Origin of the sequence: Sagittula sp. NFXS13 (genome assembly GCF_040148795.1) — a bacterium.
In the GTDB taxonomy this organism is placed as follows: Bacteria; Pseudomonadota; Alphaproteobacteria; order Rhodobacterales; family Rhodobacteraceae; genus Sagittula; species Sagittula marina.
On record NZ_JAGEMH010000005.1, the window covers coordinates 166,747 to 223,851 of the forward strand.

52 protein-coding genes, 2 pseudogenes and 1 riboswitch (2 of these 55 cut by a window edge) are annotated in these 57,105 nt (G+C 63.0%); of the genes and pseudogenes, 26 read left to right on the forward strand and 28 right to left on the reverse strand.

Annotated elements, in window-relative coordinates; genetic code table 11:
• The 5 genes in view from cobA to cbiE are tightly spaced (each overlapping or abutting the next) and all read right to left on the reverse strand, a layout consistent with a single transcriptional unit that may run on beyond the window.
• Positions 1–255, reverse strand: the start of a protein-coding gene (gene cobA / locus J4E08_RS12980) for a uroporphyrinogen-III C-methyltransferase (RefSeq protein WP_349538860.1). It extends 465 nt beyond the left edge of the window; only the first 255 of its 720 coding nucleotides appear in the window; the start codon lies at positions 253–255; its stop codon lies off the left edge, out of view.
• Entirely contained in the window at positions 252–1,562 is a 1,311-nt protein-coding gene (locus tag J4E08_RS12985; protein ID WP_349538861.1) for a cobyrinic acid a,c-diamide synthase CobB, read from the reverse strand. The genes cobA and J4E08_RS12985 overlap by 4 nt, the downstream gene beginning before the upstream one ends.
• Positions 1,559–2,362: a precorrin-4 C(11)-methyltransferase gene (gene cobM, locus J4E08_RS12990; RefSeq protein WP_349538862.1), complete on the reverse strand. Its 804-nt coding sequence runs from the start codon at positions 2,360–2,362 to the stop codon at positions 1,559–1,561. The genes J4E08_RS12985 and cobM overlap by 4 nt, the downstream gene beginning before the upstream one ends.
• Positions 2,359–2,727, reverse strand: coding sequence for a cobalamin biosynthesis protein (locus J4E08_RS12995; RefSeq protein WP_349538863.1), 369 nt, complete (start codon positions 2,725–2,727; stop codon positions 2,359–2,361). Before J4E08_RS12995 ends, cobM begins: the two co-directional genes overlap by 4 nt.
• Positions 2,724–3,917 (reverse strand): precorrin-6y C5,15-methyltransferase (decarboxylating) subunit CbiE, encoded by a 1,194-nt coding sequence (gene cbiE / locus J4E08_RS13000; RefSeq protein WP_349538864.1) that lies wholly within the window; start codon positions 3,915–3,917, stop codon positions 2,724–2,726. Before cbiE ends, J4E08_RS12995 begins: the two co-directional genes overlap by 4 nt.
• On the opposite strand from cbiE, the gene J4E08_RS13005 reads away from it, so the two are divergent.
• Positions 3,916–4,671: a cobalt-precorrin-6A reductase gene (locus J4E08_RS13005; RefSeq protein WP_349538865.1), complete on the forward strand. Its 756-nt coding sequence runs from the start codon at positions 3,916–3,918 to the stop codon at positions 4,669–4,671. The two genes, cbiE and J4E08_RS13005, sit on opposite strands and share 2 nt — an antisense overlap.
• Here the strand turns inward: J4E08_RS13005 and cobJ are convergent.
• The 10 genes from cobJ to metK all read right to left on the reverse strand — a co-directional run bounded on the left by cobJ (position 4,644) and on the right by metK (position 16,111).
• Positions 4,644–5,399: a precorrin-3B C(17)-methyltransferase gene (gene cobJ, locus J4E08_RS13010; protein WP_349538866.1), complete on the reverse strand. Its 756-nt coding sequence runs from the start codon at positions 5,397–5,399 to the stop codon at positions 4,644–4,646. The genes J4E08_RS13005 and cobJ overlap by 28 nt on opposite strands.
• Positions 5,396–6,139: a precorrin-2 C(20)-methyltransferase gene (locus J4E08_RS13015; RefSeq protein WP_246429407.1), complete on the reverse strand. Its 744-nt coding sequence runs from the start codon at positions 6,137–6,139 to the stop codon at positions 5,396–5,398. Before J4E08_RS13015 ends, cobJ begins: the two co-directional genes overlap by 4 nt.
• Positions 6,136–6,765: a precorrin-8X methylmutase gene (locus tag J4E08_RS13020; protein ID WP_349538867.1), complete on the reverse strand. Its 630-nt coding sequence runs from the start codon at positions 6,763–6,765 to the stop codon at positions 6,136–6,138. Before J4E08_RS13020 ends, J4E08_RS13015 begins: the two co-directional genes overlap by 4 nt.
• On the reverse strand, positions 6,766–7,893 hold the full coding sequence (locus J4E08_RS13025) for a ferredoxin-like domain-containing protein (RefSeq protein ID WP_349538868.1): 1,128 nt from the start codon (positions 7,891–7,893) through the stop codon (positions 6,766–6,768).
• Positions 7,890–11,174, reverse strand: a complete 3,285-nt coding sequence (cobN, locus tag J4E08_RS13030) for a cobaltochelatase subunit CobN (protein ID WP_349538869.1) — start codon at positions 11,172–11,174, stop codon at positions 7,890–7,892. The genes J4E08_RS13025 and cobN overlap by 4 nt, the downstream gene beginning before the upstream one ends.
• Positions 11,175–11,183: 9 nt before the next feature.
• Positions 11,184–12,239, reverse strand: a complete 1,056-nt coding sequence (gene cobW / locus J4E08_RS13035) for a cobalamin biosynthesis protein CobW (protein ID WP_349538870.1) — start codon at positions 12,237–12,239, stop codon at positions 11,184–11,186.
• Between the two features lies 1 nt (position 12,240).
• A complete protein-coding gene (locus tag J4E08_RS13040) occupies positions 12,241–12,639 on the reverse strand; it encodes a DUF1636 family protein (protein WP_183968265.1) in 399 nt (132 codons plus the stop codon).
• 92 nt (positions 12,640–12,731) lie between these two features.
• Positions 12,732–12,940, reverse strand: a riboswitch (cobalamin riboswitch).
• A gap of 79 nt (positions 12,941–13,019) precedes the next feature.
• On the reverse strand, positions 13,020–13,694 hold the full coding sequence (bluB, locus tag J4E08_RS13045) for a 5,6-dimethylbenzimidazole synthase (protein ID WP_349538871.1): 675 nt from the start codon (positions 13,692–13,694) through the stop codon (positions 13,020–13,022).
• 405 nt (positions 13,695–14,099) lie between these two features.
• A complete protein-coding gene (locus J4E08_RS13050) occupies positions 14,100–14,258 on the reverse strand; it encodes a hypothetical protein (protein WP_349538872.1) in 159 nt (52 codons plus the stop codon).
• Between the two features lie 671 nt (positions 14,259–14,929).
• A complete protein-coding gene (gene metK / locus J4E08_RS13055) occupies positions 14,930–16,111 on the reverse strand; it encodes a methionine adenosyltransferase (protein ID WP_349538917.1) in 1,182 nt (393 codons plus the stop codon).
• Between the two features lie 391 nt (positions 16,112–16,502).
• Here metK and J4E08_RS13060 point away from each other — a divergent pair, with 391 nt between their 5' ends.
• Entirely contained in the window at positions 16,503–16,667 is a 165-nt protein-coding gene (locus tag J4E08_RS13060; protein WP_349538873.1) for a hypothetical protein, read from the forward strand.
• Between the two features lie 107 nt (positions 16,668–16,774).
• Here the strand turns inward: J4E08_RS13060 and J4E08_RS13065 are convergent, their stop codons facing one another.
• The gene (locus J4E08_RS13065) at positions 16,775–16,969 is read right to left on the reverse strand and encodes a hypothetical protein (protein ID WP_349538874.1); all 195 of its coding nucleotides are present in this window, start codon (positions 16,967–16,969) and stop codon (positions 16,775–16,777) included.
• Positions 16,970–17,918: 949 nt separating this feature from the next.
• Entirely contained in the window at positions 17,919–19,163 is a 1,245-nt protein-coding gene (gene oiaX, locus J4E08_RS13070) for a 3-oxo-isoapionate-4-phosphate decarboxylase OiaX (protein WP_349538875.1), read from the reverse strand.
• A 131-nt stretch (positions 19,164–19,294) separates the two neighbouring features.
• On the opposite strand from oiaX, the gene J4E08_RS13075 reads away from it, so the two are divergent.
• From J4E08_RS13075 to nanR, 7 genes are all read left to right on the forward strand, one after another.
• Positions 19,295–20,254, forward strand: coding sequence for a D-ribose ABC transporter substrate-binding protein (locus tag J4E08_RS13075; protein WP_183968275.1), 960 nt, complete (start codon positions 19,295–19,297; stop codon positions 20,252–20,254).
• 71 nt (positions 20,255–20,325) lie between these two features.
• Positions 20,326–20,964: a DUF2291 family protein gene (locus tag J4E08_RS13080; protein WP_349538876.1), complete on the forward strand. Its 639-nt coding sequence runs from the start codon at positions 20,326–20,328 to the stop codon at positions 20,962–20,964.
• Positions 20,961–22,520: a sugar ABC transporter ATP-binding protein gene (locus tag J4E08_RS13085; RefSeq protein WP_349538877.1), complete on the forward strand. Its 1,560-nt coding sequence runs from the start codon at positions 20,961–20,963 to the stop codon at positions 22,518–22,520. The genes J4E08_RS13080 and J4E08_RS13085 overlap by 4 nt, the downstream gene beginning before the upstream one ends.
• Positions 22,517–23,578: an ABC transporter permease gene (locus J4E08_RS13090; RefSeq protein ID WP_349538878.1), complete on the forward strand. Its 1,062-nt coding sequence runs from the start codon at positions 22,517–22,519 to the stop codon at positions 23,576–23,578. Before J4E08_RS13085 ends, J4E08_RS13090 begins: the two co-directional genes overlap by 4 nt.
• Before the next feature lie 12 nt (positions 23,579–23,590).
• Entirely contained in the window at positions 23,591–24,607 is a 1,017-nt protein-coding gene (locus J4E08_RS13095) for a Gfo/Idh/MocA family protein (protein ID WP_349538879.1), read from the forward strand.
• Positions 24,604–26,331, forward strand: coding sequence for a D-apionate lactonase family protein (locus J4E08_RS13100; protein WP_349538880.1), 1,728 nt, complete (start codon positions 24,604–24,606; stop codon positions 26,329–26,331). The genes J4E08_RS13095 and J4E08_RS13100 overlap by 4 nt, the downstream gene beginning before the upstream one ends.
• 116 nt (positions 26,332–26,447) lie before the next feature.
• Positions 26,448–27,194 carry a transcriptional regulator NanR gene (gene nanR, locus J4E08_RS13105; RefSeq protein ID WP_349538881.1) on the forward strand — a complete coding sequence of 249 codons (747 nt, stop codon included), beginning with the start codon at positions 26,448–26,450 and terminating at the stop codon, positions 27,192–27,194.
• Here the strand turns inward: nanR and J4E08_RS13110 are convergent.
• The gene (locus J4E08_RS13110) at positions 27,179–28,543 is read right to left on the reverse strand and encodes a four-carbon acid sugar kinase family protein (protein ID WP_349538882.1); all 1,365 of its coding nucleotides are present in this window, start codon (positions 28,541–28,543) and stop codon (positions 27,179–27,181) included. The genes nanR and J4E08_RS13110 overlap by 16 nt on opposite strands.
• A 97-nt stretch (positions 28,544–28,640) precedes the next feature.
• Here J4E08_RS13110 and J4E08_RS13115 point away from each other — a divergent pair, with 97 nt between their 5' ends.
• Positions 28,641–29,468, forward strand: coding sequence for a phosphogluconate dehydrogenase C-terminal domain-containing protein (locus J4E08_RS13115; protein ID WP_349538883.1), 828 nt, complete (start codon positions 28,641–28,643; stop codon positions 29,466–29,468).
• 330 nt (positions 29,469–29,798) lie between these two features.
• Positions 29,799–31,045 (forward strand): annotated as a pseudogene (locus J4E08_RS13120) (aldehyde dehydrogenase family protein).
• 45 nt (positions 31,046–31,090) lie between these two features.
• On the opposite strand, the gene J4E08_RS13125 reads toward J4E08_RS13120, so the two are convergent.
• From J4E08_RS13125 to uxuA, 3 genes are read right to left on the reverse strand one after another with little or no spacing between them, the layout of a single operon-like run.
• Positions 31,091–31,996, reverse strand: coding sequence for a sugar kinase (locus J4E08_RS13125; protein WP_349538884.1), 906 nt, complete (start codon positions 31,994–31,996; stop codon positions 31,091–31,093).
• Positions 31,993–33,444 (reverse strand): mannitol dehydrogenase family protein, encoded by a 1,452-nt coding sequence (locus J4E08_RS13130; protein WP_349538885.1) that lies wholly within the window; start codon positions 33,442–33,444, stop codon positions 31,993–31,995. The genes J4E08_RS13125 and J4E08_RS13130 overlap by 4 nt, the downstream gene beginning before the upstream one ends.
• 1 nt (position 33,445) lies before the next feature.
• Positions 33,446–34,660: a mannonate dehydratase gene (uxuA, locus tag J4E08_RS13135; RefSeq protein ID WP_349538886.1), complete on the reverse strand. Its 1,215-nt coding sequence runs from the start codon at positions 34,658–34,660 to the stop codon at positions 33,446–33,448.
• Between the two features lie 146 nt (positions 34,661–34,806).
• On the opposite strand from uxuA, the gene J4E08_RS13140 reads away from it, so the two are divergent.
• The 6 genes and pseudogenes from J4E08_RS13140 (at position 34,807) to J4E08_RS13165 (ending at position 40,243) form a co-directional block, all read left to right on the forward strand.
• Positions 34,807–35,505 (forward strand): GntR family transcriptional regulator, encoded by a 699-nt coding sequence (locus J4E08_RS13140; RefSeq protein WP_183968297.1) that lies wholly within the window; start codon positions 34,807–34,809, stop codon positions 35,503–35,505.
• A 34-nt stretch (positions 35,506–35,539) separates the two neighbouring features.
• On the forward strand, positions 35,540–36,517 hold the full coding sequence (locus tag J4E08_RS13145) for a TRAP transporter substrate-binding protein (protein ID WP_349538887.1): 978 nt from the start codon (positions 35,540–35,542) through the stop codon (positions 36,515–36,517).
• Positions 36,518–36,620: 103 nt separating this feature from the next.
• The gene (locus tag J4E08_RS13150) at positions 36,621–37,121 is read left to right on the forward strand and encodes a TRAP transporter small permease (RefSeq protein WP_183968301.1); all 501 of its coding nucleotides are present in this window, start codon (positions 36,621–36,623) and stop codon (positions 37,119–37,121) included.
• 1 nt (position 37,122) lies between these two features.
• Positions 37,123–38,397, forward strand: coding sequence for a TRAP transporter large permease (locus tag J4E08_RS13155; protein WP_349538888.1), 1,275 nt, complete (start codon positions 37,123–37,125; stop codon positions 38,395–38,397).
• Positions 38,398–38,408: 11 nt separating this feature from the next.
• The gene (locus J4E08_RS13160) at positions 38,409–39,467 is read left to right on the forward strand and encodes an L-idonate 5-dehydrogenase (protein ID WP_349538889.1); all 1,059 of its coding nucleotides are present in this window, start codon (positions 38,409–38,411) and stop codon (positions 39,465–39,467) included.
• 183 nt (positions 39,468–39,650) lie between these two features.
• Positions 39,651–40,243 (forward strand): annotated as a pseudogene (locus J4E08_RS13165) (transposase).
• Positions 40,244–40,581: 338 nt separating this feature from the next.
• Here the strand turns inward: J4E08_RS13165 and J4E08_RS13170 are convergent.
• Positions 40,582–41,820 (reverse strand): L-rhamnose isomerase, encoded by a 1,239-nt coding sequence (locus tag J4E08_RS13170; RefSeq protein ID WP_349538890.1) that lies wholly within the window; start codon positions 41,818–41,820, stop codon positions 40,582–40,584.
• 88 nt (positions 41,821–41,908) lie between these two features.
• Positions 41,909–44,008: a bifunctional rhamnulose-1-phosphate aldolase/short-chain dehydrogenase gene (locus J4E08_RS13175; RefSeq protein WP_349538918.1), complete on the reverse strand. Its 2,100-nt coding sequence runs from the start codon at positions 44,006–44,008 to the stop codon at positions 41,909–41,911.
• A 186-nt stretch (positions 44,009–44,194) separates the two neighbouring features.
• Between J4E08_RS13175 and J4E08_RS13180 the strand changes: the two genes are divergently transcribed.
• The 7 genes from J4E08_RS13180 to J4E08_RS13210 all read left to right on the forward strand — a co-directional run bounded on the left by J4E08_RS13180 (position 44,195) and on the right by J4E08_RS13210 (position 51,352).
• Positions 44,195–44,995, forward strand: coding sequence for a DeoR/GlpR family DNA-binding transcription regulator (locus J4E08_RS13180; protein ID WP_183968311.1), 801 nt, complete (start codon positions 44,195–44,197; stop codon positions 44,993–44,995).
• A 27-nt stretch (positions 44,996–45,022) separates the two neighbouring features.
• Positions 45,023–46,021 carry a rhamnose ABC transporter substrate-binding protein gene (rhaS, locus tag J4E08_RS13185; protein ID WP_349538891.1) on the forward strand — a complete coding sequence of 333 codons (999 nt, stop codon included), beginning with the start codon at positions 45,023–45,025 and terminating at the stop codon, positions 46,019–46,021.
• 127 nt (positions 46,022–46,148) lie between these two features.
• Positions 46,149–47,654 carry a sugar ABC transporter ATP-binding protein gene (locus tag J4E08_RS13190; RefSeq protein ID WP_502949271.1) on the forward strand — a complete coding sequence of 502 codons (1,506 nt, stop codon included), beginning with the start codon at positions 46,149–46,151 and terminating at the stop codon, positions 47,652–47,654.
• Entirely contained in the window at positions 47,651–48,646 is a 996-nt protein-coding gene (locus J4E08_RS13195) for an ABC transporter permease (RefSeq protein WP_349538893.1), read from the forward strand. The genes J4E08_RS13190 and J4E08_RS13195 overlap by 4 nt, the downstream gene beginning before the upstream one ends.
• Positions 48,643–49,635, forward strand: coding sequence for an ABC transporter permease (locus tag J4E08_RS13200; RefSeq protein ID WP_349538894.1), 993 nt, complete (start codon positions 48,643–48,645; stop codon positions 49,633–49,635). The genes J4E08_RS13195 and J4E08_RS13200 overlap by 4 nt, the downstream gene beginning before the upstream one ends.
• On the forward strand, positions 49,635–49,949 hold the full coding sequence (gene rhaM / locus J4E08_RS13205) for an L-rhamnose mutarotase (protein ID WP_349538895.1): 315 nt from the start codon (positions 49,635–49,637) through the stop codon (positions 49,947–49,949). The genes J4E08_RS13200 and rhaM overlap by 1 nt, the downstream gene beginning before the upstream one ends.
• Positions 49,946–51,352, forward strand: a complete 1,407-nt coding sequence (locus J4E08_RS13210) for an FGGY-family carbohydrate kinase (RefSeq protein WP_349538896.1) — start codon at positions 49,946–49,948, stop codon at positions 51,350–51,352. Before rhaM ends, J4E08_RS13210 begins: the two co-directional genes overlap by 4 nt.
• A gap of 276 nt (positions 51,353–51,628) precedes the next feature.
• On the opposite strand, the gene J4E08_RS24535 is transcribed toward J4E08_RS13210, so the two are convergent.
• From J4E08_RS24535 to J4E08_RS13235, 5 genes are all read right to left on the reverse strand, one after another.
• Positions 51,629–51,817: a hypothetical protein gene (locus tag J4E08_RS24535; protein ID WP_502949270.1), complete on the reverse strand. Its 189-nt coding sequence runs from the start codon at positions 51,815–51,817 to the stop codon at positions 51,629–51,631.
• 388 nt (positions 51,818–52,205) lie between these two features.
• A complete protein-coding gene (locus J4E08_RS13220; RefSeq protein ID WP_349538897.1) occupies positions 52,206–52,970 on the reverse strand; it encodes an SDR family NAD(P)-dependent oxidoreductase in 765 nt (254 codons plus the stop codon).
• A gap of 10 nt (positions 52,971–52,980) precedes the next feature.
• Positions 52,981–54,309, reverse strand: a complete 1,329-nt coding sequence (locus tag J4E08_RS13225; RefSeq protein ID WP_183968327.1) for a TRAP transporter large permease — start codon at positions 54,307–54,309, stop codon at positions 52,981–52,983.
• Positions 54,302–54,790 carry a TRAP transporter small permease gene (locus J4E08_RS13230; RefSeq protein WP_349538898.1) on the reverse strand — a complete coding sequence of 163 codons (489 nt, stop codon included), beginning with the start codon at positions 54,788–54,790 and terminating at the stop codon, positions 54,302–54,304. The genes J4E08_RS13225 and J4E08_RS13230 overlap by 8 nt, the downstream gene beginning before the upstream one ends.
• A gap of 66 nt (positions 54,791–54,856) precedes the next feature.
• The gene (locus tag J4E08_RS13235; protein ID WP_349538899.1) at positions 54,857–55,858 is read right to left on the reverse strand and encodes a DctP family TRAP transporter solute-binding subunit; all 1,002 of its coding nucleotides are present in this window, start codon (positions 55,856–55,858) and stop codon (positions 54,857–54,859) included.
• Between the two features lie 195 nt (positions 55,859–56,053).
• Between J4E08_RS13235 and J4E08_RS13240 the strand changes: the two genes are divergently transcribed.
• Both J4E08_RS13240 and J4E08_RS13245 read left to right on the forward strand, forming a co-directional pair.
• On the forward strand, positions 56,054–56,872 hold the full coding sequence (locus tag J4E08_RS13240; RefSeq protein WP_349538900.1) for an IclR family transcriptional regulator: 819 nt from the start codon (positions 56,054–56,056) through the stop codon (positions 56,870–56,872).
• A 10-nt stretch (positions 56,873–56,882) separates the two neighbouring features.
• Positions 56,883–57,105 carry the beginning of an acetyl-CoA acetyltransferase gene (locus tag J4E08_RS13245; protein WP_349538901.1) on the forward strand. It continues 947 nt past the right edge of the window, so only the first 223 of its 1,170 coding nucleotides appear in the window; the start codon lies at positions 56,883–56,885; its stop codon lies beyond the right edge, outside the window.

Below are 57,105 nucleotides of genomic sequence, written 5' to 3' on the forward strand. Positions count from 1 at the left end.
CCGCACCACCCGTTGATCCAGCTGTGCATATTCCACCAGTAGGCGGCTGACATGGTCCTGACGGGGCGAGGGGCGTCCTGCCCGTTTGCCGACGCCCACCAGATCGGCCCCCGCCCGCGCATGGCTGAGGATCGGACCCGAGGACAGGTCGTCGAACAAGACCGCATCCGCCCGCCCGAGACGGTTCACTGCCTTGAGCGTCAAAAGCTCCGGATCGCCGGGGCCTGAACTGACGAAACTGACGAAGCCGGTCATGCCGGTTCCTCCTGCGCGACGAGGTGAAAAAAGGTGCCGGATACATGGCCGCGCCATGACCCGGTTTCCGGGACAAGCGTCCCGTCCGCGTCGCGGACCTCGGCCAGCGCGGCGTCAGGTTGCTCGATGATGCTGGAATAGTGGAACTCATGCCCACGCAACGCGGCGCCGGCGGCAAAACCGGGCAGGGAGGCTTGCAGGACCGCGCGGCGATACCCCAGATGAAATTTGCGTTTCTCGTAGCTGGTGACGAGACCCAGAAGCCCGGCCATACGGTGCCGGGTGCCGGAGGCGTCGATCAGTGCTTCTCCTAACGCCATGTAGCCACCGCATTCGCCATGAACGGGGCGCGTTTCGGCAAATCGGCGCAGCCCGTCGCGAAAGGTCTCGGCAGCGGCAAGTGTTCCGGCGTGCAGCTCCGGGTAGCCACCGGGCAGCCATGCAAGATCGGCCGTCCTGTCCGGCGCTTCGTCGTTCAGCGGAGAGAACGGAAGGACCTCCGCCCCGGCGTCCCGCCAGCCTTCGAGGATATGCGGATAGGTGAAGGAAAACGCGGCGTCCTGGGCCAGCGCGATGCGTTGGGCCGGTGGGCGATGGGGCATTTTCTCGCGATACGGCAGATCATGCCCTTCCGCGGCATCGCGGATCAGATCGAGGTCGAGGTGTTCCCGTACAAAGGCGGCGTAGTCTGCGATTGCCGCGTCAAGATCGGGATGCTCGACGGCTTGTATCAATCCCAGATGCCGCTCGGGCAGCAACAGATCCCCCCGCCGGGGCAGAACGCCAAGCACCGGGAGGCCTGCGCGCTCCATCCCCAGGCGCGCCAGCCTTTCGTGGCGCGGCGAGGCCACGCGGTTCAGGATCACCCCGGCATAGGGCAGATCGGGCAGGTAGCTGCGAAACCCGAGCGCGGTGGCGGCTGCCGATTGCGCCTGCCCGCTCACATCCAGCACCAGAACGACAGGCCAGCCCATGGCCTGAGCGGTTTCCGCACTGCTTCCGAAGCCTTGTTGACCACGCGTGGCGACACCGTCGAACAACCCCATCGACCCTTCGGCGATGCAGATGTCGGCGTCCCGCCCACGCGCCGCGATGGATTGCCAAAGGTCTGCCCCCATCGCCCAACCATCGAGGTTGAAGCTCGCGCGACCACAGGCCGCCTTGTGAAACGCCGGGTCGATATAATCCGGCCCGGACTTGAACGGTTGGACGCGGAGGCCATCATCGCTCAGCGCGCGCAACAGCCCCAACATCACTGTCGTCTTGCCTGTGCCCGAAGACGGCGCAGAGATCAGCAGCCCCTTCATGCGTTGGCCTCGGTCTCTTCGGTCCAGCTGGCCCAAGGGCTGTCGCTGCTTTGCGGGCGATAGCGCCGATCATAGTCCACGGCATATAGGCAGCTTTCGTCGAACCCCTCGCCAGCGAGAGCAGGGCCCACAAGGATCAACGCGGTGCGCTGGATGTCCCCGGTCACTTGCGCTGCTATCGTAGACAACTGGCCGCGCAGGATGACCTGATCCGGCCAACTGGCGCGATAGACCACGGCAACGGGGCAATCGGGCCCGTAGGCAGGGCTTAGCTCCGTTACCACGCGGTCGAGGTTCTGGATCGACAGATGGATCGCAAGCGTCGCGCCGGTGGTCGCAAAGTTGGTCAAGGTCTCGCCCTCTGGCATAGCGCTGGCACGGCCGGAGGTTCGGGTCAGCACCACAGATTGCGCAAGACCGGGCAGCGTCAGCTCCGCCCCCAGTGCCGCAGCCGCAGCGGCAAAGGCTGGCACGCCGGGCGTGACAGACACCGGGATGCTCATCGCCTTCAGACGGCGCATTTGCTCGCCCATGGCCGACCACACAGAGAGATCCCCGGAATGTAGACGGGCCACATCTTGCCCTGCGGCATGGGCCTTGCCGATCTCAGCCATGATCTGGTCGAGGTCCAGTGGCGCTGTGTTGACGATGCGGGCATCCGCCGGGCAGTGCGCCAAGATCTCGGCGGGCACCAAGGAACCTGCGTACAGACACACCGGGCAGCTTGCGATGATGTCGCGCCCACGCAACGTCAAGAGGTCCGGCGCGCCGGGGCCAGCGCCGATGAAATGAACGGTCATAAAGGGGCTCCTTCGGCCAGGGCGCAGCTTGCAAGGCGGTCAGCGGCGTGCAGGCGCGGCGCCAGCAATCGCGCGCCCGGCCCGGCGGCGGTCAGAGCGGCGGCTTCGGCCACGGAACCGGTGCCGCGTTCTGCCGCAACGCGCAAAGACTGCGTGAAAGTGGGTTGCGCTACGAGATCTGCCGCCGTCACCGAGACCAGCGGCAGACCCAGTTCATCCGCCAACGGCGCAAGGCTGGCGGCCTTGTCGGCAGCGGTGGCAAGCATCTGGGGGGGATGATCCACGGCGGCACAGGCCGCGTTGAAGGCATCCCTCAGGCTGTCAATTCGAGCGCGCGTAGAGAAACCGAAACCAGCGACGATCATAGCGTGTGGCTCCATTGAGTGATCGGGAAGGACGCGCGCCAACCTTGCTTTGGGCCGATGGGCACCACATTGGCGATCTCCATCCGCATCAGCTCCCCCCCAAGACGGTTGCAGGTTTGAACCAGCAAAGCCTCGCTTTCCAGCGTCACCGCATTGACGACCAGCCGCGTGCCGGCGGGCAGGGCCTCAAGGCTGTGGATCAGTTCCGGCGACAGGCCGCCACCGACGAACACCGCATCCGGCGGCGTCATGTTCTCCAGGGCAGCCGGGGCCGCGCCATGGACCACGCGCAGACGATCCACCCCAAGCTGCGCTGCGTTGGCGGAGATACGGCCCACGCGATCGGCGCGTGGCTCGATGGTTGTGGCGCTCAGTGATGGACAGGCAAGCAGCCACTCGATCGCGATGGAACCGCACCCGCCGCCGATGTCCCAAAGATGTTCAAAAGGGCGTGGTGCGAGGGCCGAAAGGGTCATGGCGCGGATCGGCCGTTTCGTGATCTGGCCATCATGTGCGAACCAGTCATCCGCAAGGCCACTGACGCGGGGGAGCGGACGCCCCTCGCCGCGCACCTCTATGGCGACGCAGACAGGATGGCTGGCAACGCCATCAGACAGGTCCGCTGCTGGCAGTTCAGTGACCCGTTCCCGGGGACCTCCGAGTGCCTCCATGACCACGCAATGCGAGGCGCCAAAGCCCGTTTGCTCCAGATAGGTGCCGAGTTCGACAACCGCGTCGCCGTCGCGCAGCGTGACGATGATGCGCTGCGACGGAGCAAGGTGCGGCCGCAGTCGTGAGAGCGGTTTTGCATGCAGGCCAAGGCAGACCGTCGCCTCCAATGGCCAGCCCAGATGAGCCGCCGCCAGCGAAAAGGTCGAGTGTCCCGGAAAGGCTCGCCATTCGTCGCGCGCCAGATGTCGGGTCACGGTGGTTCCGGCCCCGAACCAGAACGGATCGCCAGAGGCCAGCATCACCGTCGGCTGTCCGCGCCGCGCCATCAACAGGTCGACGCCTTGGGCAAAGGGCACAGGCCATTCAATCTGTTCGGCCCCGTCCGGGATCAGGGACAAGTGTCGCGCCGGGGCCATGACGCAGGCTGCCTGTGCCAGCGCATCCCGGCTTGCGTTGCACAGGCCCGCTGGGCCATCTTCGCCCAAACCTATGATTGTCAGCCAAGGAGCCTTAGACATGCGCCCGAACCTTCTGATCCTTGGTGGCACAACCGAAGCGCGACAGCTGTGCAAGGCCGTGGCTGCAGCCGGTCTGCAGGGCACCGTGTCCATGGCGGGCCGGGTGGAGCGGCCTGCGCCGCAAGAGCTGCCCATGCGCGTCGGCGGTTTCGGCGGTGCCGATGGTCTGGCGCGATACCTGCGAGAGGCCAGCATCACGCATATCGTCGATGCCACCCATCCCTTTGCCGCGCAGATGAGCGTGAATGCCATTGAGGCCGCAGCCTTGACCGGCGTGCCGTTGATAGCCCTGACGCGGGCGCCGTGGCGGGCGCAAGCGGATGATCACTGGACCCATGTGGCCAGTATAGATGCGGCGGTTGCCGCTTTGGACGGACCGGCGCAGCGTGTGATGTTGGCGGTCGGGCGTATGCATTTGCCCGCCTTTGCCGCCAATCCGCAGCACAGCTACGTGTTGCGTCTGGTGGATGCCCCGGATGGACCGCTGGGCTTTCCCGATGCTCAGGTTATCGTCGACAGGGGGCCGTTCACCGTGGAAAACGACCGCGCCTTGTTGCAAAAGCACGACATCGCGCTTGTCGTGTCCAAAAATGCAGGCGGCACCGGTGCACAGGCAAAGCTTATCGCCGCCCGAGACCTCGGGCTGCCGGTGCTGATGATCGACCGTCCCGCCATTCCACAACGGGCCGAAGCGCATTCCATTGAGGCCGTGATGCACTGGCTCGATCATGCGGGCACCGATCTGGGCGTGTAAACGATAGAGGCGCGGCCCTCCCGCGCGATGACGCGCGTGTTGGAGGCACCGACGATCACCACCGTGCGCATGTCGGCCATCTCGGGCTGGCACTGGGTCAGGGGAACCACGCGGATCTCTTCCTCAGGGGTCGAAACAGCCCGCGCAAAGATGACCGGACGCGCGTCACCGCAGCTCTCTTGCAGCACCTTGAGCGTCTTCGCGAAGCCTTCGGGTCGGGATTTGGACCGCGGGTTGTAAAACGCCATGGCAAAATCCGCTTCGACCGCCAGACGCAACCGCTTTTCGATCAAAGCCCAGGGTTTCAGATTGTCCGACAGGTTGATGGCGCAAAAGTCATGACCCAGGGGAGCGCCTGCACGGGCGGCGGCCGCGAGCATGGCCGTGATGCCGGGCAGAACGCGAATATCGAGGTCACACCAATCCTCCGGTCCGTCTTCGACAGCTTCGAAAACAGCCGATGCCATGGCAAACACCCCCGGATCACCGGAGGAGACAACGACCACCTTGCGCCCTGCGACGGCCATCTCCAGCGCATGTCGGGCCCGGTCGAGCTCGACCCGATTGTCGGAGGGATGCAGGGTCAGCCCCGGACGTTCGGCCACCCGTGCGACATAAGGAATGTAGCCAACCAAATCGGTCGCGTCCGCGAGGGCCGCTTCGACCTCGTGCGTGACCAGAGTGTCCGCGCCGGGGCCAAGGCCCGCTATGGTCAGGGAGCCGGTCACGGGCGCCTCCCGTTGCCATGCACGACAATGATCGAAAAATATGGCGTGACGCGATCCCCGGCCTCCGAGAGCTTTTGCACGGATTGATCGGGCATGGCGGCATGTTCGATCAGCCACGCGGCATCATAGCGACCCGCCGCGCGCAAGGCCTCGCGCACCTTTTCGATGTTGCGACCGATCTTCATGATGACCAGCGCATCAGACGCCGCCATCTGCGCCACCAGCGCATCGTGCGGCAGCGTGCCCATCAGCACGGTGAGCACATCGTCGCCCCATGTGATCGGCAGCCCGGTCGCGGTCCAGGCCGCGCTCATCCCGGTGATTGCGGGAACGACATGCACGGGGCAATCGTCCTTCAAACGTGTGTACAGGTGCATGAAGGAGCCGTAGAAAAACGGGTCGCCTTCACTGACCACAACGACCTCCTGGCCGGCATCAGACAGGCTGCGCAGGTGGGCGGCACTGTCTTCGTAGAACGCCGACAGCAGCGCATTGTAGCGCGGATCGCTCAGCGGAATTTCGGTTGTCACCGGATATTCCATCGCGATTTCAGTAACGTCCGGGCGCAGCATCCCGTCAAGAATGCGCCGCGCCTGTCCGCTGCGTCCCGCTTTGCGGAAATAGGCCACGTGGCTGGCATTGCGCAGCAGGCGATCGGCGCGCACCGACATCAGGTCAGGATCACCGGGGCCAAGGCCGACACCCCAGATCGTACCTTTCTGGATCATCTGAACGTTCATTCTGCGCGACTTGCGATGGCGTTGACCGCCGCAACGGTGATGGCGCTGCCGCCCAGACGGCCTTCGACGATACAGCAGGGCACGGGTTGATCGGCCCACAACGCATCCTTGCTTTCGCGTGCGCCGACAAAGCCAACCGGGCAGCCGATGATGGCCGCCGGACGCGGACATGCCGAATCTTCCAGCATGTTGAGCAGATGGAAAAGCGCCGTAGGCGCATTGCCGATGGCCACCAGCGCGCCCTCCAGATGGGGGCGCCACAGCTCCAAAGCAGCGGCAGAGCGGGTGTTGCCCATGGCGCGCGCGCTGTCATGGATGCCTTCGGCGTGCAGGGTACACAGCACCTCGTTTCCGGCGGGCAGGCGGGTTCGGGTCACACCTTCGGACACCATGCGCGCATCGCACAGGATCGGCGCACCTTTGGCCAAAGCGGCGCGTGCGGTTGTGGCGAAGCCTTTGGAAAACCGGATGTGGCGTTCCAGCCCCACCATGCCGGCGGCGTGGATCATGCGGACGGCGATGGGTTCCTCCTCCGCGTCAAAGTGGGCGAGGTCGGCCTCTGACCGAATGGTGGCAAAGCTTTCGGCATAGATGGCCGCGCCGTCTTTTTCATAATCATAGGGCATTCAGGCGGTTCCGATCAGATCAGGTAGGTCGTGCGGTAAGAGGCCGGCGGCGGCGGGTGGATCCCAGGGGCTGCCATCACGGATCAGGTCGAACCGCCCCGACCTGCCGGTCAGCGTGACGTCGGCTTTTCCTGGTCGTGCGCATCCCTTGGCACAGCCGGACACATGAAGGGTGCCCTCCACGCTGCCCGCCAGACGCATGGCCAAGTCGCGTGTTTCGACAGTGGCCTGAGGACAAAACGGCGCGCCCGGACAGGCATGTATCCGAAGCAACGGGTGGTCCGGGGCGGTGATGAAGGGGGCAATGTCGGGAACCTTTGTAGCGACCCGGATCAGACGATGCGGCAGCAGGCGCAGTTCGGTCAGACGCGCCGCCTGTATCAGCTGGACCAGATCCCGCGCAGGAATGTTGCCGAATGGCACGCCGAGGGTTGTTGCGTCATTGTCGCGCCTCGGCACCAGCGGTTTGGTAACGGCACGCGGCGTGCAGGATTGCCATTTGTCCGGAAGGCAGACATGCCGCAGATGACGCGCCATGCGTCCGGCCGACTTGCCCCCGGTGGCGTTGAACCACAGCAGCGCGTCCTTCACGGCGGACATGGCGTTTCTTTCGTCGATCCGCCATCCTTTTGCGGCTCCGTCCAGTCGCAACATCAAATGCCCATCACCATCGCGCTCGAAGCGCAGATCGGCGGAAGCATCGCTGAGGCAGGCGGTTCGCCCGGTGTCCACCGCATATCCCATCTTTTCCGGCAGATCCGGAAAGTCGGGAATGGCCTTCGCCAAGGCGTCATGCAGCCGATACGTCTGATCACCGCTGACCCAGTCCGGCGGCATCAGGATATTCCGACGGCCCTCTGTCTGCGGGTCCGCGTCAAGCAGGTCGATGTCCCACAACGCGCGGAGCAAGTCCTGATGCCTGTCAGCCGCGACGCCTCGGATTTGCACGTTCGCCCGGCTGGTCAGGTCGAGCATGCTGTTGCCAAATTCCTCTGCCAGTGCACAAAGCGCCAGCGCTTGTTGATCTGTCAGGCAAGCCCGGAACGGGCGCACACGCACCACCAGCCCATCGCCGGAGGCCATCGGACGGTGTGCGCCGGGGCACCAGCCTTTGACCTCTGCCGTCATGCGCCTGCCTCCTGCACCTTGGCCAGGACGGAATTGCGCCGGGTCTGCCAGAGCCCCGCATCAAGCAAGGCGCGGAACGTGGCCTGCATGGCTGTGTGGGCCTGCGGGTTGCTATGCGCCAGAAAGGCGTCTGTTTCCGGATCGCCCAAGGTGGCGTCGTGATAGGCATCAAAGAGATGTGGACCGACTGCCCCGGCGAGTTGCGCAAACTTGGCCATATGATCGAGGGTCGCGGCGATTTCGGCGGCGCCCCGAAACCCATGCGCCCGCATCCCTGCCATCCAATCCGGGTTGGCGGCCCGGGCGCGGACCACGCGAGCGACTTCCTCGGGCAGCAGCCGCGCACGTGGTGTATCCGGCGCGGTGTTGTCCAGGTGATACAGCTTGGCCTTCCCGCCTGCCACGGATTGAGCGGCGGCAAAGCCCGCCTCATGTGCCGCATAATCCGCCGCAAGCAAAAGATCGGTTTCCGGCAAATCCTGCAGGTGAACAAAGCTGTCAGCTTGTGCCACCCGCGCCTGCAACCCTTCCATATCCCGTGTGGCCGTTTCGCCGTCCAGCGCCCATGCCGATGCATCAAGCCAAGCCTGACCTGCCTGCGCGCGAGCATCGGGCGCAAAGCTGTCGAGTGTAGCCCCCAACCCCAAACCGAAGTGTCCCGGCCGAGGTCCGTAAACCCGCGCGGTCTGGACCGCTCCTGCATAGGGGTTCCAGTCCGACGCCTCGTCGCGCGCAGACAGCGCCCGAATGGCCTGCGCGAACAAGGCAGACAACGTGGGAAAGACATCCCTGAACAGACCGGACACCCGAAGGGTCACGTCGATGCGCGGTCGGTCGAGCTCCGCGATGGGCAGGACTTCGATGCCGGAGACACGCTCCGACCCCGCGTCCCAGACCGGGCGCACCCCCAGCAGGGACAGCGCCATGGCGAACTCTTCTCCGGCGGTGCGCATGGTGGCGGACCCCCAAAGATCGACCACCAGCCCTCGCGGCCAATCGCCCTCGTCCTGAAGGTGCCGCCGCATCAACTCTTCGCCCAGCTTGACGCCTTGGGCATAGGCGGCGCGCGTCGGAACCGCGCGCGGATCGGTGGTGAACAGATTGCGCCCGGTGGGCAGGACATCGGTCCGCCCGCGATAGGGGGACCCGGATGGCCCGGGCGCGATGCGCCTGCCGTCCAACGCGTCCAACAGGGCGGCGCGTTCTGCTGTAGCGCTGGCAGCGTGGGCGTCACAGGATGCACGGCCCCAGGTATGCAGCCCATCGCCGAACTGGCTTTCCTTGATATCGCAGACGAACCGATCAATGCGGGTGATCGCCTCTGCCGCGCAGGACGCGCCATCAAGGCCCAGATCCTGTTCTACGCCAATCATGCGGGCTTCTGTACGAATATCGTCCTGAAGCCGATCCCGTCGTTGGGGATCAAGCCCATCGGCGGTGGAAAACTCATCCAGCAGGCTTTCAAGGCGGATCAGCCGGTCCGGGGTCTCACTTTGCCTCAGGGGTGGCGGCACATGGCCCAGAGTGAGCGCGCCGATGCGACGCTTGGCCTGTGCCGCTTCGCCGGGATCGTTGACGATGAAAGGGTAGAGGACGGGCAAAGCGCCGGTCAGGAGCTCCGGCCAGCAGGTTCCGGACAGGGCCGCTGATTTGCCGGGCAACCATTCCAACGTGCCATGTGCACCGATATGAACCAAAGCGTCCGCCGCGCGTTGCAGCCAAAGGTAGAATGCGACGTAGGCGTGGCGCGGGGTGCGGGACAGATCGTGATAGTCGTCATCGCGCCGTGTGGGCGTTCCGCGCTCCGGTTGCAGCGCGACCACGGACTTTCCCAGTCTCAGCCCTGCGAAATGAAAGGCGCCATCGCGGACGTTTGCGTCGTCTTCTGGCACGCCCCAGTCGGCTGCCAAACGGGCCTGAAGACATTTCGGCAAACGCTGAAGGTCGGCGTTGTAGTCCGCAACAGGCACGGCAAACGCTTGATGCTGAAGCTGTTTTTCCAGTCCGGCGACCGCATTCGGCAGATCGTACCCTGCGGTGTTGAGGTCTTCCAGGATCGATTGGGCCGAGGCGAGAGCATCCAGTCCGACCGCATGGCCCATATTCCAGTCTTTGCCGGGATAAGTAGACAGCAAAAGCGCGACACGGCGTTCGTGCACGGGTTGCGCGCGCAACGCCACCCAGCTGGAGATCCGCGCGACGGCGGCCTCGATGCGGTCCGTGTCGGCCTCGTGTGTATGTCGGGAGAATTGCAGATCGGCGTCGCGCTCGCCCGGCTCCTTGAAGGAGATAACGCCTCCGGTCAGCCGCCCGTCCACTTCGGGCAACACCACATGCATCGCCAGATCGGCGGGGGACAGGCCGCGATCGGACTCGGCCCAGGCCGTTCGCGTCGATGTGGCCAGCGTCACCTGAAACACCGGCACCTCGCCTGCATCGAGCGGCGACGCCCCGGACGCGCCCTTGCCGCTGAACGCGGTGGCATTGACGATGGCGCTCGGCTCATAAGCGCGAACCTGACGCGCCAGCCAGCCGCTCGCCTCCGGGGCCTTGAGCGAGGGCGCAAACAGCGCACGAACGTGATGGCCCTTGGCGCGGAAGCTGTTGAAAAGGGCCGCGATGGGCGCAAGATCTGCCGCCACGAGGTATGAGCGATAAAACACGACAAGGATGCGCGGCGCGTCCGATACCGGCATGTCGGCCAAGGGACAAACGACGCCGTTCTCCGGGGTCCACGCGCCGACTTGCGGCATGGATTTGCTGCCACGCACAGGGCTGGCATAGAACCCGGCCGCAAGCGCCATCTGCGCCAGCGCAGCCTGGGCGGCAACTTCGCCGCCAGCGTCGCACAGATCCTTCAGCCGTCGCAGCGTCGAGACGGGGAGGGTCGAGACACGATCCAGCCGCTCATCGGCGCGTCCATCCGCCGGCAGCACGGCGACTGCGATGCCCTTCTCTTTCGCAAGACGCAGCACCTGTTGGACGCCGTACTCCCAGTAGGGCAATCCGCCGATCAGACGGATCAGGACACCCTTGGCCCCGGCAAGAGTATTGTCCACGTAAGTGTCGACCGACAGCGGATGCCGCAGGGCAGACAGGTTGGCAAGCCGCAGGCTGGGCAGCCGTCCCTCAGGACCGCCGCCGCGTCGCCATCCGGCGGCAAATGCCCCGAGATCACTGTCTGAAAAGGACAGCACCACCAGATCCGCAGGGCTTTGGCCCATATCGGTCGGTGTGGCGGTCTCTTCCAGACCGTGACTTTCGCGGAAAACGACGTGCATGAGAGTGCGCTACTGAGCGAGTTGTGGAGCAGGGATCAGGGCCGCGCCAATGACCTGCGCGTCGATGTTGTCATGTTCGGCAATCACGACAAGCCTGCCCTGTCGCGGCTCATCCTTTCGCCAGGCGCGATCAAACTGGTGCCGCACGCGACCGCCTACAGCCTGCACCAGAAGGCGCATCGGCTTGCCCGCCACGGAGGCGTATCCCTTCACCCGCAGGATGTTGTGATCCCGCGCAAGTCCTTCGATGGCGTTCACAAGCTGCGCCGGGTCCGCCAGTTCGGGGATGTCCACAACGATCGACTCGAAATCGTCATGCTCGTGGTCGTCATGGTCGTCGTGATGAGACGGGCGCGCAGCAATGTCATCCTCTGCCGCAGCACCAAGACCAAGGATCACGCGCGGGTCCACGGCGCCTTCGGCGACCTCGACCACTGGCAGCGCGCGCGGCGCGTCCTGCGCGATCCGGGCCATTGCCTTTGCCACACCATCAGGCCCGGCAAGGTCGGGCTTGGTCAACAAGATGATGTCCGCGCAGGCGATCTGATCCGCGAAAACTTCCGACAGAGGGGTGTCGTGATCGAGGCTGTCATCTGCCAGGCGCTGCGCGTCGACCGCTGCAACATTCGGAGCAAATCGCCCGGCGGCCACTGCCTCTGCATCGGCGAGCGCGATTACCCCGTCCACAGTGATACGCGACCGGATGTCTGGCCAGTCAAAGGCCTTCAGCAGCGGTTTCGGCAGGGCGAGGCCGGATGTCTCGATGAGAATATGATCGGGACGCGGCTCCAGTGCCATCAGTGCCTCGATCGTGGGGATGAAGTCATCCGCGACGGTGCAGCAAATGCAACCGTTTGCCAGCTCCATGATGTTTTCCGCCGGACAGTCGGGCAGGGCGCAGCCCTTGAGGATCTCGCCATCCACACCCACATCGCCGAATTCGTTGACAACGACAGCCAGCCGGCGCCCGCCGGGGTTTTGCAGCAGGTGGGAAATCAGGGTCGTTTTGCCAGACCCCAGAAATCCCGTGATCACGGTGACAGGCAGCTTTGAAAGTTCGGTCATGTCAGGCGTCCTCGGGCATGGAAACAGGGGGGATACGGGCGATGCAGTTGCGTTTGAAATGTTCCGGGCGTTGCCGCCACGGGATGATGCCTTCAGCGCTTTCGTGATATTGCGCGGCACCGTCGAGGATCATGTCCGGATGCACCTCTGGATCGACGCGGCCAAAAACATAGGTCCAGCGGGCATCACCTCCGCGCAGCGCGATGGTGCAGCCATGGTCACAGTTCTGAAGGCATTCGACAGGCGTGACGGTCAGGCCCTCGGGACAGGGGCGGCTGGCGATCTCGTCAAACAACATCTGTCCGGGGCGTCGCGCGTCGGCAGGTAGGTCCTGTCCGCATCGACATTTGATGCAGACCAGAAGCTCTGCGCGCGGCTGAACTGAGCCAGCTGTGGTCATATCCTCGGTCCCATTTTGTATGGGACGCGGGTCAGATGGCGGAAGGGTCCTGTTGCCAGGGCGCACTCCGTCACCGGAACACCCCGTCCGGTTACACTCGGTTTGCGTTGGCAGGTCTCCCGGCTTGCGGATATCGGGCCTCAGGCCCGGCGGCGGTCCTGCCTTCCCGGCTTTCGCCAGTGGCTTTGGACAACCTTTCCGGTCACGGTCGCGGGGGCGGCTGTGCTTAACCCTCCAGAGTAGAGGGCCGCACATTCCCTTTTCACCTGTTCTCACAGGCACCAACACACGTGCAATTGGTTCGAAACTGATGCGCTTGTCAATCGGGGTGTCGGAGATTTTTTCGTTGATCCTGCAACCTGTCGACGCGATCGGTGGTGTCAGTCAGTCCAATGTTCCTGCATGATGAGGTCGTCCAGATGCAGGCGCTGACGCCATCCGCGTGCGGCCAGTTCAGGCTGATCGAACAGCTTGTCAACATAACCCAGACAGAGATACGCCACCAGCTCGACATGTTCCGGGATACCCAGAATCTGCTTCAGCACCTCGTGGTCAAAGATGCTGACCCAACCCATTCCAATGCCTTCCGCACGGGCGGCGAGCCACATGTTTTGAACGGCGCAAACCGTTGAATATACGTCCATTTCAGGGTTGTTCGTGCGCCCCAGTATCACCTTGCCGCCGCGCGTCCGGTCGCAGGTCACGGCAATGTTCAAAGGGGCCTTGCAGATGCCTTCGAGTTTCAACGCCCGATAGGCGTCGCGACGTTCATCGGGGAACATCTCGGCTGCCTCGTCATTGGCCTCGGCAAAGAGTTTTTGCACCTTTTCGCGTTGCGCCATCTCGCGGATCAGAATGAAATTCCAAGGCTGCATGAAGCCCACCGAGGGTGCCGCATGTGCCGCCTCCAGCACGCGCCGCAAAGCGGCCTCGTCCAACGGATCTGAGCGGAATTCGTTCCGCACATCCCGTCGCGCGTTTATTATGTCGTACAGCGCGGCACGCTCGTCAGGGTTGAATTCACGCGCCGTTTCTGGCGCCGGAGATTTGGGCATATGAGCCTCCGCAAAAGAAAATCGCAATGTGATGGGCTTTGCCATGATGGTCGCCCGAGGCCACGCTTAGGTATCGAACTCCCGCATGCAGTCATATCTGCGGTATGGCCAATCCGAAGGCCGCATGTGCAAATCGAGCGTGTCGTTGCGGTTTTTGTAGTCAGGCGGTGGCACTTTGGGTGGAAAGTGGCGGCGAATTCGTCATGGACTGACAGAAAGCGCGACGCCTGGCGAGGGAATTTGAACAGTCACGCGGTCTTTCCTCGCCGCTGGTGCGCCTGTAAAACGTATCGATAAGCTGCAAAATGCTCTTAAGCTCCCCTCAGACAGCCTGCCTGTGGCACGACGCCGCTCCGGTCGCAGCGGCGGGCCCCCGACCCCAACCGATAGGAATAGTCGCCCGACTCATGGTCGCCTTTTTGGACCATCGGGACGGCGCTTCCGAGCTTTTTCAAGGCCAATCCGCTTCTCACGGCGATCCATATCATAGATCGCGATGGTCACCAGCTCGTCGCTCTGCAAACGTTTGAGCAATTGCGACACCTGCTTCTCGTCGAGCTGCACTATCTCCGTAATCACCGTTTACAGAACGGCGGGCTGGCCTGTGCGGAAAGGTTCTGTTCCTAAAGCCGGCACTGATGGCGAGCACGGAAAAGGCTGGCTATGTCAGATGGAAGGGCGAGAGAACCACGTCGATGCTTGTCTGCCAGTTCCTAAAGATCTGCCAGAATCGATATCAGGGGCTGTCCATCGGGATCACGACTTCTGCACCCGATATACCGAGGCTTTCACCCATTGCTGAAGCCGTCTTTCCTCCGGCCTTGAATACGCATTCTAATCCTAACGATGACAGTATCCTACTAGACCTTCTAGTAGGAGCATTTCATCCGAATAAGCAGTTGGCCGAATTTGGGTCGAGGCTGTTGAAACGGCGCGATCTAAGTATTTCGACACACCGCGCAGCCAGACACCGAAGGCACACTTGAGACCTGCCGATCAGCTTTTGACACCTGTTTGGTTACGTTGATATGTCCGGCGTGCAGCTCGGGCGGGGCCGGTTTTACACGGCGCCCGCACAGGCTGGTGACCGGCTACTTGCGGCAAATGGGCTTGCTGCCGCCGTCAGTCAAACGGAGTTTCTGGCCGGACGCGCAATGATCCAGCAGATCAAGGGTGTCAGAAACCTGCCGCGCGCTTCAGGGCGCACACCTGTCTTGACCAACGTCGAGCCCGGTCTATTCGGCAGCCAAGAGCGTCGGGAAGCGCGCCCTGAGAGAGTGCACCAAATCGGTACGTTCCCAGCTAAAGCCGGTGTTTGTGGGGGTGCGTCCAAAGTGCCCGTAGGCGGCCGTGTCCCGGTAGATCGGTTGCCGCAACCCCAGATGTGAAGCAATACCCCTCGGCGTAAGGTGCATCAATTCACGCAGGGCTTTGGCGATCGCCGCTTCGGACACGAGGCCAGTGCCAAATGTCTCGCAATAAAGCGCCACGGGCGCCGCCACGCCAATGGCGTAGGCAAGCTGGATTTGACAGCGTTCGGCAAGCCCCGCTGCAACGACGTTTTTTGCCAGGTAGCGTGCTGCATAGGCGGCCGACCGATCCACTTTGGTCGGATCTTTGCCGGAGAACGCACCGCCTCCGTGCGGAGCCGCGCCGCCATATGTGTCCACGATAATCTTGCGTCCAGTAAGGCCGGTGTCGCCATCCGGCCCCCCAACCACGAAACGTCCCGTAGGGTTGATCAGCACGCGCGCTTTTTCCAGATCCCAGTCTTCGGGCAGGGCGGCGACGATATAGCGGCGCACGATCTCTTCGACGGCCGACTGCGACACGCCCTCACCGTGCTGGGTAGAGACGACCACAGTATCAACGCCGACTGCCCGGCCATTTTCATATCGGCAGGTGACTTGGGACTTCGCATCAGGCCCGAGTTCGGGAAGCAGACCGGCCTTTCGATCGCGCGACAGGGTTTCAAGGATCTTGTGCGCGTACAGAATCGGCGCCGGCATCAGCTCTGGTGTTTCCGAACACGCGTAGCCAAACATGATGCCCTGATCGCCGGCCCCTTCCTCCTCACCTGTTTTAGCATCGACGCCCTGCGCAATGTCCGCCGATTGACTGTGGAGCCGGTTCACGATTTCCACCGTTTGCCAATGGAACCCCTCCTGTTCGTAGCCGATGTCCCGGATCACGCCTCGCACAATGGCGTCCACTTCAGCCTCACTGAGTTCCGCCCCCTTGATCTCGCCTGCGATGGTGATGTGATTGGTCGTTGCCAGTGTTTCACAGGCGACGCGGGCCTGAGGATTGAGCGCCAGGTAAGCGTCCAGAATGGCGTCGGAGATCTGATCACAGATCTTGTCCGGGTGCCCTTCTGACACGGATTCTGACGTGAAGAGAAAGTGCTTGGTCATGATTTCGATCCCGAGATACAAGTTAATACTTTGGAGAAGTGAGTGGGTTCACATAGGGGGAGATCGCCAGTGTAGACCGACGTGCAATGCGGCTGGCTGTCCTTGCTGATATTGTAAAAACGCGCCTTTCGCCGGGTCGGTTACCTTGTTCGATCCGGGTAACATGGGCATCGTTTCCGGCATGCCTTGGGCGACGTCTTGACCGAGGAAGTTGTCCTCCATGTGGCGATTGAGGACGCAAACATATGGCGTCAAACCGCGACGTGAAACTCAGGGCGGCTGCGATCTTGCCACGATGCCCCTCTGACCCGCCGGGGTCCCGCGTGAAGATGTCGTCATCTATCTGCACTATCAAAGGTCCAATGGTTTCGTCCTTGGCAAACTCGACCTCGAAATGGTCGAACGCACAGAGGTCTGGGTTGCCATCGTCGAAGAAGATTTTTGCACCACTTTGAAAGCCACTCTTGCCCAGATCGGGGCCGGAAAGCGCTTCCTTTACGATGCAGAGCATCATCCCCGAAAAGCCTCAGCGTATGTGCCGGCGGTTAAGAAGGAATGAAAAATTTACTTTCGGATTTTGTTTTCCAAGGCAATTCGACACAAAAATAGAGCGACAACGTCACGAGGCCCCGGTACCTTCTGAGAGGCAACCAGGGTATATCCGGGTCAGGGTTTTGGGCGCCGATACAGGCTTTCGAAAACACGCGGATTGGTGTTCTCAACCACCAGCAGCGTCCTGCGCAAGATGTTCCAGCCTCTGTCTATCAAGCCTGCGAGGCGTTCGGGACGATCACGCTCGTAGGGTTTGGCCGTGACAGGGCCGCCGGCCACAAGCCTTTGCAAAAGCGGAGAGATCTGCATCTTGTTGTGAGTTTGCTCATGTCGAAAATGATTTTTTTGCCAACGGTTCGTTTGCTGGTGACCCGGCGATTTTGTCGCGCAACCCAGCTGTTATGGCGAAAACACTGCAAGCGGGCTCGGTCAGACGATGATCGCCCCTTATTAAAGGGGTAAAGCAGTATAGTTCAGTCGGCTGCTTTCAGCTTCATAGCGAGTAGTATGCCGCCGATAACCGGGTCAGTTTTGAACCCTTTTTGAGTGATCGGCACGAAGGAGTGACAAATTAGGTGGTGCATGCATTGCGAGCTGTCCCATCGACGAGTGCTTCGTTCCCTATGCTGGTATCGCCAGAGTCAGCTCGATGGGTTCGCCTTGGCCTCTCAGTCCAAAATCGATCTCCCCGAAGCACTTGCATGCAGGCGGACGAGACCCAAGGCAGCCTGGGCTGGAGGGCTTGGCGGCGAAATATCCCCGCCCTTCCGGCTGCTAATCGTCTTTCAACGCAGCTGTCAGACGCCCCTGATTTTGCCACCCGCCACGAAAGCAACCGTGGTGCGTAACGCGCCTTCGACATGCTCGCACAGCCGCTGAGACGCCAGTCGGTCTGGAACCCGCCGCGATGCCATTCAGCGCGACTGGGTGAGAATCGAAGCGGTCGTGCGTGGACTGCAACCGCTGCTCCGCCCGCCGCAAAAATGATTGCATCGGGCAGGGCGCTTCTCCGCTTCGGCGAGATCAAGGCGTGTTGGGCCTTGGTTCAACCGTCTGCGCGGCCTTTGAGCGCAACGGCCGCAGCGAGTCCAATCTCCGCGCCATTTAGAGTAGGCAGAGCAGCGGAATATGACTTGTCAAAGCCGAACAACGAGGTCTTTGAGCAAACCAATGCCGCTATGTTGAACAGCGCGATGGCGATGCGGCTTCGAAATCGGGGCGCATGTCAAAACTGCACGCGGATCTGGGGCCGAGGGCTTCAACCCCACTTTTCCAACGCAGCGCGCAACTCGGGGCTGTGCGCGGCCTTGTCAGCCAGCGTCTCGCCCTCGGCCGCCGCTTGCCAGGCTTGGCGGATGGCGCGCACCCCGGCGGCAGCTCCCATGGGGTGCCCGTGGATGCCGCCACCGCCGAGATACATCAGGTCCAGTGTTTGACCCGTGCGCTGGTAGGTTTCCACCGCCTGACCGCCCCATTGGCCGGAGCACACCACAGGCAGCGGGCGGTCGGCCTCGGAGAAGATGGGCGTCATCACGTCATGAAAGCTGCGCACGAAACTCTCGTCGGGTTCCCAGTACTTTGCGGCGATGCCGTTGATCTGAAACTGATCCACACCCATCAGCCGCCAGAGCTTCTGATAGGCACGGAATTCCAACCCCAGCGCCGGGTGGCGCGTCAGAATATCCCACCCGTTGCGATGCGCGTGCAAACACAGGCGGGACCGTTTGCGCAGAAAGCTCATCCCGCCGGGCCCGATGGAATTGATGTTTATAACGGCGGCCTGTCCGCCCCGATCAGCCACATAGTCATGCGCCTGCATCATCTGGTCGGGATCGGCGGAAGAGATTCCGAAGGCATAGATCACCCGCTTGCCGGTTTTGTGTGCGTGGGCTTCGATGACCGGCATGATGGCATCCACCCGCGCCCTCAGCGGGGCGTAGCCGGGGTTCATCATCTTTTCGTCGTCCTTGATGAAATCGACCCCGGCCTCGCATAGCTCGGCCACGACTTGCGCGGTGTCCTCTGGCGTCAGTCCCAGCGACGGCTTGATGATAGAGGCAATCATCGGCTCCTCGGTTACGCCCATCAGGCGACGCGATCCGGCGATGCCGAACTGCGGGCCAGGGTGGCAGGCCCAGGCCTGGGGCAGGTCGAAGTCCATAACCCGCACGCCTGTCAGCCCGCGCGCCGCGTAGACACCGCCGACGGTGACTGTCATCAATGCGGCGATGTCGGTGCCGATCGCCTCCTGCGGGTAGGCGATCACAACGTCGCCGCGATTGAACGGGCCGGGCGCGTCGCTTGGGAAGCCGGGTGTCTGCGCCGGGGGCAGGGGAGTGACGCTTTCGACCCGCGCGGCGCAGCGCCGGCGCACGGCATCGGTTTCGCCCGGCAGTTCGGTGAAGGTGCCAGTGGATTGATCCGACGCGATCTTGGCGGCCATGGCCTCCACGCTGCCGGGGCATTCGATGCGATAGGTCACGCGGATGAATTCGTCGGTCATGGCTGGCTCCTCCTTGGATCAAACAGTAATACTCATCATACCTGTTGACAACGCGATAATCATCCAACAGGCTGAAGGCGATCAGGGAGGAAGGTCCGTGCCGGGCCGTCTGATCGGTGGAGGAGACATTCATGAGCATTACACGCCGTCTATTCGTATCCGGGCTGGCCATCACCGCCGTTCTGCCCACTGTCCGTGCCGCGCAGGCACAGGAAAAAGGGCTGATCGCGATCATCACGCCGAGCCACGACAACCCGTTTTTCAAGGCAGAGGCCGTGGGCGCAGAGGCGCGCGCAAAAGAGCTGGGCTATGAAACGCTGGTCCTGGTGCATGATGACGACCCCAACAAGCAATCGCAGATGTTCGACACGGCCATCGCGCGCGGTGCGCAGGCCATCATCCTTGACAATGCAGGCGCCGATGCGACCGTCGCGCCGGTGCAGCGGGCCAAGGACGCGGGTATTCCGTCCTTCCTGATCGACCGTGAGATCAAGGAAAGCGGCATCGCCGTCAGCCAGATCGTGTCCAACAACTACCAGGGCGCGCAGCTCGGGGCCGAAGAGTTCGTCATGCTGATGGGCGAAGAGGGCCCGTATGTGGAGCTTCTGGGCCGCGAGGCGGACACCAATGCGGGCATCCGCTCGGCGGGCTACCATGACATCATCGACCAGTATCCGGATCTGGAAATGGTCGCGCAGCAGTCGGCCAACTGGTCCCAAACCGAAGGCTACGCCAAGATGGAGACCATCCTTCAGGCTAATCCCGGCATCAAGGGCGTGATCTGTGGCAACGACACCATGGCCATGGGGGCATGGGCCGCGCTGGAGGCCGCCGGGCGCACCGAGGTGATCGTCGTGGGCTTCGATGGATCGAACGATGTGCGCGATTCCATCCTGAACGGTGGAATCAAGGCGACCGTATTGCAGCCGGCCTATCGTCAGGCTCAGCTGGCCGTGGAGCAGGCGGACCAGTATCTGCAGACCGGGTCCACCGGACAGCCGGAAAAGCAGCTGATGGATTGCGTTCTCATCAACGAAGAGAATGCCGCCCGGCTCGAGACCTTTGCACTGGCGGATGCCGCCACCAACTGATCCGCCCGCGGATCACGACCGGCGGCGCGAGAGGTCTTGCGCCGCCCCGACTCTGACTTACGGATACCCTCATGCGCCCCATTTCCATGGTGGCCACGGTTTGCCTGTCGCTGGCGGCGACAGCTTGTCAGATCGTGCCCGACCCCGATCCCGCTGACACGGCCAATGTGCCCCAGACCGACGAGGCACGCATGGCGGCCTATGTCGCCGAGGCCTGGGAGAGCCAGGTGCAGCCCGTCATCGCCGAGAACGCGGTGGATTACGACACCCTGCGCAACCGACTGGCAGAGGGGATGGGCGCCGCCGGTGCCGCTTACGGCCTGCGCCCCGATGGTGAAGCCAACCCGTGGAATTTTGCAGTGACCGGCAGTGGCACGGTGACGGAAGCCCGGCTGGACAGTCGCGCCGCCAAGATGCAGGTGGACATGGACGGCGACGGCGCGGCGGATGTGACCTTGCAACTTGGCCCCGTGATCCGGGGCACCGCGTTGCGCGATGCCATGCCCTTTATCGTGTTCACCGATTTCCGGGACCAGATTGAGTTTGCCAAGCTCGCCCGCGCGATGAACGATCAGGCGGCAAGCGGACTGACCAAGCCCGAGGGCGACGTGGTGGGCGAGACCGTCAGCTTTACCGGCGTCTTTACCCTGCGCAACGCCACCGACACGCCGGAAATCGTGCCGACCGCGTTGACGATGGGCACGCCATGACCGCGCATTCGGACCTGACGGCAGAGACGACGCATCCCGTGGGCCTGTCCATCCGGGGTGGGACAAAGGTGTACCCCGGCACCGTTGCGCTGAAGGATGTGGATTTCGACCTGCGCATGGGCGCGGTGAACGTGCTGGTGGGCGAGAACGGCGCGGGCAAATCGACGATGATGAAGGTCATCTCCGGGGTGGAGCAGCTGACCTCGGGAGAGGTGCGCATGGACGGCGAGGTGGTGCACCTGTCGTCGACCGACGATGCAGAGCGCCACGGGATCGGCATCGTCTTCCAGGAGCTGAACCTGTTCCCGAACCTGTCGGTGGCGGACAACATCTTTATGGCGCATGAAAAGACCCGCGGGCGCATCGACATAAACAGCGCGGCGCAACATGCCGAAACCCGTGCGCTGATGCAGCGGTTGGAACATGACATCGCCCCGGACACGCTGGTGGGTGACCTGAAGGTCGGGCAGCAACAGATCGTCGAGATTGCCAAGAGCCTTGCGCGCAACGCTCGTATCCTGATCCTCGACGAGCCGACCTCGGCCCTGTCGAGCACGGAGGTGGAAATCCTGTTCCGCGTGATTGACGAGCTGAAGGCCGAGGGCGTCGGAATCGTCTACATCTCGCACCGGCTGGAGGAGCTGATCCGCGTGGGTGACTACATCACGGTCCTGCGCGATGGCGTCATCACCGGCGCGCAGTCGATGGAAGGGGTCGATATTCCCTGGATAGTGCGCAACATGATCGGCGACAGCTCCAAGGATTTTGCCAAGGAAATCGAACATCCCTTCGGCGCGGAGGCGCTGCGGGTCGAGAACATTCGCCTGCCCGACAGTTCTGGCGGTTTTGTGGTGGACGGTGTGTCGCTTTCACTGCGCGAGGGCGAGATCCTTGGGATCTATGGGTTGATGGGGGCCGGGCGCACCGAGCTTCTGGAATGCATCATGGGGCGGCATCAGCATGCCGCCGGAGAGGTCCATGTCTCGGGCAGGAAGATGCGCAAACCCAGCGTGTCAGATCGCATTTCGCACGGGCTGGCGCTGATCCCCGAGGACCGCAAGCACGACGGTCTGGTACAGATCCTGTCGATCCGCGAGAACATGACTCTATCCTCGTTGGGCGCGATCACGCGCGGCGGCATCGACATGGATCTCGGCGCGGAACGCACCCGCGTGGCGGATTTTGTCAAGCGCATGGTGATCAAGATCGCCTCGCCCGAACATCAGGTGTCGGCACTGTCGGGGGGCAACCAGCAGAAGGTCGTGATCTCCAAGGCGCTGATGACGGGACCGCGCGTGCTGCTGATGGACGAGCCGTCTCGCGGCATCGACATTGGTGCCAAGGCCGAGGTGTTTCGCGTCATGCGTCAACTGGCGGCAGATGGTCTCGGCATCGTTTTCGTCACCTCTGATCTGGAGGAAGTCATGAGCCTGTCGGACCGCATCATCGTTATGGCCGAAGGCCGCATCACCGGAGAATTCAGCCAGCAGACCGCCACGGAAACGGCGCTTGTCACGGCATCGGCGCCACGCGGCGCAGAGGGGAAAGTGAAATGACCGACATGACTGCAAATTCCGCCATGGGCGGTTCAAACTCGACGCTGTTGCTGGTAATGAAGGCGCGCACCTTCATCGCGCTGATCCTTGTGTTCATGTTCTTTTCGATCTTCGCGCCAAACTTTCTGTCGGCGGCGAACATGGTCATCATGTCGAAACACGTGGCGCTGAACGCCTTCCTGGCCATCGGCATGACCTTTGTCATCGTCTCAGGCGGCATCGACCTGTCGGTCGGCTCCATCGTCGGGCTGTGCGGGATGGTGGCGGGCTATCTGCTGCTCAACGGGATGAACTTTGGCTTGGGCTGGTCGATCCAGTTCAACACGCTTGAGATCTGCATTCTCGTGGCCTGCGTCGGCATCGCCATCGGGGCGCTGAACGCCTTTTTGATCACCAAGCTCAATGTGGCGCCGTTTATTGCGACGCTGGGCACGCTGTATATCGCACGCGGCGCGGCCATGCTGTCGAGCGAGGGCGAGACCTTTCCGAACCTGACCGGCAATCCAGAGTATGGGTCGGCCAGCTACCGCATGATCGGGTCGGGTGATTTCCTCGCCGTGCCGATTTCCATCTGGATGCTGATCGCCGTGGGGCTGCTGGCCGCCTACATCGCGCGGCGCACGCCGTTGGGGCGGTTCATCTACGCGGTGGGCGGCAACGAGCGCGCGGCGGGCTTGTCCGGCGTAAAAGTCACGCATGTGAAGTACTTTGTCTACATGTTCTCGGGCTTCTGCGCGGCGCTGGTGGGGATCATCATCTCCTCGCAGTTGGTTGCAGCGCATCCGGCGACCGGCGATACCTTCGAGCTGAACGCCATCGCGGCGGCGGTCCTGGGGGGCACGTCCATGTCCGGCGGGCGCGGACGCATCGGTGGCACCATCGTGGGTGCCTTCGTCATCGGGGTGCTGTCGGATGGGCTGGTGATGATGGGGGTCTCGGCCTTCTGGCAGACCGTGATCAAGGGGATTGTCATCATCGCGGCCGTGGTGCTGGACCAGGCACAACAAAAGGTGCAGGCCAAGGTCGCGCTGCAGGCGCAGGCCGCGGTCGGCAAATAAGGGAGGATCGAGATGAGAGGTGCCCTGATCGGTTGCGGTTTCTTTGCCCGTAACCAGTTGCACGCATGGCGCGACATAGATGGCGTCGAGATCGTGGCCATCTGTGACCAGGACGAGGCCCGCCTGACGGAGGCAGGGGAGCAGTTCGGCATCACACGCCGGCACGCCGACGCGGCAGAGATGTTCGCGGAAGGCGGGTTTGACTTCGTCGACATCGCCACAACGGTCGGATCGCACCGCCCACTGGTGGAGATGGCCGCCGCGGCGCAGGTGGATGTCATTTGTCAAAAGCCCTTTGCCCTGAACATGGGCGATGCGCGGGCCATGGTGGAGGCGGTCGCCGCCACCGGAAAGACGCTGATGGTGCACGAGAATTTCCGCTGGCAATCGGCGGTGCGCGCCGCCATCGACGCGGTCCGCGCCGGGGCCATCGGGGACCCGTTCTTTGGCCGGGTGTCGTTCCGGTCGGGCTATGATGTGTTCTCCGGCCAGCCGTATCTCGCGGAAGGCACGCGGTTCATCATCGAAGATCTGGGCATTCATATCCTCGACATTTCCCGCGCGCTTTTCGGCGACGTGGACCGGATCAGCGCCACCACGCGGCGGATCAACCCGGCGATCAAAGGCGAGGACGTGGCCACCATGCTGCTGTCGCACGGGTCGGGCGTGACCTCGGTGGTAGATTGTTCCTATGCCACGCAGCGCCGCCCTGAGACCTTCCCCGAAACACTGCTCGAAATCGACGGCACTGGCGGTACGTTGCGGCTGGATGCAGGGTATCGGCTGACGATGCAGGGGGCGACAGAGGCGGTGCGCGATGTGGCTCCGCCGGTTCTGCCCTGGGCCGAACGGCCATGGCACAACATTCAGGAAAGCGTGTTGCTAATCCAGAAGCACTTTGTCGATTGTCTGCGCAGCGGCGCAGCGCCGGAGACATCCGGGCAGGACAACCTGCGCACATTTGCCCTGGTGGAGGCGGCCTACCTGTCGGCAGCGGAGAGGCGCAGCGTCGCGCTGTCAGAACTTTGAGGGATCTTTACGGCACCGAAGAGCCGCCGGCGCCCATCGAAACGGTCACACATGGTGACGTTGCATTGACCCTGCAGGCGGGCGCGCTGCGCCATCTTCGCGTCGGCGGCGTGGAGGTCATACGCTCCATCGCGTTTCTTGCGCGGGACCGGGACTGGGGCACGTTGGTGGCGAACGTCGGCGTGGTGGAGCGGCGGCATGATGGGGATGCGCTGCATCTGTCTTGGCCGCTGCGCTTCGTCAACGGCGCAGGGCGGCTGGATGTGACGGTCCACGTGACGCTGCAGGCGGATGGCGTGACGGTCACCGGTGAGGGGAGGGCGCATGGCGCATTTGAAACCAACCGTGCGGGATTCACCGTGTTGCATCCGATCGAGGGCGTCGCGGGCTGCCCCGCGCGCGTCACCCATGCGGATGGCCGCGTCGAGGAGAGCCGCTTTCCCGAGCTGATCGAACCTTGGCAGCCCTTCATGGACATCGCGGCGCTGGAGCATGAGGCCAACGGCCTGCGCGTGCGCTGTGCCCTGTCTGGCGATACCTTCGAGATGGAAGATCAACGACAGTGGGGCGATGCGTCCTTCAAGACCTACAACCGGCCGCTGGCACTGCCGTGGCCCTACGAATTGCCCGATGGGGAAGAAGTGCAGCAGGCGGTCGAGGTCAGCTGGACCGCCTGCAAGACGAAAGCGCGCCCCGTGGCGCGGCCCCTCACGCCGGCCCATGTGCCGGAATTGGCGCTGGTGCTGACGGCGCAGGACGCGAAGTGCCTTGCCGCATGGCCCGACGATCTAAAAGTGGTGAAGCCGCAGCGGCTGTTGTGCCACGTGGATGCGACGCTGGGCGACGTGGCCGGACAGATGCGGGCCTTTGCCGCCGCGCAGGCTGCGGCGGTGGGCGTTGCCTTTGACCTCGAACTCATCGGGCGGTTCGATGGCTTGCAGACCCCGGCAGAGGAGCTGTCCGGTCACGCACGCGCCATGGCGCAGAGCGGCTTTGCCCCGGCCTCGGTCTTTGGCTGCCCGTCCGTCGACCGCCAGTCGACGCCGCCGGGATCACAATGGCCGGCGTGTCCGCCACTGGAGGAGGTCCACGCGGCCATCGAGACGGCCTTTCCGGATCTACCGCACGGCGGGGGCATGGCGAGCCTGTTCACAGAGCTGAACCGCAAGCGACCCCCTGTGGATATGCTCGATTTCATCAGCCACGGGTTGTGTCCGATCGTTCACGCCGCCGATGATCTGTCGGTTATGGAGACGTTGGAGGCGGTGCCGCATATCGCGCGGTCGGCGCGGGCGATTATCGGCGACCGACCTTACCGCATCGGCCCTGCCACCATCGCCATGCGTCAGAACCCCTACGGCACGCGCACAATCCCCAATCCCGATGGCGGCCGCGTCTGCATGAGCAATGACGACCCGCGCCATCGCGGCGCTTTTGGGGCGGCGTATGCGGTAGGGCTGCTGGCGGCGCTTGCGCCCTTCGACATCGCGGTCTGGACGCCTGCATCGCTGTATGGCCCGCGCGGCGTGGTGGGCAATCCCGGCCCGCTTCCGACGGTGCTGCGCGCCATGTCGGCCATGGCCGGGCAGCGGATCGTGCGGGCGGAGGTGACATGCGGGCAGGCCATCCTTGAAACCGACCGTGTTCTGCTGAGGGCCAACCTGACGGACCGACCGATAGATGGGTTGATGCCCTTTGGCCACGACATCCGCCAGCCCCGCTGATCTCGGCAGGGGAGCGACGCCTGTGCATTGAGCCTTGACGGGGCATAGGGTACTCGTCACCAAAGATGACCAGTCCCGCACCACAGAGGTCCGGGACCTTCAGGAGAGCCAGCGCCATGGACAGTTCCGCAAAGCCCGGTCACGAAAAGATCGTCCGCCGCAAGCTCTCGGAGCAGGTGCTGGAACGCCTGCACGAGATGATCCGCACGCATGAGCTGAAGCCCGGCGACTACATGCCGTCAGAGCGCGCGCTGATGGAACGCTTTGGTGTGGGCCGCCCGGCGGTGCGCGAGGCGATGCAGTCGCTGCACAACAGCGGGCTGATCACCATCAGCCATGGCGAGCGGTCGCGCGTGAACGAATTGACGGCAGGCAGCGTGCTGACCCAGTCGGACGAGCTGGCGCGGTTGCTGCTGGACAGCGCACCGGCCAATCTCGACCACCTCAAACATGCGCGGCAAATGTTCGAGCTGGGCATGGTGCGCGTCGCTGCCGAGACCGCTACCGAAGCCGACGTGGCGGACCTGCGCGCCCTGATCGACCGGCAACGCGCCATGCTGGGCGACGCCACGGCCTTTATCGCCACGGACATGGCATTTCACCGCAAGTTGGCAGAGCTGGCGAACAACCCGATCATCCTGTCGGTGTCCGACGCCATGCTGGGCTGGCTGTTTGAATATCACGTCAGCCTGCTGCACCGCTCGGGCAGCGAGGATGTGACGCTGGCAGAACACGCCAAGATCGTCGATCACATCGAGTCACACGATGTGGCGGGCGCCATCGAGGAAATGCGCCGGCACCTCGAACGGTCTCGCGTGTCGTTTGAGCCGCACGGCAGTCCGGAGGATCAGGCCGACCCCTGACGCGGCCCCCCGCCGTCGCGAATCCAGCCGAAGAAATCTTCGCTGCCCATCTGGCCCCCCTTCAGCGCGATCTGCAAACCGTCGTGGGCGCTGCCGCCGTGGCCAATGCACAACGCTGCGCCGGGGATGGTGGGGGCGAGGGCCTCAAGGGCCTCAAGCCCCAGGGCGCGCATCCCATGGCCCGAGGTGTCACCGCCTGAGATAACTGCGCGTCGGATGCCCGTTGCGTGCAGCACGCCATCCAGCACACGGCCAAGCGCTTGGCCGATGCGCGCGTTTGCGGTCTCGGAGGACAGCTCAGATGTCGCGAGGGCCGCGCGGAAAGCGGCCACGCGCGGGTCGTCCGGCCCCTCGGCGGAGGTGACGAGAGGGCTGTGCCCCTGCGCGGCGGCCTGCGTGGCGGCGGCGATGCAGCTGTCAATCTCGGCTTCCCGCTCGGAAGCGTCCCCCAGCACGGAGACCGTGTCGAAACCGATCACGGCAAAGCCGTTTGCCGCCGACCAGGCCAGTTGCTGCGCGGTAGAGGGTGAGACGGACCCGGAAACGGCGGCGATTTGGGAGACTGCGCCAGCTCCCCGCACGGATGGGGCGGGGGCGATGCCGCCGCTGCGCTGCCAGTGCCGCACCAGTGCGTATTCCACTCCCTGCGATCCGACAACAACCCGCAGGCGCGCCCGATTTTCCCAGATCAGGTGGCCCACGGCCTCTTCGCTGGCGGGGTCCATGCTGTCGAGGGACAGAACGCGCGCGCCCGCGTCCAGATGCGATTGCAGCGCGCTGGCGCCGGCATCGGACCAGAGCGATTCAAGGTCAATGAGCGCAGAGGGCAGGTCGGTCTGTGGCGCGAGATGGCGCAGCAGGTCGGCTTCCTGCATCGGGGTGACCGGATGACGAGACATCACCGGGTGGCGATCAAGCCGGAACACACCGTCAAAGGTCCCCGCGAAAAGGTGCCCAAACGCCTGATAGCGCCGCATTTGGGGCGCGGCGACCACCATCGGCACGGCGTCCGATGCGCGCTGCTGCAAACACAGGTCGATGGCCGTGCCGATATTGCCGCTGTGCGGTGCGGAATCGAAGGTGGAGCACACCTTGTAATGCAGGATCTCGGCCTCTGTGCGATCCAGCCACGCCAGCGGATCGGGCAGGCTGGCGCGCATCTGGTCGGGGGTCTCGGTCCGGGCGGTGGTGGCAATGCCAACCGCATCCGCATCGGCAAAGCGCGCGGCCATCGCGCCCGTTGGCACGCCAGAGAACAGCACCGCGCGCAGACCGGCAAAGGCCAGCACCTCCATCACTGCGGCAGAGCCCGTGAAATCATCCCCAAGCCAGGCCAGTCGTGGCGCCATGGTCTTCCTCCTGCGTCCTTGTGGACACCTGTTGACATTACTTCATGCATATTATCTGATCATACCAGTTAGACAACCCCACCGGAGGAGAACCAAAATGACCAAAGTCGCGCTTTTCGGGGCAGGCGGCAAAATGGGGGTCCGCCTGTCGCGCAATCTTGCGAAGACGGATTTCGATGTCAGCCATATTGAGATCAGTGAACCTGGAAAGGCGCGTCTGAAGGCCGAAGTCGGCGTCGATGCCGTCGACGCGGCAAGTGGTCTGGAGGGGGCCGAGGTTGTCATCCTTGCCGTACCGGACACGGTGATCGGCAAGGTCGCGGCTTCGGTCGTGCCGCAGGTCGCGCCGGGCACGGTGATTGTGATCCTTGATGCGGCGGCGCCCTTCGCCGGGCACCTGCCGGAGCGCGATGACATCACCTATTTCGTGACGCATCCCTGCCATCCGCCGATCTTCAACAACGAAAGCACGGAGGCCGGGCGCAACGACCATTTTGGCGGTGTCGCCGCGCAGCAGGGTGTGGTGAACGCGCTTATGCAGGGGCCGGAAGAGCACTTCGCGCTGGGAGAGACCGTTGCGAAAGCCATCTATGCCCCGGTCGCGCGCAGCTATCGCGTAACTGTGGAACAGATGGCCCTGCTGGAACCGGGCCTGTCGGAAACCGTCTGTGCCTCGCTGTTGATGGTGATGCGGGAGGCCATGGACGAGGTCGTCGCGCGTGGTGTCAGCTATGACTGCGCCCGGGATTTCCTGCTGGGGCATATGAACATCCTCGGCGCTGTGATCTTTGACGAGATCGACGGCCAGTTCTCTGACGCGTGCAACAAGGCGATTGAGTTCGGCAAGCCCGCGCTGATGCGCGACGACTGGAAAGGCGTGTTTGAAATGGACGAAATCGCCGCCAGCATTCAACGCATCACCTGAATCGAGGCGTTCGCCTGGCATGGATGCGACGCCTTGCAAAAGGCGTCGCATTTTTGCGGGTCATCGCTGTGTTTTTCTGGCTTCCTGAATACGGCGAAGCGCGTCGGGGTGAACCCCAGAGTTGCGCATCGCACTCATCCTTGGGCCAGTGAGACAGCGCCAAGACATGCGCCAAGCGATACATCCCATATGGTTGGGGAGGGGCTGAGGCCGATGGCTCTGCGCACGTCGGTGCGGGTGCTCTCACGACCGTGACAGGGGGCATAGGGAACATATCCCCTCAAGACAGAGGGTCTCATAGTCAAACGAATGATGAAAGAAGTCCTCTTCATGAGCGCGCAACCACTCAAAACCGTGAACCCGGCCACCGAAGCCGATTTGAACAGCTATCCTCTCATGTCCGACGATGGCATCGTTCGCAGCACTGGAAAAGTGTCACACGGCCTTTTCTGCTTGGAAGCTGAAGACACTGGACGAGCGGGCACAGATCATCGCGCGCATTGGCGAAGAGCTGACCGCGCGCAACGAGGAGTTCGCGCAGTTGATGACCCCCGAGGTGGGCAAGCTGTTGTCTGATAGCCGCGACGAGATTGACCTGTGTGCCGGGATTTGCGCCTACACCGCCAAGCAGGGCCGAGGTTCTGGCCGATGAGGAACGCGCCCTCCGAGATGGCCGAAAAGGCATTGTCACATACTCCCCGACCGGCGTGATCTACGGCATTCAGCTTTGGAATTTCCCGGCGTATCAGGCGGTGCGCTATTCCATCGCGAACCTGATGGCCGGCAATGGTGTCCTGCTGAAGCACGCGGAGAATTGCACTGGCAGCGCAAAGGCTGGCAGCGTTGTCGCCAAGACGGCGGGCGAGCACCTCAAGAAAACCGTTCTGGAGCTGGGGTCGAACGATGCCTATCTCGTGCTTGAAGATGCTGACCTTGATTTGGCGATCAAGACATGTGTGGCCGGGCGACTTTATAACAATGGCGAGACATGCGTGAACGCCAAGCGGTTCGTCGTCGCCGACAAGGTTTATGACCAGTTTGTCGAAGGCTTCGTAAAGGCCATGTCTGATATCACTCTGGGGGATCCGACAAAGGAAGACACGGGCTTGGGCCCGATGGCACGGTCCGATCTGCGCGAAACACTACATCAGCAGGTGCGCGACAGTGTGGAAGCCGGTGCAAAGATTGCAACGGGCGGCGAGATACCGGACGGTAAAGGCTATTATTACCCTTCGACTGTTTTGACCGACGTGAAACTGGGTCAGCCCGCGTATGACGAAGAACTGTTTGGCCCCGTGGCCTCTGTCATTCGGGCAAAGGACGACGAGGACGCGATGCGGATCGCCAACGACAGCCGTTTCGGGCTGGGCGGCGGCATCTTCTCGAAAGATGAAAAGCGTGCGGTCGAGCTGGCGAAGACGTACTTTGACACCGGGATGGTGTTCATCAACCACTTCAACCTCGCCACGCCCGAGATGCCCTTTGGCGGTGTGAAGGACAGCGGGTACGGCCGCGAACACGGCGGATTTGGGATGCATGAATTCGTCAATGCCAAAGCCATCGCGCTAGCGGCATAAGCGATTAATAAATTGGGCGCACCTCTCTGCGGTGCGCCCTTTCTTTCAGGTAATCATATCCATCGGCATCAACGCGCCACGGTGGATAACAACCTTGCTGGCAACAGTGTGACCAGCAGCAACGGCATCGGGAAGGGGGCTGCCAGTGGCAATCGCCGCGAGGCATGCTCCGTTGAAGCTGTCTCCTGCGCCAGTTGTGTCAACAGGCGTCACCTGCGCAAGCTCCCCAGATTCATACGATTGGCCCTCGTGCCGTGCGAGGATCGCGCCGCCGCCGTTTTTTACGATGACCGTATCAGCGCCGAGAGCGGCGTAGCGCGACAGTGTGGCCGCCGGGGTCACGTCGCCGAAGCAGGCCTGTTCGTCGTCGAAGCTGGGCAAGAGGATCGTCGCGGCACGTGCGGCTTGGGTGAGGATTTCCGCTGCCGTGTCCATGTCTTCCCAGAGCGCCGGGCGGATGTTGGGATCGAGCGAGACGGTTACACCTTCGGCCCGGCGCCGTGCCATGACTTCAATCAGCCGCCGCCGCCCTTCAGGCGGCAGGATCGCCAAGGTTATGCCCGAAACGTGGATTACCTGCGCCTCGCGCGTCATGGTTTCGAGCTGTTCCAGATCGTCCGCCAAGGTTTGGGCCGCGGATGCGCTGCGCCAGTAGGCAAAGCTGCGCTCCCCCTCGACCAGAGAAATCGCATACAGCCCGACAGAGCGCGTCGGATGCGTCTGGATGCGGTCCACCTCGATCCCGTTCTCTTGCAGAAAGGCAGGTACACGCGCCGAAAACGGGTCGCTCCCGATGCACGTGCCGTAAGCCACCTGCCAGCTGTCGGGCAGACAGGCACGGGCGTACCATGCCGTGTTCAGCGTATCGCCCGCAATGCCCATCCGCCACAGGTCATCGCCAGCGCCGGACAGTTCCAACATGCACTCCCCAATGGACAAGAAGCGGCTCATGAAGCCTCGCGCGCGATGACGACGGTCATGGGGTCGAACAACATCTCGGCAAGAATGCCTTCGACGGTCGTCCAGAAATCCATGTCCGAAAACAGGCTCGCCGGTACAAAGGGCGCGCCACGCAGGGCGGATACGATGTCATCCGCCTCCTTGCCCTCGGCCATTTGGCGCAATGCGTCGGCACGCGGGTCGCGCAATTCGTAGGGGGCGCAGTCGTGGGTCGCCATTGACACGTGCCGTGCCCAAGCCGCCGTGGCAAAGGCAAAGGGGCGAATGTCGACGCCGCGTGTCCGTGCGTCTTCGACCGCAGCGAAGATGCGTTGCGGCATCTTTTCGGACCCGTCCATGGCGATTTGATAGGTCTCATGCGCAATGCCAGGGTTTTCGAACCGCGCCGCCAGCGCTGCCGCATAGGCATCGAGGTCAATACCCGGGATCGGGGGCAGGGTTGCTGCTGCGGCGGACAGATGCCTGCGCACCAGATTGGCCAAAGGCGCGTGGGACATCACGTCACGCACCAGCGGCAGCCCGGCATGGAAGCCGGCATAGGCCAGCATGGAATGTGCGCCGTTCAGCATCCGTAGCTTCATCGCCTCGAAAGCCGGGACATCCTCGGTGAAGATCACGCCGGCGGCTTCCCAAGCCGGACGCCCCTGCGGGAAATTGTCCTCTATGACCCATTGCACGAAACGCTCGGTCTCGATGGCGGCGTGGTCTTCGGTGCCGGTGAGGGCCTGCGCTTCTGCCAGGGTGGAGGCGGTCGCGGCGGGGGTGATTCGGTCCACCATGGTCGAGGGGAAGGCCACGGTTTCAGCAATCCAGTCCGCCAGCGACGGGTCGATCTTGCGGGCGAAATCCACCACGGCCCCGCGCAACAAGGTGCCATTTTCCGGCAGGTTGTCGCAGCACAGAACGGTGAACGGCGCAATCTCGGCGGTGCGGCGGCGGCGCAGCGCTTCGGTCAGCAGCCCCAGCACGCCCTGAGGCGCCTGCGGGTTGGCAAGATCGGCGGCCACGGCGGGGTGTTCCGGATCGCAACCGACTGTGGCGCGGTTCAGACCATAGGCCTTCTCGGTCACTGTCAGCGACACGATCCTGGTCCCTTCGGCGGTCATGGCCTGCAAGGTGGGCTCCGGGTTGCCGGCAGAGCAGATGGCATCGGCGATGGCGCCGATCACGCATGCATTCGTGCCTTCGGCGCCTTTTTCGATCAGCGTATAAAGGCCATTTTGCGGCGCCAGATCTTCGGAGGCTTTGGGCGAACGCAGCGACACGCCAAGGATGCGCCAATCGCCGCCCTCCGCGCTCATTGCCAGATCGGTGAGCGCCGCCTGATGCGCCTTGTGAAACGCGCCAAGGCCAAGGTGAACGATCCCGACGCCATGCGCGGCGGGGTCATATCCGGGGCGAAGGGCAGCGGGCACCTGTTCAAGGGTTGTCAGACGCATCTCAGGCTCCTGCGATCAGCGGGTGTTGGAACGCGTGGTACAGACCGCGCAGTTCCGCCAGCCCCTTGAGACGCCCGATGGCTGGATAACCCGGCTGCGCCTCGCGCCCGATGTCGTCAAGGATGTCCTGACCGTGGTCGGGCCGGAAAGGGATCGACCAGTCTGCACGGCCTGCCGCTTTACGCCGCGCTTCCTCTGCGACGACAGCGGCGACCATGGCCACCATGTCGGTGTGGCCGGAAAGATGCTCGTCCTCGTAAAGCGAATTCATGACCTCGGTGCCTTCGATGCTGACGTTGCGCAGGTGCAGGAAATGCACGCGGTCGGCCAGCGCCTTGAAGATCTCGACAGGATTGTTGTCAGGCCGCGCGCCAAGGCTGCCGGTGCACAGTGTCACGCCGTTCGACGGCATGTCCACAGCGTCGAGAATTTTTTGGTACTGCGCTTGGGTCGACATGATCCGGGGCAAACCCAGCAGAGGGAAAGGCGGATCGTCCGGATGGCAGCACAGGCGCATACCGAGATCCTGGGCCATGGGCGCGACCTCTGACAGGAAGTCGATCATGTTGGATTGAAGCTGCGCCTCGGAAATGCTGTCGTATTCGGCCAGATGCGCCTTCACGTCATCCAGCGTGAATTTTTCGGCGGCGCCCGGCAGGCCAAAGACAATGTTGCCCGCCAGCTGCTCTTTTTGCGCGTCGTTCATCCGGGCGAACCGCTCCGCTGCCTCTGCCACGACAGCATCGGGAAAGCCGTCGGCCGCGCCAGGGCGTTCAAGGATGTGGATGTCGAAGGCCGCAAAGTCGATCAGGTCGAAGCGCATGCAGCGCGCGCCGGTTGGACGTTCCCATGCGAGGTCGGTGCGCGTCCAGTCCAGCACGGGCATGAAGTTGTAGCAGATCACGTCGATCCCGGCGTCCGACAGGTGCTGCATCGAGGTCTTCCAGTTGGCGATATGGGATTTCCAATCACCTTTCTGCTTCTTGACGTCCTCTGACACCGGCAGCGATTCCACCACGTCCCACGTCAAGGAGGAGGGGCGGCCATCCCGTCGGGTGGCGATCAGATCCTTGCGTGCCGCGATTTCCTCTGGGGACCAGACTGTGCCTGTGGGCACATGGTGCAGCGCCGAAACGACGCCCTCGACGCCTGCCTGCATCATGTCGTCGATGCTCACGCGGTCCTTTGGACCAAACCAGCGCCATGACTGTCGCATGATGTTTCCTCCCCTTGGGTCTTCGATAGAGCCACGCAGCTGTGATGGCCTGCGGGGCGATATTACAGGTGTGATCGATAGCATCCAATTGCACTGTTGACTAGTATGGAAGTATGCAGTTATGGATTTGCTCAGGAGGAGACAGGATGAGCATCGAGCTACTGAATATGGCACAGATCGACCCGACGGCCCCCGTGGGACCGCAGTTGACCCGTATTCTGCGGCTTTGCATCGTGCGCAATCAGCTTGAGCCCGGTATGCGCCTGTCCGAATCCGACATCGGCACAAAGTTCGGCCTGTCCCGACAGCCCGTCCGCGAGGCCTTTATCAAGTTGGCCGAAGAGGGGCTTCTGGAAATCCGCCCGCAACGTGGCACCTACGTGCGCAAGATTTCTCTTGAGGCGGTGATGGACGCCCGCTTCGTCCGTGAAGCCGTCGAAGCCGACATCGTCAAAGCCTGCGCCGCGAACACCCCCGAGGGGCTTGTCCGCGACCTTCGGGATCAGATCGACGCGCAAAAGCGGTTAGCCGATGATCGGCCCTCGGCCTTCGTGCCGCTGGATGATGAATTCCATCGCACGCTTGCCGAGGCCGCGGGGCATCCCAACGCCTGGACCGTGATCGAAGGGATGAAATCCCAGATGGACCGCGTCCGTCAGATGACCTCGACCAATTTTCCGGTGGCGCATCTGATCGCGCAGCACACCGCAGTTGTAGACGCTATCGAAGCTGGTGACAGCGAGACCGCCAAGGACGCAATGCGCGGCCACCTGCGGATGATCCTGCAGGACCTGCCCGCGATCCGAGAAACCTACCCCGATTATTTCGACGCCCCGCAGGGCTGATCGGGATCACGAAGACGACCAAAGGGAGGAAACCATGTTCGTCACCAAGACCCTGAAGACCCTCATGCTTGGCGGTATCGCCGCCGCAGCCCTGTCCAGCGCCACCTTTGCGCAAGACATGACGCTGAAGCTTGGCCACCCGGCCAACGAGGACAACATCTGGCACAAGGCCTCCGAAAAATTCGCCGAGGAAGTCGAGACGCTGACCGAAGGTCGTATCGCCGTCGAAGTGTTCCCGAACGAAACTCTCGGCAAGGAAATGGACGTCATCAACGGCATGCAGCTTGGCACCGCCGACATGACGATCACCGGCGAATCCCTGCAAAACTGGGCGCCGATGGCGGCCCTGCTGGCAATCCCCTACGGCTACACCTCGCTTGAGGACATGGACGCGGTGGCCGGTGGTGAGCTGGGCGACGAAATCGAGGCGCAGATTGTCGAGAAGGTCGGCATTCGCCCGATCGCCTACTTCGCACGCGGTCCGCGCAACCTGACCTCCAACCGTGCGATCACGTCGGTCGAGGACCTCGACGGCCTGAAAATGCGCGTGCCCAACGTGCCGCTGTTCCTGAACATCTGGCAGGCGCTGGGGGCGAATCCGACGCCGATGGCCTTCTCCGAGGTCTTCACCTCGCTTCAGAACGGCACCATCGACGCACAGGAAAACCCGCTGGCGCTGATCAAGTCCGCCAACTTCAACGAAGTGCAGGACTACGTGAACCAGACCCAGCACGTGCGGTCGTGGATCTACCTGACGATCTCGGAAATGGCATGGGGCCGGATGTCCGAGGAAGACCAGCAAGCCGTGATGGAAGCCGCATCGCGGACGCAGGAATGGGAGCGTGAGCAGTTCCTCGCGGAGGAGTCCGAGCTTCAGACCCAGCTCGAAGAGCTTGGCATGGAGTTCGTCGAAGTCGACAACGCCGCCTTTGCCGCCGCCGCAAAAGAAGCCGTGCTGAATTCTGTCGCCGACGAAATCCGCCCGCAGGTCGAACAGCTCTTCGCTGACTGATCGCAGATAAGGGGATGGCCTCTCCCTATGGGGGCCGCTCCACGGGGCCGGAGGGGTATTACAGACCTTCCGGCCCTTGTTACAAAAGTGAACGGGGGTTTCCATGCAGCGCATCATTCAGGTCCTGACCGGCCTCGCCCGCATCGCCACGGGGCTCAGCTTTGGCGTCATCATCATCGCTGTGCTTGTGCAGCTTGCGGGGCGATCCGGCCTGATGACTTCGGTCGTCTGGTCCGAGGAGTTGACGCGTTTTGCGCTGCTGTACCTGACCGCGTTCGGTGTCGGCCTCAGCTACCGGTCCGGCAATCTTGTGAACGTCGACATCCTGTCCGAAGCGCTGCCCGGGCGACTGCCCTGGATCCTGCGACTGATCTGCGCGGTGATCACATGTGGCTTCGGCCTCGCGCTGATCTCGGCGACCTGGTTCTACGTGTCCATCGGGGCGCGCCAGACTGCACCATCGCTGGGGGTTCGGATGGACTGGATCCACGCTTCGGTACTGGTGGCCGTCATCCTGCTGAGCCTCTTTGCCGCCTTTCGCGTGATCGGCATGTTGACCGGCACCGAAGATGGCACTCCCGAACGCCTGCAAGAGGACCACTGACATGGAATTGACGATCCTTCTGGGCTGTTTCCTCGCGGGGCTGGCCATCGGACTGCCCGTGGCGGTGACGCTGGGCGTGTCCTCCATGGCCTACCTGCTGTATCAGGGCATGCCGCTCGTTGTGATCCCGCAAAAGATGTACTCGGGCATGGACAGCTTTGTGCTGCTGTGTATTCCGGGGTTCATCCTCGCCGGGAACCTGATGAACGCGGGCGGCATCACGGCGCGAATCGTGCGGCTTGCACAGGCCCTGGTCGGCTGGATGCGCGGCGGGCTTGGCCTGACGAACGTGGCTGCCTCGATGCTGTTTGGCGGAATTTCCGGCACCGCCGCCGCCGACGCGGCCTCTATCGGGGGCATGATGATCCCCGGCATGAAAAAGGCCGGCTACCCGGCGGATTTCTCTGCCGCGATCACCGCGGCCTCGTCCACCGTCGGCCCTATCATTCCGCCTTCAGTCCCGATGATCATCGTCGGCACACTATCGGGCATTTCGGTTGGCAAGATGTTCATCGCGGGGGCCTTGCCGGGTATCCTGATGGGCGTCGCCATGATGATCACCGCCTGGATCATCGCCCGCAAAAAGAACTTCCCCAAGCAGGAATGGCAGGGCTTTGGAGAACTGGGGCGTGCCTTCCTAGGCGCCTTCTGGGCCGTGGCCATGACCGCCTTCATCGTCGGCGGCCTGCTCATAGGCTTTGCCACACCGACCGAAACCGCTGTGGTTGCTTCTGTCTACGCCTTCGTGGTCGGTGCCTTTGTCTACAAGGGGCTGAAGCTGACGGACGTGCCGCGCATCGTGATCGACAGCGCCATATCCGCCGCCGCGATCCTTGCGCTGGTCGGGTTGGCGAATGTCTTTGGCTGGATCCTCGTGTCCGAGCGCATTCCGCAGACCATCGCCAGTGCCGTTTTGTCGATCACGGATAACAAGTTCCTCGTGATCCTGTTGATCAACCTCATTTTGTTGTTTGTCGGCATGTTCATGGAGACGATTGCCGCGCTGATCATCCTCTTCGCTCCGCTGCTGGCGCTGGCAACGGGGGTGGGCGTCGATCCACTGCACTTTGCCGTGTTTTCCGTGCTGAACCTGATGATCGGCCTGACCACACCGCCGGTGGGCGTCTGCCTGTTCATCTGCGCTGACATCGGCCGCGTGTCCTTGTGGCAGGTGACCAAGGCCATCGCCCCCTTCATCTTGACCAACCTGATCGTGCTGATGCTGGTGTCCTACTTCCCGTTCTTCAGCACTTGGCTGCCCTCGCTGCTCAACTGACAGGAGCCCCCATGTCCATTCGTATCGCCCGCCTGCATGGCCAACGCGACCTGCGCGTCGAGACCCTGCCCGATCCGGAACCGGCCCCCGGCGAAGTTGTCGTGGCCATCGGGGCAGGCGGCATCTGTGGCTCGGACATTCACTATTTCACCCACGGTGGCATTGGTGAAATGATCCGCGTCCAAGAGCCGATCATCATCGGTCACGAGGCAGCAGGCACGATCACAGCGCTCGGTGAAGGCGTCGAAGGTCTGGCCGTCGGGCAAGCCGTGGCGCTGAACCCGTCTCATCCTTGTGGCAACTGTTCGTTTTGCAAGAAGGGTGCACATCAGCACTGCTTGAACATGCGGTTCAAAGGCTCGGCCATGTTCTTGCCGCACGAGCAGGGATTCTTTCGCGATCGTGTCACTATCGGTGCGGCGCAGTGCTACGCAATCGCCGAAGGTGTGCCAATGGCCGAAGCCGCGCTCTCCGAGCCGCTGGCCGTCTGCCGCCGGGCCGTGACCCGCGCGCTTGAGGTCGCGGGCACGCTTGAGGGCAAGCGCGTGCTGGTCACCGGCGCGGGCCCCATTGGTGCGCTTTGCGTGGCATTGGCCAAGCACTTCGGGGCCAGCGAGATCGTCGTGACCGACCTTGAGGATGCGACGCTGGCTGTGGCCACCGAGGTGGGGGCCACACGCACGATCAACGTGGCAACCCACGGCGCCGAGCTGAAAGACTACGAGGCCGAGAAGGGGCAGTTCGACATCACGTTCGAATGCTCCGCTGCGCAACCTGCGCTGCGGTCAGCGATCCAGTGCACCCGACCAATGGGCACTATCGTCCAAGTGGGCGTGATGGGCGATACCCCCGTGCCGTTCAACTTGCTGGTCTCAAAGGAGATCAATCTGATCGGCAGCCATCGGTTCGATAAGGAATTCGGTCAGGCGGTCGAACTGATCAACACGCAAGCCTTGACGCTCGCCCCGATCGTTACCCACAGCCTGCCGGTCTCTGATGCGGTGGCGGCCATGGAGTTGGCAACAGATCGCGGCAAGGCCGTGAAAGTTCAAATCACCTTCGACCAATGAAACGCTGCTCCGCCTTATGTACTTTGGCGGAGCATTGCGGCCTGGCAAAGCCTCCGAATGTGCTTCTTATTTGAAGTAAACATTACATAACTAACCTTATTAGAGATGGCAGTGTAATTGGGCGAATTCACATCCGAAGTGCAAATTCTGTATCAAAACAGAAAGCTGTACGGAGGATCACCAATGGGCCGCTATTACCTTCACCTGAGTTTTCAGGAACGGATCAAGATTGCGAAATGGCGTGAAGCAAAGATGCCTGTCACGGAAATCGCGGATCGGCTTGGTCGTGCGCCCTCAACGATCTATCGCGAGATCAAGCGGAACTCGTTCACCGACCAAGAGCCGCCATATCTGAACGGCGACTATGGCATGGCACGCAGCGTGAAGCGTCCAGGCATCGTGCGCGAAGACGCAGGCTCATCCGTTTGAACGATCTTCGCGCGCATGTCATCGCGCGGTTGAAGACCGGCTGGACGCCAGAACAAATTGCGCGTCGGCTTGGCTATGATGGCCCCCTGCCCCAGCCCGCCCGGAAGTCGATCACCTTTGATCGCGGCTTCGAGTTCCACGCATGGCGCAGGCTGAAGTCCGGTATCGGCGCTGAGGCGTGGTTCTGCGACCCGAAAGCCTCTTGGCAGAAGGGTTCCGTCGAATATCTGAACAAACGTGCGCGCCGACATCTGCCGCGCGACACGCAGCTCACGCGCTCTGGGAAGCGCCTCGGATGGCGAACCCCAACCGAAGCGTTCAGAGCAGAGATGAGGAAACCGAGCTAGCGGAAACCGTCGCAACGACCCTTGAGCCATCACCGGCCTGCATCTTGCTTGTCTCGATCCCCTCTTGGGACATTGCTGCCCAATACCTGCCGGGAAGTGGACAAACCGCCGGAATCCGCATCCGGATCGCCATCATGCACCGCTTTACCGCGTTCGGAGGCACTGAGATCAAAGTCGCGGTCTGAAGCAGACAAAACAGGGCTGCGCCTGGCACAACACGGAGAAGCGCAACGCTGCCGGGCATTCCGACAAGCCTGACCCACCGGCCTATGAAAGCCGGCGGCGAAACGCGCCGCGCTGCTTGCCTTTCCATGCCGCTGCCGCTGCAATCCGTCGTTTCACTTGCGCTCGGACACGGTGCGTTGGTACTCGTCCAATGCACCGATCAACCGGGTACCCGTGGGTCGGTTCGCGCGGGCGCAGAACTCGGACCAGATGACCCCATGGGGCAAGCTCTTGAATTCCTCGGTCAGCGTGAGCCGCGTGGTGAAGTTGAGCCCGGTCTCGGCGGCGCGCAACCGTTCATGCGGCATGAGCAACGCCTCCAGAAGCGCCTTTTGCATGTTACGCACGCCGATCACCCAGGCCGCGGTGCGGCTGATCGTGGCATCGAAGAAATCGAGCCCGATCCGCATCCGCGCCAGCAGATCGGAGAACACGATCTCCTGCGCCATGGCGCGGATGCTGTCGTCCAACAAAATTACATGGTCGCTGTCCCAGCGCATCGGGCGCGAGACGTGCAACAGGATGTCCTGAACCGAAAGCGCCACGGCCGTCAGCTTATCAGCCACGTTCTCCGTGGGATGAAAATGCCCCATGTCGAGGCAGAGCGCCGTCTGGTTGCGGATCGCGTAGCCCATGTAAAATTCGTGACTGCCTACGGTCATCGCTTCGACGCCAATCCCAAAAAGCTTGCATTCAACGGCGTCCAGAAGGTGCGCCTTGTCGTGCGCCGGAGCCAGCATCGCATCGAGGGACGCCTCCAGCCGCCGACGCGCGCCCATGCGATCCACAGGATTGTCCTTGGACCCGTCCGGCACCCAGATGTTGTTGACCACCTCGCCGCCCTGCGCCGCCCCCATCTGCGCCGCGATCTCGCGGCAGCGCTTGCCGTGCTCGATCCAGAAGTCGCGGATGCCCTGATCGGGATGGGACAGGGTCAGGTTGTCGTCGGCCTTGGTGTGGGCAAAGAACGTCGGGTTGAAGTCCAGCTTCACGTCCTGTTCCCGCGCCCAATCGACCCACGGCGTAAAGTGCCGGAACTCGATCTCGTCGCGGTCCGGGGTCTCGTCGGTGTCGAGATAGAAGGCATGCAGGTTCAACCGATGCTTTCCGGGGATCATCGAGTACGCGAAGTCCAGGTCGGCGCGCAACTCTTCGGGGGTGCGCGCACGGCCCGGGTGGTTGCCCGTCGCCTGAATGCCACCTCCGGACGTGCCCGTGGCGCGTTCGAACCCGCGCACGTCATCGCCCTGCCAGCAGTGCATGGAAATCGGGATTGTCGCGAGGGTCGCCAGCGCGGCCTCCGTGTCGATACCCCATTCAGCAAAGGCCTCTCGGGCCAGTTCGTAAGTCATGGTTCCTCCCTTCGTGGCGTCGGGGGCGGAGCCCCACGCCGATCCGTCACGCGGTCCGGGAGCGGGGATCACCCCGCCCCCTCAGACGTTATCGCGTGAAGGCTTCCTTGTTGCCCGCATCGACGTTGATGATGTTGCCGGTGGACTTGGCCGATCTGTCCGAAGCCAGGAAATAGGCCGCCTCCGCGATGTCCTCTGGCAGGACCGAGCGTTTGAGCATCGACCGCTGGCGGTACATCTCTTCCAGCCCACCCTTGTCGGTGCCATAGGTCGAGGCGCGCTGTTCCAGCCACTCGCCTTCCCAGATCTTCGAGCCGCGCAGTACGGCGTCGGGGTTCACCACGTTGACCCGAATGCCCGCCTCCGCGCCTTCGAGGGCGAGACAGCGCGCCAGATGGATCTCCGATGCCTTTGCCGTGCAGTAGGCAGCGGCGTTGGGCGAGGCCGCCAACCCGTTCTTCGACGCGACGAAAACGACTGACCCGCCCATGTCCTGCACCCGCATCACCTTGAACGCCTCGCGCGAGACAAGGAAGTAGCCGGTGGAGAGGATGTCCATATTCTTCTGCCAGAGTGCCAGCGAGGTCTCCTCGATCGGCGCCGATGAGGCGATCCCGGCGTTTGACACGAGGATGTCGAGACCGCCGTAAGCCACCGCAAGATCGGCGTAGCCCGCCTGCACCGCCGTCTCGTCGGTGACGTTCATCTCGACACTGTGCACCACATCACGCCCGAAGGACTGCGCGAGCGTCTCCTGCGCCTGCGCCAGTGTCTCGGGGTTGATATCGGCCAGCATGACACAGGCGCCCTCGGACAGGTAGCGTTCCGCCGTCGCCATGCCGATACCGCCCGCACCGCCTGTGACCAGCGCCACACGGCCCGCCATCGATTTGGGCTTGGGCATCCGCTGCAACTTGGCCTCTTCCAGCAGCCAGTACTCGATGTCGAAGGCTTCCTGTTCCGGCAAGCCGACATAGTCCGACACCGAGGACGCGCCGCGCATCACGTTGATGGCGTTCACGTAGAATTCGCCGGAAATGCGTGCTGTCGCCTTGTCCTTGGCAAAGGTGATCATGCCGACACCGGGCACCAGGTAGACCACCGCGTTGGGGTCACGCAGCGCAGGGCTGTCGGCGTGCTTGCAGCGGTCGTAATACGCCTTGTAGTCTTGGCGGTAGGCGGCGATCTGATCGGCGAGCCCATCAAGCACCACGTCGATGTTGTTCTGTGCCGGGTCGAAATCGATCACCAGCGGACGGATTTTGGTGCGCAGGAAGTGGTCCGGGCACGACGTGCCAAGCGCCGCCAGCTCACGCATGTCGCGGGCATTCACGAATTCCAGCACCGCGGAATTGTCTTCGAAATGGCCGACCATGTGCTGGTTGCCGGAGACAAAGCCCCGAATGGCCGGCATCAGCCGCGCGGCCACGGCACGGCGCGCATCCGGTGCCAGCGACTCGTGCACCTCGCCGCCAAAGGCTGCCACACCGGCGGTCTTGTCGGCGAACCAGTCCATCGCCTTCTGGATGATCTCCAGCGTCAGCTCGTAGCAGGCCTTTGCATCATCATGCCAGGTGAACAGCCCGTGGCTTTCAAGCACGACGCCCTTGGCCTCCGGGTTTTCCAGCGCGTATTTCTCCAGCCACAGGCCCAGCTCGTAGCCCGGCTTTTTCCACGGCAGCCAGCCGATGTCGTTGCCGAAGACCTCGGCTGTCAGCTCCTTGGAGTTCTTCGAGGCCGCGATGGCGATGATCGCGTCCGGATGCATGTGATCGACGTGTTTCTTGGGCACGTAGGCATGCAACGGTGTGTCGATCGACGCGGCGCGGGAATTCAGGTTGAAGGTGCAGTGCGGGAGATAGCCGACCATCTCGTCTTCATGTTCGACGCCGCGATACTTGCTCTTCAGGGCGCGCAGCTTGTCCATGTAAAGCGTGGCGAACCCGTCCATCTTGATCGAGCCGACGTCGCCGCCCGATCCTTTCACCCAAAGCACTTCGACCTGCTCGCCGGTGAGCGGATCGACCTCCATCACCTTGGCCGAGGTGTTGCCGCCGCCGTAGTTGGTGATTCGCTTGTCCGACCCCAGAAGGTTCGAGCGATACAGCAGTTTTTCGGGCTCGCTCATACCCTCTGCGCGGGCATCATCCCACAGGTTTTGAAGCCGGTTTTCAGCGCGAGTCAGCATGGTCATCCTCCCTGGAACGCCGCAGAATGCGGCCTCTTGCGTCGATGGCAAGGTGAGCGGAACCACACCCCAAGTCAAGCAAAACCGATCACAATCAATCATTCTGCGCCGCAGAATGATTGATTGTGAGAGAAAATGATTGACCGAGGCGGTGAACTTGGCGTCTTATGAAAGTGGGAGGACAGAATGCACGAAACCGAACGTCACAGGATCATTCTATCGGCAGTACAGGAACGCCCCATCGTGACGGTGGCGGATCTGGTCGCCTTGACGGAGACCTCCGAAGCCACGATCCGCCGCGATATCGCGACGCTTGACGGGAAAAAACGTCTGCGCCGCGTGCGCGGTGGCGCAGAGGCACTGACGCCCCCTTCGTTGCCGGGGTTGGCGGGACGACCGTTTTCGATCAACCAGACGATCAACGCCGAGGCAAAAACTGCCATTGCCCGCGAGGCGGTCGCACTGTGTGAAGACGGCGAACCGATCATCATCAATGGCGGCACGACGACGTTCCAGATGGTGCATCCGCTGGTCAACAGGCGTGTGCAGGTTCTGACCAACAGTTTTCCCATCGCGGAACATCTGCTGCGGCATTCCAAAAACACCGTGATGGTGCCCGGAGGTGCCATCTACCGCGAACAGAACATAATCCTGTCACCCTTCGACAATGACATGACCCGGCATTTCTACGCCCGGCGCATGTTCATGGGCGCGCACGGGCTGAGCCCCATTGGCCTGATGGAAAGCGACCCGCTGCTGATCCAGGCCGAGGAGAAACTGATCGGCCAGGCGGACGAACTGGTCGTGCTGGTGGACAGCTCGAAATTCGAAAACCGATCCAGCCTGATCCTGTGTCCACTGGATCGCATCGACGTGGTGATCACGGACGACGGCATACCGGACAGCGCGGCCTCCATGCTGGAGGCGGCCGACATCCGGGTTATCGTGGCGCAAGGGAGCGCCACGCGTGAAACGAACGCCGGTTAAGGCGTTTATTCCTTGGGAGGAGAGACTATGAAACTGACACGCAGATTGTTTGGTGGCGCGGCCATGGCGACGGCACTGATGGCGGGCAGCATGGCCCATGCCGACGATCCGGTGCGCATCGCGCTGGTGGTCAAGGCCCTCGGCATCGGTTTCTTCGAGGCCGCCGCCAAAGGCGCCGAAGAAGCGGCCGCCGAGCTGGGGAACGTCGAGGTGATCTACACCGGCCCGACCACCACCACTGCCGAAGGCCAGATCGAGGTCATCAACGCCCTGATCGCGCAGCAGGTGGACGCCATCGCCATCTCCTCCAATGACACCGATGCGCTGGTGCCCGCGCTGAAAAAGGCCATGCAGCGCGGCATCACCGTGATTTCATGGGATTCCGGCGTCGCCCCTGAAGGCCGCGAACTGCACCTGAACCCCTCGTCCAACCCGCTGATCGGCAACATGATCCTGAAGCTGGCCGCGGACGAGCTGCCCGAGGGCGGCAAGGTCGCTCTGCTGTCCGCCACCACCACCTCGACGAACCAGAACATCTGGATCGACGAAATGACCAAGGTGCTGGGTGACTACAAAGGCATCGAAGTGGTCGGCACCGTCTATGGTGACGACCTGGCCGATAAATCCTACCGCGAGGCCACCGGCCTGATGCAGACCTACCCGGACCTCGACGCGATCATCGCGCCGACCTCTGTGGGGATCGTGGCCGCGGCGCGCGCGGTCGAGGATGCCGGCAAGGTTGGCGAAGTGAACGTGACCGGCTTGGGCCTGCCCTCGGAAATGGCCGGCGCCATCGAGAGCGGTGCGTCGAAGTCCTTCGCGATCTGGAACCCGATCGACCTCGGCTACTCCGCGACCATGCTGGCCTACCAGCTGGCCACCGACGCCGCCGAGGCGGCGCCCGGTGCGGAGATCCCCATGGGCCGCATGGGCACGCTGACGCTGGACGAAAACACCGAAGGCGCGATGGCCGATCCCTTTGTCTACGACGAGACGAATATCGACGATTTCAAGGATATCTTCTGATCTCCTTTTCGTCCCGACGCGGGTGTCGCGTCGGGACACGCCCGGGCGCAGGCGCCGGGCCCCCAAATTCCACGATTGAGCGGAGACCGTGATGCAGATGAGCGTCGAGTCCCGGCAATTCGAAAAAATGTCGGCGGAGACGCCGGTTCTCGAACTGCGGGATATTACAAAGACATTTCCCGGCGTGAAGGCATTGGACGGCGTCTCGCTGGAGCTGTACCCGGGCCAGGTCACTGCTCTGATCGGCGAAAACGGTGCGGGCAAGTCGACGCTGGTGAAAACCCTGACCGGCATCTACCAGCCGGACGGGGGCGCGATCCATGTTGCCGGTGAACCAGTTGTCTTCGCCACGGCGCAGGATGCTTCCGCTGCTGGAATCACGGCAATCCACCAGGAAACCGTGCTGTTCGACGAGCTGACCGTGGCTGAGAACATCTTTATCGGTCACGCGCCGCGCGGCCGTTTCGGACTGATTGACTGGAAGATCATGCGAACACGGGCCGCCGAGATCCTCACCCGGATCGGCGCCGCTCTCCACCCGGACACGCCATTGCGTGATCTTGGCATTGCCTCCAAGCACCTCGTGGCCATTGCGCGTGCGCTGTCGGTCGATGCGCGTGTCGTGGTGATGGACGAACCGACCGCCGCGCTGTCCCACAAGGAAATCGAAGAGCTATACGAGCTGGTCGATCGCCTGAAGGCCGAGGGCCGCGCCATCCTGTTCATCAGTCACAAGTTCGATGAGGTTTTCCGCATCGCCGACCGTTACACTGTCTTCCGCGATGGCACGCATGTGGGCGCGGGGCTGATGGCCGACGTGACCGAATCCGACCTCGTGAAGATGATGGTTGGCCGGGACGTGAACCAGATCTTCCCCGAGCGGGCAAAGGCCCCCGGTGACGAAGTGCTCAAGGTCGTGGGATATGCCCATCCGACCGAGTTCGAGGACATCACGTTCACTCTGCGGCGCGGCGAGATCCTCGGCTTTTACGGCCTTGTCGGTGCGGGACGATCCGAAGTGATGCAGGCGCTGTTCGGCATCACCAAGCCGTCGAAGGGCGTCACGAGGATCGATGGCCAGATCAAAGTGATCCGATCCCCCGCCGAGGCGGTTGAGGCAGGCATCGTCTACGTCCCCGAGGATCGCGGCAAGCAGGGCGCGGTGATCGGCTTGCCGATCTTTCAAAACGTGACGCTTCCCTCGCTGGGCCAGACCTCTCGCAGCGGGTTCTTGCGGCTGAGCGAGGAATTCGCCCTCGCCCGCGCCTATACAGAGCGACTGGACCTGCGGGCCGCGGCGCTCGATCAGGATGTCGGCAACCTGTCCGGTGGCAACCAGCAGAAGGTCGTCATTGCCAAGTGGCTGGCGACCAAGCCGCGCGTCATCATACTAGACGAGCCGACGAAGGGCATCGACATCGGCTCCAAGGCCGCCGTGCATGCCTTCATGGCGGAACTCGCCGCCGAGGGGCTGTCGGTGATCATGGTCAGCTCGGAAATCCCGGAGGTGCTGGGCATGTCCGACCGCGTCATCGTCATGCGCGAAGGGCTGATCGCCGCCGAACTCGAAGGGGACAACCTCACACCTGAAACACTTGTCCGCCACGCTGCGGGGATCGGAGAGAGCGCATGAGCCTGCTCAAGTCACGCGAAGCCCTCCTCGGCGGGGCCATCCTTGTGCTTTTGGTGCTGATCGCCAGCCGGTTTCCCGGCTTCGTCGCGCCCGATAACCTCGCGCGGGTGTTCACAGACACTTCGCCGCTGCTGATCCTCGCGCTGGGTCAGACGGTGGTGATCCTGACGCGCTGCATCGACCTGTCGGTGGCGGCCAATCTCGCGTTGACCGGTATGGTCTGCGCCATGCTGAATGCCGCCCTGCCCGGTGTGCCGGTGGCGGTGATCCTTGTCGTGGCCGTGACGCTCGGCGCGGTGATGGGGATGGTGAACGGTCTGTTGGTCTGGACGCTGTCGATCCCGTCCATCGTAGTGACGCTGGGCACCATGACGATCTATCGCGGCATCATCTTTTTGATCTCGAACGGGGCTTGGGTGAACGCGCACGAGATGAGCGACGCCTTCACCGGCTTCCCGCGCGCCTCTATCCTCGGCCTGCCTGTGCTGGCCTGGTTCGGCATTCTCGCCGCCGTGGGCATGATGGTGATGATCTCCCGCACGCCGCTGGGCCGCGCCTTCTACGCAGTGGGCGGCAACCCTCACGCCGCGGTCTACACCGGCATCAGCGTGGGCAAGACGCAGTTCTGGGCCTTCACACTGTCGGGGGCGCTGGCTGGTCTGTGCGGCTACCTCTGGGTGGCGCGCTATGCCGTGGCCTACGTGGACATCGCCGGCGGTTTCGAGCTTGAAGTCGTGGCCGCCTGCGTGATCGGCGGAATTTCAATCGCCGGGGGCGCCGGGACGATCCTAGGAACCATCCTTGGCGCGCTGTTCCTTGGCATCGTCAAGAACGCCCTGCCGGTCGTCGACGTCTCGCCCTTCTGGCAGATGGCCATCTCCGGCACCGCGATCATCGTGGCCGTCACGCTGAACAACCGCAATTCCAAGGGCAAAGGCCGCATCATCCTGCGCCGCGCGCAGGACCAAGCCTCGGAAGGAGCCACCGCATGAGCGACGCAAGCCTTACTCCGCGCAGCATTCCCGATCGGCTGCACAGCCCGGCGGCGCGCCTGCTGGCCTCGTGGGAACTGCTTTTGCTGGTGGTGGCAGTGGCGATATTCATCGCCAATACTCTGGCCAGCCCCTATTTTCTGAACGCCTGGAACCTCAGCGACGCCACCTTCAACTTCACCGAGAAGGCCATGATCGCCTTTGCCATGGCGCTGCTGATCATCGCGGGCGAGATCGACCTGAGCGTCGCGGCGATCATCGCGCTGGCCTCGACGGCGATGGGCGCCGCAGCCTCTGTGGGGGTCGGCACGCCGGGGCTTGTCGCGATCGGTCTTGCCACCGGCCTCACCTGCGGGGCCTTCAACGGCGTGCTCGTGACCCGCATGGGCCTGCCGTCCATCGTGGTGACCATCGGCACCATGAGCCTGTTCCGTGGCATTTCCTTCATCGTGCTGGGCGACGGGGCCTACCGCGATTACCCGAGTGACTTCGCCTACTTCGGGCAAGGCTACGTTTTCTGGGTGATCTCTTTCGAATTTGTGCTCTTTGCTTTGCTGGCAGGCATCTACTACGTCCTTCTGCACCGCACGAACTTTGGCCGCACCGTCTACGCCATTGGCAACAACCCCACGGCGGCGCAGTTCTCGGGCATCCGGGTGGCGCGGGTGAAGTTCATCCTCTTCTTGCTCACCGGGCTGATGTCCGGTGTGGCGGCGATCTGTCTGACCTCACGGCTGGGCTCGACCCGCCCCTCCATCGGCACCGGCTGGGAGCTGGAGGTTGTCACCATGGTGGTCCTTGGCGGGGTGTCGATCCTGGGCGGCGCCGGAAGCATCCCCGGCGTGGTCATCGCCGCCTTCGTCATGGGATTGGTGACCTTCGGCCTTGGCCTGTTGAACGTGCCGGGGATTGTCATGTCGATCTTCATCGGGCTGATGCTGATCGGCGTGATCGCCCTGCCGCGCCTGTGGAAAATGTGGAGGGCATGATGCAAAAACATGCCTTTACCATGCAGCTCCACCCGGGCCAGGCCGAGGAATACAAGCGCCGCCACGACGCGATCTGGCCGGAATTGGTGACCCTGCTGAAGGACGCAGGCGTCTCGGATTACTCGATCCACCTCGATCCCGACACGCACACCCTGTTCGGCATCCTCTGGCGGCCTGACGATCACGGCATGGACGCTCTGGCGGGCACCGAGATCATGCAGCGTTGGTGGGCACATATGGCCGACATCATGGAAACCCATTCGGACAACGAGCCGGTGGCCAAAACCCTCCAGCCCATGTTTCACCTGCCATGAAGGTCGCCGTTCTCGACATCGGAAAGACCAACGCCAAGGTGGCGCTGGTGGACACCGCAACCATGTCCGAAATCACCGTTGTGACGCGGCCCAATCGGATCATCGAAGGGCCACCCTACCCACATTTTGACATCGACGGGATCTGGGCCTTCTTTCTCGACGGTCTGCGCCAGATGCAGGCTGAGCACGGCGTTGACGAGATCAGCGTCACCACCCACGGGGCCTGTTTTGTCCTGCTGGACGCCGCGGGCGGGCTGGCCTGTCCGGTGCTCGACTACGAATATGACGGGCCGAACGACCTGTCGCAGGCCTACGACACGCTCCGCCCCGCCTTCGAGGAGACCGGCGCACCGCGACTGCCCGCGGGCCTGAACGCTGGCGCGCAATTGCATTGGTTGGTGGAGACGCAGCCCGGCCTGCGCGCCCGGGCGTCACAGGTGGCAAGCTACCCGCAATACTGGTCCGGCCGCCTGACCGGCACCTTCGCCACGGAGCCGACGTCTCTTGGCTGTCACACCGACCTTTGGCTGCCGCAGGAGGGACGGTTCTCCGACCTGCCGGAACGGCTCGGCCTGACCATGGCGCCCCTCGCCGCCGCAAACTCCATCGCCGGCTCCATTTTGCCCGAGCTCGCGGCCATTACCGGGCTGGCCAAGGGGGCCCGTGTCCGCTCCGGCATTCACGACAGCAACGCCTCCCTTCTTCCTTACCTGCATGGAATGGAGGGCGCCTTTTCCGTTGTCTCGACCGGAACATGGGTAATCTGCATGAGCGTGGGCGGCGAAACGGTCGCGCTGGATCCGGTGCGCGACACCCTGATGAACGTCAACGCCCTGGGCGACCCCGTGCCGTCGGCGCGTTTCATGGGAGGCCGCGAATACGAACGCATGAAGCCTCAGACATCGGTCCCGGATCAGGCAGACATTGAGCGTGTCCTCGCCGGGCAGAAAGCCCTCCATCCGGCAGTCGAGCCCGGGTCGGGGCCGTTCGGCGAAGGCGCTGGCGGTTGGAGCGATGACACCATGACCCCGGGCGAGAAAGGCGCTGCGCTTTCACTTTACCTCGCTCTGATGACCGCCACCTGCCTTGATCTGATCGGCGCGCGCGGTCCGGTCATTGTCGAAGGACCATTCGCCAAAAACGCGCTCTATCTCGATATGCTGGCGGCACAGACCGGTCGAGAGGTTCTTTTGTCAAACACGGCCACCGGCACCAGCATGGGTGCCTCCATGCTGTGCGCGCCCACCACCGGGACCGAGACGTCGCTGACTGAGAGGCCCACGCCAAAGCACGCTACGCGCCTCGCGCTCTACGGCAAGCGATGGAACCAAGCCGTTGAAGCCAGCCCCGCCAGTCCCGCAACCGAGACACAGCATCGTTCCGACAGACGCGCTTCGACGTGATCTGAGACCCCAACAGGATCGAGCGCCGGCTGACGAAGCCCGACCAACTGCCACGTCAGGCGGATGAACAGGACGATCAAGGAGGCGATGGTGAAATTCTGTGCGCCTCTAAAGTCTTAGATGTGCTGGCGCTGCCTTGTGAAAACCTCCTTACTCTAAGTGCTTTGGTGACGCAGAGAGGGTAGCTTGCCAAAGTGCACAAGCAGCCAAAGCCCAGATATGCGCCTGCAAGAAGCAGGGTTTTTCCGCGATCGTCTAGAGCATGGACGACGGTCTTCAATAAGCGCTCAAGGCCAGATCGCTGTTATGAATCGCCGGATGAAGAACAGTATTGCGCAGGCTGTGACGGTCTTCCACCGCTTGGCGTTTTTTGCGGGGTGGGATGACGGCATTCGTACCACGGTCGGCACTGGCGTCGTGGCACTTGCGGGCGCGATATGCGCTTGGTTCGCTGCTGGCAGCCATACCCCCGACGCTCCTGACGCTCCTGACGCTCCTGACGCTCCTGACGCTCCTGACGCTCCTGACGCAGATATGGCCGCGTCGTTCAATCCTGCTACTGACCGTCATCGGCTTTCTTGTCTTAAATTCCGGAATGGCTTTGTCGCAAAACTATTGGCTGACATTGGGAGCGCGGTTCATAACCGGGGCGGCGGCGAAATCACGTCGAGATTGTGGTTGATCGTGCGGAATGCTCACCCATAGGCGTTGTAGATATCAATCCACGCAGATTCACGAGCACCGAAAAGCGCGCGTCGGTGGGACGCCGGCGCGCGCTTTCGGCAACGGGACCAACCCCGACGACCGTGCCACGACCGGGTCGAAGGCCGCGCGTTCCCGGCTCTGATCTTGATCAGGTCCGCAGCGCGGGCAGGCCGACGCCCGTCGACTGGAAACCACCGTCCGACGCAATCGTCTGGCCCGTGACGTAGCTTGCCCGGTCCGAGCAAAGAAACACGATAACCGAGGCGATCTCGTCCTCGGAGCCATATCGGTTCAGCGGGATCGCATCGTGGTAGGCGTCGATGATCTCCTGGCTGTGAACGGCCATGGCGAGCTTTGTGCGCACGGGGCCGGGCGCCACGCAGTTGGCACGGATGCCGTATTCCCCGAGTTCGGCGGCCTGCTGCTGTGTCAGGTGAATGACCCCGGCCTTCGATGTGCCATAGGCCACACGCAGGGTCGACGCCCGCAGGCCGGAGATCGACGCGATGTTGACGATGGCACCGGAGGTCTTGCGCAGTTCAGCCGTCGCCGCCTGAGTGCACAGGAACACGCCGTCGAGGTTCGTCGCCATCACTGTGCGCCACCGCTCGAAGGAGGTCTGCTCGATCGGGCCGAAGTCGGCGACGCCCGCGTTGTTCACCAGCGCGTCGATACGACCAAAGGTCTCTGCCACCTGCTCGATCATGGCAGTGACCTGTTCGGGCTGCGACACGTCGCACACCACGGGAAGCACGTTCTCCAGCGCCTTCGCCTCTGCCATCAGCGCTTCGGCGTCGCGGTCGATCATCGCAACACGGCGGCCCTCTGCCAGGAACTGCTTCGTCGTGGCAAGGCCGATACCACGCGCGGCTCCGGTGACGATGGCGGTCTTTTGCACGGATGTGTCGGTCATGACGGTCTCCTCAGTTGGCCTGGTCAAGCAGCACGAGCGAAAGCTGTGGTACGAAGGCGATAATGGCCAGTCCGACCAGGCAGACCAGCAGAAACGGTATCGCGCCTTTTGCCACGCGCTCGATCGGCAGGCGTGTCACGTTGGCGGCGACGTAAAGGTTGATGCCGACCGGCGGCGTGATAAGGCCGATCGCAAGGTTGACCATGACCAGCACGCCGAACCAGACGGGATCCCAGCCAAGCTCCCGCACCACAGGCAGGACGATCGGCAGACAGATGAACATCACAGTCACCGGATCCATGAACATGCCCGCGATCAGCAGGACCAGCATGATGACGAGCAGGATCACCAGCTCGTTGCTGCTCAGCCCCAGGAGTGCGCCGGAATAGGTTCCGACCAGGTCCTCGACCGTGACGACCCAACCGAACAGGCTGGCATAGGCCACCACGAGCATCACAGTGGCAGAGGACGCCGCCGCATTCGTCAGGGAATCGTAGAGCCCTCGGGGTGTCAGCGTACGGTAGATCAGAGCACCGACCAGCAGGGCGTAGACGGTTGCGACGAGGGCGGCCTCGGTCGGTGTGAAAACTCCGGAATATATGCCACCAAGGATCACCACCGGTGTCATAAGGCCCCAGAAGCTCTCCTTGAAGGACAGCCAGAGCCGCGCACCGTAGGACCGGCCCATGTAAGGCATCGGGCTGAGCGCCTCAAGCGAGGCCGCACCGCCGCCCGCAGGTTTGGCGAAGGGCAGCGTTGTCAGCATGATGAGGCCCATGAACAGGCCGGGCAGGATTGCGGCCAGGAAAAGCTTGGAAATCGATGTTTCCGCGATCACGCCATAGATCACCAGGCCGATCGACGGCGGAATGACGATGCTCAGCGCGGCACCGGTGCAGACCAGTCCGGCGGCATAGGCTTTCGGGTAGCCGTCCTCGACCATGCCCTTGATGATCATCGGGCCGATGGCCGCGACGGAGGCCGGGCCGGACCCGCTGACCGCTCCCCAGAACAGGCAAACCACGGTGCCGACGACCCCCATGCCTCCGGGCGTACCGCCGATCAGAACGCGGAAGAAGCGGATCATGCGTTCGGCGATGCCGAGGGACCCCATCAGCGTGCCCGCAAGGATGAAGAAAGGAATGGCGATGAGAGAAAACTTGGATATGCCGGTGGCGATCAGGTCGCCGGCCAGTTCGAGGCCGAAGCCGATCTGCCACATGGCGTAAAGCGCCGAAAGCCCGAGTGCAAAGGCCACCGGCACACGCAAAGCCAGCAGGATGAAGAACAGGATCACCATTTCGGTGCCGGCGGGCAATCCGGGGATCAGGTCATACATCCGGGATCACCTCATTGTCGTAGCCGGTTCGCCATACGACCACCGCGTGCTGGAGGTAGCGCACCAGCACGAGCGCAAACCCGAAGGGCACGGCGGCTTGGTAGTACCAGACGGGAATCTGCAGCCCGTAGGAGCGCATCCCGTTGCCCATCATGTTGGTCATGGCCTGCCACGAGAACCAGGCTGACAGCGACAGAAGCGTCACCGAGGCGAGCACCGAAACGGCAAAGACAACGCGCCGCGCGGGACGGGGGAGCAGATCATGCACCAGTCCGACGGCCAGGTGTTCTCCGCGCCGTGCCGCGATGGCGGCTCCGAAGATCGTCAGCAGCAGAAAGCCGTTGGTCAGCAGCTCCTCTGTCGCGGCGAGCGAGTAATGCGTGCCGTAACGGACCACGACGTTGGCAAAACCAAGAAAGGTCATGGCCAGAAAGAGCACCGCGCAGATGATCTTCTCGGCCTCGCGCAGGATGAAGGGCATCGTGCCTCCCGAAACTCAGGCAGAAGCGGGTGGCGTGCCCCGTCGGGGACACGCCGTTCAGTGAACTCAGTTGGCGCTGTTGATCGCGTCCTGAAAGCTCTGCACCAGCTCCGGGCCGACTTTCGCCGCCCATTCGTCGAATGCGGGTTGGGTGGCTTCCTTGAATGCGGCCAACTCCTCGGCAGAAGGTTCGTAGACTTCCATGCCCTTGTCGCGCAGGAATTCGATCCCCGTTGCAGTCGCCTCGCGGCTGATGTCGCGCTGGTAGCTCATGGCCTCCTGAGCGGCGGTGCGCAGAGTCTCCTGCATCTCAGCGTCGTAGCTGTCCCATTTCTTCTGGCTTATGCCGATGAAGATCGGGTCATAGGAGTAGTGCCACGTCGTGAGGTACTTTTGCATTTCGTAGACCTGTTGCGGAATGATCACCGCACCGATCGGGTTTTCCTGGCCATCGACGACACCCTGCTGAAGGGCAGTCATCGTTTCGCTCCACTGCATCTGCTGGGGGTTGGCGCCAAGGGCGTTCATCACGTCGATGTACATCGGACCGGCGACCCGCATGTTCAGGCCCGCCATGTCTTCGGGGCTCTTTACCGGACGCGTGTTGTTGGTCACTTCCCGGAAACCGTTTTCGCCCCAAGCCAGAACGATAATGCCTTTTTCTGCAAGGATTTCCGCCAGTTGCTCACCGGGCGCGCCCTGCGTGGTGGCGTCGACCTGCTCGTAGTCGGCATAGAGGTAGGGCAGCGAGAAGGCCGCCATCTCCGGCACCAGGGGTGTCACGTTGATCGCGGAGGTCACCACAAGATCGAGCGCACCGCGACCGACCATCTCGGCCTGGCGCATCTGGTCGCCGCCGGCCAGCTGGGCGTTGGGGAACACGCGCACGGAGATTTCGCCGCCGGTCGCCTCGGAAACCAGCTCCGCGAACTTGTCCGCGCCCTTCTGCCAGGTCGTGGTATCGCCGGTGTTGTGCGACAGGCGCAGCGTCTCTGCCGAGGCTGTGCCGACTGTCATCGCGCCCGCCAGCATTGTGGCCAGGGCAGTCTTACCAAATTTCGCGAACATCAAATCCGTCCTCCCAAAGTCCGGGCCATCCTGGCCCCGCCGAACCGCACCTCCCCGTGCCGCCAGCGATCCATATAGTGGAATGCCTTCATTGCCACGCGCAACAAGAACTTGCAATATTGGGAATGAAGCAAATACAAATCCCGAAACATTCGTAAAACGGCAGTAGGAGATTGATCCTTTAAGGGTCATAATATGGAACGCCAAGTGGACATCACCGATGCAGACCCTCCTGCGGGCAGCCAGAGCGTGGACCGCGCGCTGGCGCTTCTGGGCATGGTGGGGCGCTGCACCGACGACGGCGCCAGCCTTGCCGAACTGGTGGCCCGGAGCGGCCTCAACAAATCCACGCTGCGGCGTCTGCTGCTGGCCCTGATGCGAAACGGCATGGTTGAACAGAACACTGAAAGCCGCCGCTACTATCTCGGTTCGGAGGCCTATGTCCTTGGCACCTTCGCGGCGCGTCGTCACGGGCTGCTGGAGCCATCGCTCGAGACGCTCAAGAGACTGGCGCAGGAAACCGGCGACGCCGCCTTTCTGTCGGTTCCGCGCGGGCCGTCGGCGCTTTGCCTGCACCGCGAGGACGGCACCTATCCGATTCGCAGCTACGCACTGCTGGCAGGGGGCATGCACCCGCTGGGTGTCGGGGCCGGATCGCTTGCCATGCTGGCCGCCCTCCCCGACACGCAGGTCGAGGCGATGCTCGAATTGAACGCCACCCGGCTGACCGAGGATTACCCGCTGCTGCCTTTGCAGGAACTGCGCAGTCGGGTCACGCAAACGCGCGCGCAGGGCTACGCGCTGAACCCCGGCCTCGTGGTGGCCGATTCCTGGGGGCTGGGCGTGGCCTTGCGGGGCCCGGACGGCGAACTGGTCGGCGCACTGTCGCTGGCCGCCATCGAAAGCCGGATGCAGCCGCCGCGCCGTGACGCGCTTGTCGCACAGTTGCAGACCGGCGCCCGCACGATCGAGACAATCCTGGCGCGGCTTCACGCTGCGCCGCCCCGCACCTGAGGAGGACAGAATGCAGGATCCGCAAATCGTAGGCTGGGGCCATACGCCCTTTGGCAAATCCGATCACCCCGACACCGAGAGCCTGATGGCCGCCGCCGTCGCCGAGGCGCTGGACCATGCCGGGATCATCCCCGAGGACGTGGACGGCATTTTTGCCGGCGTCTTCAACAACGGCTTCTCCCCGCAGGACTTCCAGGGCGCGCTTGTGGCCATGGGGGACGAGCGGTTCGCGC

Bases quoted from the DNA above. Each gene is read 5' to 3' on its own strand.
- J4E08_RS13145 (WP_349538887.1), top strand. From the start codon at position 35,540: ATGTTCGTCACCAAGACCCTGAAGACCCTCATGCTTGGCGGTATCGCC.
- J4E08_RS13240 (WP_349538900.1), top strand. From the start codon at position 56,054: ATGGAACGCCAAGTGGACATCACCGATGCAGACCCTCCTGCGGGCAGC.
- J4E08_RS13225 (WP_183968327.1), bottom strand. From the start codon at position 54,309: ATGTATGACCTGATCCCCGGATTGCCCGCCGGCACCGAAATGGTGATC.
- rhaM (WP_349538895.1), top strand. From the start codon at position 49,635: ATGCAAAAACATGCCTTTACCATGCAGCTCCACCCGGGCCAGGCCGAG.
- J4E08_RS13155 (WP_349538888.1), top strand. From the start codon at position 37,123: ATGGAATTGACGATCCTTCTGGGCTGTTTCCTCGCGGGGCTGGCCATC.
- cobW (WP_349538870.1), bottom strand. From the start codon at position 12,239: ATGACCGAACTTTCAAAGCTGCCTGTCACCGTGATCACGGGATTTCTG.
- J4E08_RS13115 (WP_349538883.1), top strand. From the start codon at position 28,641: ATGACCAAAGTCGCGCTTTTCGGGGCAGGCGGCAAAATGGGGGTCCGC.
- J4E08_RS13195 (WP_349538893.1), top strand. From the start codon at position 47,651: ATGAGCCTGCTCAAGTCACGCGAAGCCCTCCTCGGCGGGGCCATCCTT.
- J4E08_RS13140 (WP_183968297.1), top strand. From the start codon at position 34,807: ATGAGCATCGAGCTACTGAATATGGCACAGATCGACCCGACGGCCCCC.
- cobM (WP_349538862.1), bottom strand. From the start codon at position 2,362: ATGACCGTTCATTTCATCGGCGCTGGCCCCGGCGCGCCGGACCTCTTG.
- J4E08_RS13090 (WP_349538878.1), top strand. From the start codon at position 22,517: ATGACCGACATGACTGCAAATTCCGCCATGGGCGGTTCAAACTCGACG.
- J4E08_RS13230 (WP_349538898.1), bottom strand. From the start codon at position 54,790: ATGCCCTTCATCCTGCGCGAGGCCGAGAAGATCATCTGCGCGGTGCTC.
- J4E08_RS13125 (WP_349538884.1), bottom strand. From the start codon at position 31,996: ATGAGCCGCTTCTTGTCCATTGGGGAGTGCATGTTGGAACTGTCCGGC.
- J4E08_RS13130 (WP_349538885.1), bottom strand. From the start codon at position 33,444: ATGCGTCTGACAACCCTTGAACAGGTGCCCGCTGCCCTTCGCCCCGGA.
- J4E08_RS13060 (WP_349538873.1), top strand. From the start codon at position 16,503: ATGGTCGAACGCACAGAGGTCTGGGTTGCCATCGTCGAAGAAGATTTT.
- J4E08_RS13160 (WP_349538889.1), top strand. From the start codon at position 38,409: ATGTCCATTCGTATCGCCCGCCTGCATGGCCAACGCGACCTGCGCGTC.
- J4E08_RS13235 (WP_349538899.1), bottom strand. From the start codon at position 55,858: ATGTTCGCGAAATTTGGTAAGACTGCCCTGGCCACAATGCTGGCGGGC.
- J4E08_RS13065 (WP_349538874.1), bottom strand. From the start codon at position 16,969: ATGCAGATCTCTCCGCTTTTGCAAAGGCTTGTGGCCGGCGGCCCTGTC.
- J4E08_RS13080 (WP_349538876.1), top strand. From the start codon at position 20,326: ATGCGCCCCATTTCCATGGTGGCCACGGTTTGCCTGTCGCTGGCGGCG.
- J4E08_RS13190 (WP_502949271.1), top strand. From the start codon at position 46,149: ATGTCGGCGGAGACGCCGGTTCTCGAACTGCGGGATATTACAAAGACA.
- J4E08_RS13180 (WP_183968311.1), top strand. From the start codon at position 44,195: ATGCACGAAACCGAACGTCACAGGATCATTCTATCGGCAGTACAGGAA.
- J4E08_RS13025 (WP_349538868.1), bottom strand. From the start codon at position 7,893: ATGACGGCAGAGGTCAAAGGCTGGTGCCCCGGCGCACACCGTCCGATG.
- J4E08_RS12995 (WP_349538863.1), bottom strand. From the start codon at position 2,727: ATGATCGTCGCTGGTTTCGGTTTCTCTACGCGCGCTCGAATTGACAGC.
- J4E08_RS13200 (WP_349538894.1), top strand. From the start codon at position 48,643: ATGAGCGACGCAAGCCTTACTCCGCGCAGCATTCCCGATCGGCTGCAC.
- J4E08_RS13210 (WP_349538896.1), top strand. From the start codon at position 49,946: ATGAAGGTCGCCGTTCTCGACATCGGAAAGACCAACGCCAAGGTGGCG.
- J4E08_RS13175 (WP_349538918.1), bottom strand. From the start codon at position 44,008: ATGCTGACTCGCGCTGAAAACCGGCTTCAAAACCTGTGGGATGATGCC.
- uxuA (WP_349538886.1), bottom strand. From the start codon at position 34,660: ATGCGACAGTCATGGCGCTGGTTTGGTCCAAAGGACCGCGTGAGCATC.
- bluB (WP_349538871.1), bottom strand. From the start codon at position 13,694: ATGCCCAAATCTCCGGCGCCAGAAACGGCGCGTGAATTCAACCCTGAC.
- cobN (WP_349538869.1), bottom strand. From the start codon at position 11,174: ATGCACGTCGTTTTCCGCGAAAGTCACGGTCTGGAAGAGACCGCCACA.
- nanR (WP_349538881.1), top strand. From the start codon at position 26,448: ATGGACAGTTCCGCAAAGCCCGGTCACGAAAAGATCGTCCGCCGCAAG.
- J4E08_RS13040 (WP_183968265.1), bottom strand. From the start codon at position 12,639: ATGACCACAGCTGGCTCAGTTCAGCCGCGCGCAGAGCTTCTGGTCTGC.
- J4E08_RS13170 (WP_349538890.1), bottom strand. From the start codon at position 41,820: ATGACTTACGAACTGGCCCGAGAGGCCTTTGCTGAATGGGGTATCGAC.
- rhaS (WP_349538891.1), top strand. From the start codon at position 45,023: ATGAAACTGACACGCAGATTGTTTGGTGGCGCGGCCATGGCGACGGCA.
- J4E08_RS13110 (WP_349538882.1), bottom strand. From the start codon at position 28,543: ATGGCGCCACGACTGGCCTGGCTTGGGGATGATTTCACGGGCTCTGCC.
- cbiE (WP_349538864.1), bottom strand. From the start codon at position 3,917: ATGTCTAAGGCTCCTTGGCTGACAATCATAGGTTTGGGCGAAGATGGC.
- J4E08_RS13085 (WP_349538877.1), top strand. From the start codon at position 20,961: ATGACCGCGCATTCGGACCTGACGGCAGAGACGACGCATCCCGTGGGC.
- J4E08_RS13015 (WP_246429407.1), bottom strand. From the start codon at position 6,139: ATGAACGTTCAGATGATCCAGAAAGGTACGATCTGGGGTGTCGGCCTT.
- J4E08_RS13150 (WP_183968301.1), top strand. From the start codon at position 36,621: ATGCAGCGCATCATTCAGGTCCTGACCGGCCTCGCCCGCATCGCCACG.
- J4E08_RS13075 (WP_183968275.1), top strand. From the start codon at position 19,295: ATGAGCATTACACGCCGTCTATTCGTATCCGGGCTGGCCATCACCGCC.
- J4E08_RS24535 (WP_502949270.1), bottom strand. From the start codon at position 51,817: ATGGCTGCCAGCAGCGAACCAAGCGCATATCGCGCCCGCAAGTGCCAC.
- J4E08_RS13220 (WP_349538897.1), bottom strand. From the start codon at position 52,970: ATGACCGACACATCCGTGCAAAAGACCGCCATCGTCACCGGAGCCGCG.
- J4E08_RS13020 (WP_349538867.1), bottom strand. From the start codon at position 6,765: ATGCCCTATGATTATGAAAAAGACGGCGCGGCCATCTATGCCGAAAGC.
- J4E08_RS13095 (WP_349538879.1), top strand. From the start codon at position 23,591: ATGAGAGGTGCCCTGATCGGTTGCGGTTTCTTTGCCCGTAACCAGTTG.
- J4E08_RS12985 (WP_349538861.1), bottom strand. From the start codon at position 1,562: ATGAAGGGGCTGCTGATCTCTGCGCCGTCTTCGGGCACAGGCAAGACG.
- J4E08_RS13005 (WP_349538865.1), top strand. From the start codon at position 3,916: ATGCGCCCGAACCTTCTGATCCTTGGTGGCACAACCGAAGCGCGACAG.
- oiaX (WP_349538875.1), bottom strand. From the start codon at position 19,163: ATGACCGACGAATTCATCCGCGTGACCTATCGCATCGAATGCCCCGGC.